The following is a 57,671-nucleotide window of genomic DNA, read 5'->3' as shown; positions in this document are numbered from 1 at the left end:
AGCCCGTCAGCGTGCCGAAGAAGAAGCACGCCGCCAGCCTGCTGCTGCTCCGCAAACTGCTGAAGCTGTGGCAGCGCCTTCCCCGGCGCCTGTTGCACAACCGGTGGCCGAGCCTGTTCTGGACGTTCCCGCTGCAGCGCCTGCTCCAGTGGCTGACGTTCGCAAGAAAGACGAACAGCGTCGTCCTGACAAGCCACGTAACGACGACAGCAATCGTCGCGGCAGTGGTGGCGATGGCGAGCGCAAAAACGCTCCACATCGTGCTTCGGTCAAGGAAAAAGCGCCGGCTCCACGCGTTGCTCCGCGCACCACTGACGAAGAAAGCGATGGCTTCCGTCGCGGCGGTCGTGGCAAGGCCAAGCTGAAGAAACGCAATGCTCACGGCTTCCAGAACCCTACCGGTCCTGTGGTTCGTGAAGTGAAGATCGGCGAAACCATCACTGTGGGCGATCTCGCTCAACAGATGTCGGTCAAAGCTGCTGAAATCATCAAGTTCATGTTCAAGCTGGGCACTCCGGCCACCATCAACCAGGTTCTGGATCAGGAAACTGCCCAGCTGGTCGCTGAAGAACTGGGCCACAAAGTGACCCTGGTCAGCGATACCGCCCTGGAAGATTCCCTGGCCGAGTCGCTGAAGTTCGAAGGTGAGACGGTTCCTCGTGCGCCGGTCGTTACCGTCATGGGTCACGTTGACCATGGTAAGACCTCGCTGCTCGACTACATCCGTCGTGCCAAGGTTGCCGCTGGCGAAGCCGGTGGTATTACCCAGCACATCGGTGCGTACCACGTTGAAACCGAGCGCGGCATGGTGACGTTCCTCGACACCCCGGGTCACGCTGCGTTTACCGCAATGCGTGCTCGTGGTGCCAAGGCTACCGACATCGTGATCCTGGTCGTTGCGGCGGACGACGGCGTGATGCCGCAGACCATCGAAGCTGTTCAGCACGCTGTTGCTGCTGGCGTTCCGCTGGTCGTTGCGGTGAACAAGATCGACAAGCCTGGCGCTGACCTGGACCGTATCCGCAGTGAACTGTCGGTTCACGGCGTCACGTCCGAAGAGTGGGGTGGCGATACTCCATTCGTTCCTGTGTCGGCGAAAGTCGGTACTGGTGTCGACGAGCTGCTCGAAGCTGTTCTGCTGCAAGCCGAAGTGCTGGAACTGGTTGCCACTCCATCGGCTCCTGGCCGTGGCGTCGTGGTTGAATCGCGTCTGGACAAGGGCCGCGGTCCTGTGGCCACTGTTCTGGTTCAGGACGGTACGCTGCGTCAGGGCGACATGGTGCTGGTCGGTTCGAACTACGGTCGCGTTCGCGCCATGCTCGACGAGAACGGCAAGCCAATCAAGGAAGCCGGTCCTTCCATCCCTGTCGAGATTCTCGGCCTGGACGGTACCCCGGACGCTGGCGACGAGATGAGCGTGGTTGCCGACGAGAAGAAAGCCCGTGAAGTGGCTCTGTTCCGTCAAGGCAAGTTCCGTGAAGTCAAGCTGGCCCGTGCTCACGCCGGCAAGCTGGAAAACATCTTCGAGAACATGGGTCAGGAAGAGAAGAAGACGCTCAATATCGTCCTCAAATCCGACGTCCGCGGTTCTCTGGAAGCTTTGCAGGGCGCTTTGAACGGCCTGGGCAACGACGAAGTACAAGTGCGTGTAGTGGGCGGCGGCGTCGGTGGTATCACCGAAAGCGACGCCAACCTGGCACTGGCTTCCAACGCTGTACTGTTCGGCTTCAACGTGCGTGCCGATGCTGGCGCGCGCAAGATTGTCGAGCAGGAAGGTCTGGACATGCGTTACTACAACGTCATCTACGACATCATCGAAGACGTCAAGAAAGCCCTCACCGGCATGCTTGGCAGCGACGTCCGGGAGAACATCCTGGGCATCGCCGAAGTTCGCGACGTGTTCCGTTCGCCGAAGTTCGGTGCGATCGCCGGTTGCATGGTCATTGAAGGCGTTGTGTTCCGTAACCGTCCGATCCGCGTACTGCGTGAAGACATCGTTATCTTCGAAGGCGAGCTGGAATCCCTGCGCCGCTTCAAGGATGACGCTTCCGAAGTGCGTGCCGGCATGGAATGCGGTATCGGCGTCAAGAGCTACAACGACGTCAAGGTCGGTGACAAGATCGAAGTCTTCGAGAAGGTCCAAGTGGCTCGCAGCCTCTAAATCGCGAGCTTCAGGAGTCATGGTTGTTGTCGCATGCAAATGCCCGGCGCCAGCCATGGACTCTAAACGCAACGCCCGGTCCGGCTTCTGCCAGGCCGGGCGTTTGCCGCTTTCAGACCGTACGGCTTTTTTGCCGTAGGTGACAGGTAACAAGACATGGCAAAAGAATACAGCCGTACCCAGCGTATCGGCGATCAGATGCAGCGAGAGCTGGCTCAACTGATCCGTCGCGAAGTCAAGGACCCACGCGTGGGTCTGGTCACGATCACCGCCGTCGACGTCAGCCGTGACGTGGGCCACGCGAAGGTCTACATCACCGTGATGGGTGAAGACAGCGCTGAAGAAATCAAACAGTCGATCAAGGTGCTCAACTCCGCAGCGGGCTTTCTGCGCATGCAGCTGGCACGTGAAATGAAGCTGCGCAGCGTGCCTCAGTTGCACTTCCACTATGACGAAAGCGTCGCCCGTGGCGCGCATTTGTCCGCGCTGATCGAGCGCGCCGTGGCTGAAGACGGTCAGCACGAATCCGCTGCCAAGCAAGACGGTTCGGAGGAATAACGCCGTGGCTCAGGTCAAGCGCATTCGCCGCAATGTCAGCGGCATCATCCTGCTCGACAAGCCGCTGGGTTTCACCTCCAACGCTGCCCTGCAAAAGGTCCGCTGGTTGCTTAACGCGGAAAAGGCCGGTCATACCGGCAGTCTCGACCCACTGGCCACCGGCGTACTGCCGCTATGCTTTGGCGAGGCGACCAAGTTCTCTCAATACCTGCTCGATTCCGACAAGGGTTACGAAACCCTGATGCAGTTGGGCAAGACCACCACCACGGCAGACGCCGAGGGTGATGTTTTGCAAACGCGCCCGGTGACCGTTGGTCGCACCGATATCGAGGCTGTGCTGCCCGAATTTCGCGGCCAAATCAGTCAGATACCGCCGATGTACTCCGCGCTCAAACGTGATGGCCAGCCGTTGTACAAGTTGGCGCGGGCAGGGGAAGTGGTGGAGCGCGAAGCGCGTTCTGTTACTATTGCGCGCCTGGAATTATTGGCAAGCGAAGGCGAGACCGCACGTTTGGCCGTCGACTGCAGCAAAGGCACCTATATTCGTACCCTGGTGGAGGATATCGGTGAGAAGTTGGGCTGCGGCGCGTACGTTGCTGAATTGCGTCGCACGCAAGCCGGACCTTTCACGCTGGCCCAGACGGTCACGCTGGAAGAGCTGGAGGCGGTGCACGCCGAAGGTGGTAATGAAGCGGTTGATCGCTTCCTGATGCCTTCCGACAGTGGGTTGCTCGACTGGCCGCTGTTGAAGTTTTCCGAGCACAGTTCGTTTTACTGGTTGCACGGTCAGCCAGTCAGAGCCCCGGATGCGCCGAAGTTTGGCATGGTGCGGGTGCAGGATCATGAAGGTCGCTTCATCGGGATCGGTGAAGTGAGTGAAGACGGGCGTATTGCGCCACGTCGACTGATTCGGTCAGAGTGACCGAACCCGTCGAGTCGGGGGTTCCTGACACGGCGGTAAGAGGGTGGCTGTTAACAGGCACGGTCACTCCTCTCTTATAGATACAGGGATTTGTCCCTGGCCTGTTGAAGCTGTTTCTTTGAAACAGTTTCCTGATAAAAAGGATTGCCTCATGGCTCTCGACGTTCAAGAAAAAGCTCAAATCGTTGCTGACTACCAGCAAGCCGTTGGTGACACTGGTTCGCCAGAAGTGCAAGTTGCACTGCTGACCGCCAACATCAACAAACTGCAAGGTCACTTCAAGGCCAACGGTAAAGATCACCACTCCCGTCGTGGTCTGATCCGCATGGTTAACCAGCGTCGTAAGCTGCTGGACTACCTGAAAGGCAAAGACGTGAGCCGTTACAGCGCTCTGATCGGTCGCCTGGGTCTGCGTCGCTAATCAGCGATTGCGCTAGAGGTTGGTTGTCTGTCTTACGTCTGTGGGTCTCCCACCGGCGTAGGGCAGGCTCCCAGCCTCAAGTTTTATCTGGATACACGTTTTATCTGCACCCGTTTTATCTGGACTGACGAAGGGGCCGATTCCCCTCACTGCCCAAGAATTCGCAAGAAACCAGTTCCCCCAAGAGCCACAAAGAAGGTAGGAAACCGTGAACCCGGTAATCAAGAAATTTCAATTCGGTCAATCGACCGTAACCCTGGAGACAGGCCGCATCGCCCGTCAAGCTTCTGGTGCAGTATTGGTCACCGTTGACGACGACGTCACCGTTCTCGTGACTGTGGTCGGCGCCAAACAAGCAGACGCTGGCAAAGGCTTCTTCCCACTGTCCGTTCACTACCAGGAAAAAACCTACGCTGCCGGCAAGATTCCTGGCGGTTTCTTCAAGCGTGAAGGCCGTCCTTCCGAAAAAGAAACCCTGACCTCGCGTCTGATCGACCGTCCGATCCGCCCCCTGTTTCCTGAAGGCTTCATGAACGAAGTGCAGGTTGTCTGCACCGTCGTTTCCACCAGCAAGAAAACCGATCCGGACATCGCTGCGATGATCGGTACCTCGGCTGCCCTGGCCATCTCGGGCATTCCGTTCGACGGTCCAATCGGCGCCGCGCGCGTTGCTTTCCACGAAAGCACCGGTTACCTGTTGAACCCGACTTACGAACAACTGAAAGCATCGAGCCTGGACATGGTCGTTGCCGGTACCGAAGAAGCGGTACTGATGGTTGAGTCGGAAGCCAAAGAGCTGACTGAAGACCAGATGTTGGGCGCAGTCCTGTTCGCCCACGACGAATTCCAGTCGGTTATCAAGGCTGTCAAAGAGCTGGCCGCCGAAGCTGCCAAGCCAACCTGGACCTGGGCTCCGAAGGCTGAAGCCACCGAGCTGCTGGGCGCTATCCGCTCCGAGTTCGGCGCTGCCATCTCCGAGGCGTACACCATCACCGTCAAGGCCGATCGCTATGCGCGCCTGGGCGAGCTGAAGGATCAGGTCGTTGCCAAACTGGCTGTTGAAGAAGGCAGCCCGTCGGCTTCCGAAGTCAAAGCTGCATTCGGCGAAATCGAATACCGCACCGTTCGCGAAAACATCGTTAACGGCAAGCCACGTATCGACGGCCGCGACACTCGCACCGTACGTCCGCTGAACATCGAAGTCGGCGTTCTGCCGAAGACTCACGGTTCGGCTCTGTTCACCCGTGGTGAAACCCAGGCGCTGGTCGTTGCAACGCTGGGCACCGCCCGCGATGCACAGCTGCTGGACACCCTGGAAGGCGAGAAAAAAGACCCGTTCATGCTGCACTACAACTTCCCTCCGTTCTCGGTGGGCGAGTGTGGTCGTATGGGCGGCGCGGGTCGTCGCGAAATCGGTCACGGCCGTCTGGCTCGTCGTTCGGTTCAAGCGATGCTGCCACCGGCTGACGCGTTCCCGTACACCATTCGTGTGGTGTCGGAAATCACCGAGTCCAACGGTTCCAGCTCCATGGCTTCGGTCTGCGGCGCTTCCCTGGCCTTGATGGATGCAGGCGTGCCAATGAAGGCCCCGGTTGCCGGTATCGCCATGGGCCTGGTTAAAGAAGGCGAGAAGTTCGCTGTTCTGACCGACATCCTGGGTGACGAAGACCACCTCGGCGACATGGACTTCAAAGTAGCCGGTACCGCCAAGGGCGTGACCGCGCTGCAGATGGACATCAAGATCAAAGGCATCACCGAAGAAATCATGGAGATCGCCCTGGGCCAGGCCCTGGAAGCTCGCCTGAACATCCTCGGCCAGATGAACACGATCATTGGTCAGTCGCGCACCGAGCTGTCGGAAAACGCGCCGACCATGATCGCCATGAAGATCGACACCGACAAGATCCGCGACGTCATCGGCAAAGGCGGCGCGACCATCCGTGCCATCTGCGAAGAAACCAAAGCCTCGATCGACATCGAAGACGACGGTTCGATCAAGATCTTCGGCGAAACCAAGGAAGCGGCTGAGGCAGCACGTCAGCGCGTTCTGGGTATCACCGCAGAAGCCGAGATCGGCAAGATCTACGTCGGTAAGGTTGAGCGCATCGTCGACTTCGGCGCATTCGTCAACATCCTGCCTGGCAAAGACGGTCTGGTTCACATCTCCATGCTGAGCGATGCTCGCGTTGAGAAGGTTACCGACGTGTTGAAAGAAGGTCAGGAAGTCGAAGTGCTGGTTCTGGACGTGGACAACCGCGGCCGTATCAAGCTGTCGATCAAAGACGTCGCCGCTGCCAAGGCGTCGGGCGTTTAATCGCACGCCTTCAATGCTGCATAGAAAAGAGCCCTTCGGGGCTCTTTTTTTTCGAGTGCAATTAATGGGTTACCGCAAAAACCAGCGCCCATTGCGTGTACCGAACATGCATCTTGCAAGCGGAACTTTTTGTAAACGGGCAATCTGCACGATCAAGCGGGATCCACAAATTTATAAGTTGTTGATATTTATAGATAAAAATTGATCGGCATGTTTGGCACAGCGCTTGCGATATATACGGTAACCCTGCGACCAACGAGGTTGGCGCAGATTCTGAGAAAAACAGGAGTTACTCGTATGAAGAAGTTCGCTATTGCTGCCGCTACCGCCACTGCTCTGACCCTGACCATGGCAAACGTAGCCATGGCCCAGACCTCTGCCCAAGCTCCGATGGTGGTCGCTGCAAATGAAGTCGCAAAAACCAAAGAAGCCACTTCCGATACCTGGATCACCACCAAGGTCAAATCCGACCTGCTGACTGAGAAAGGCATTCCTGGCTCCGACATCAAGGTTGAAACCAACAAAGGCGTGGTTTCCCTGTCGTCGACTGTAGCGATCACCGAATCGCAGAAAACCACCGCTGTTGCTATCACCAAGAAAATCAAAGGCGTCAAAGCTGTTTCGGCTGACGGCCTGAAAGCTGAGTAATTCGATTCCTCGAACCAGTAGAACGGACGATTGACGGCCAGGGAGGTCGTTGGTTGATCGATTGAAGGTTCATGCGAAGGCCATATGGATGTGGCCATTACAAGCCCTGGCGCTCGCGTCGGGGCTTGTTCTATTCAGGCCCACCTGATTGAAGCAGCACATCAATAAAGCACATCTGCTCTAGACTTCCCTCGAATTAAAGCCTTAGCCTGTCTCCCCGTATAAATCCTGCGTATATTTGTGTCCCGGTCGACACGTTTGTCTTAACAACAAGCATTCACTACAAAAACGACTATTCTGGCCTCGCCTCCGTTGTCGTGACGGGCCAGGCCTTCGCGGACATTCAGCGTTCGCGAAACGTTACTTTGCGCTGCCATCCCAATGATTACAAAACAAGGCAAAACGGTCGCAATGAATACTGTCCCTGCCGCACTTGCGGCGACCACCAAGGCTGAGGTTTCGCCCAGCGTCTGGTTACTGAGACTCGGCGCAGTGGTCCTCGCGTTGATCATTTTCCTGATCGACTGGCTCAGCTCGCTCGATGTCGCCATTGCCGTGCTCTACGTCGCGGTCATTCTCATGTCCGGGGATCTGTTCTCCCGCCGCGGGGTTGCGCTCGTCTCCGTGGCCTGTGGCGTGTTGACGCTGGCCGCGTTCCTGTTTTCCCATGGGCCGGAATGGCTTGTCCCGCCTTTCGCCCGGTGTCTGGTCAGTCTGTGCGCCATTGCGATCGCGGCGTTCCTGGCGCTGAAGAACAAAGCAGCGCGTGACGCTCTGCAGGAGCAGGTGCATCTGCTCCATCGCAGCGAGGCGTTTCTGGCCGGTGCCCAACGGTTAAGCCAGACCGGCAGCATCGGGTTGAAAATGCCCAGCGCGGAGATGTACTGGTCTGACGAGGCGAGGCGCATTTTCCAGTTCGACGAACAGCTGCAGCCGACACTGGAGTACATGATCGGTCGCACGCATCCCGAAGACACTGACGATCTGAAATCCCTCATCGAGCAGGCCTATGCGCGCCACGCGAACATGGAAGCCGAATTCCGGCTGCTCATGACGGATGGTTCCTGCAAGTTCGTGCGCATGCTCGCCCAGCAGGTTCACGATGCATCGGGCGATTGCGAGTACATCGGCGCGCTGATGGATGTCACTGCGTCCAAGAATGCCGAAGAGGCGCTGCATCGCTCGCAGAGTCAGCTCGCTCATGTCACGCGCGTCACGACGTTGGGAGAGATGGCAGCGTCCATCGCCCATGAAGTGAATCAGCCGTTGTCAGCCGTCACCACCAACGCCGAGGCCGGCCTGCGCTGGTTGAATCGTAATGTCCCGGACCTGGGCGAAGTGCGCAGCGCAATCGAACGTATCAAGAGCGAAGCCCATCGCGCCAGTGAGGTCATTCGGCGTATCCGTGCGCTGTCGCGCAAAACTGACCCCAAACACATCCGGATCGACCTGCAGGACGTGTTGCTGGAGTCGATTGCGCTGGTGCGCAGGGAAGTGCTGCGCCATCGCGTCAATTTCGACTTCACGCCTGCCAGCGAGCCGATGTGGGTCAGAGGCGACAAGGTGCAACTGCAGCAGGTGATCATCAATCTGTTGATGAACGCCATGCAAGCCATGTCCGGAATGCACGGCAAGGAGCGAACGCTTCTGGTGTCGTTGACCACGGCACCCAATGGTGACGTAACGTTGCGCGTGCAGGACAACGGGCCAGGCATTTCCACGCAGAACCTGCCCAGCCTGTTCAATCCGTTTTTCACCACCAAACCAGAGGGGATGGGCATGGGCCTGTCGATTTGCCGTTCGATCATTGATGCTCACGGCGGCCGCATATGGGCGGAGAGCGACCTGGGTCATGGCGCAGCGCTGAACTTCTCTCTACCCGCCTGTGAGCACGTATCGTGACGACCGCCGTTGATCAGAGTCCCGTGGTTTTCGTGGTCGATGACGACCCGTCCATTCGCGCTGGGCTGGACAGCCTGTTGCGCTCTGTCGGGATGCGCGTCTACACGTACGCCTCCGGGGCGGACTTCTTGCAGCACCCGTTCGAGGACGTTCCGGCCTGCCTGATTCTGGATGTGCGTCTGCAAGGGGAGAGCGGCCTGGACTTTCAAGTGCGCCTGGCCGAGATGAAGGTGGCGATGCCCATCGTGTTCGTCAGCGGCCACGGTGATATCGCCATGTCGGTCAAGGCGATGAAGGCCGGGGCACTGGATTTTCTGGTCAAACCCTTTCGCGAACAGGACTTGCTCGACGCTGTAACGCTGGCGCTGCAGGCCGATGGCAAGCGTCGCGAGACCGGCAAGGCGACCGCTGGTCTGCTGGCGCGCTACCAAACGCTCACTGCTCGCGAGCAGGAAGTGATGGCCTACGCAGTGACAGGCCTGATGAACAAGCAGATCGCCTCCGAAATGGGCTTGAGCGAGATCACTGTGAAGATCCATCGTGGCCACGCGATGAAGAAGATGCAGGCGCGCACCTTCGCCGATCTCGTGAAAATGTCGCAGGCCCTCTCGGCGGTCTGACATTGAAGAGCTCAGGTGCTGCCTGAGCTTGAGCCGCCATACCCGGTCCCCATCATATGTCGCTCATACTCAAGTATGACGGCAGCAACCTGATAGCTAATCGGCATCACTTCCTGCCGGTGTTAGTTTCCCCTTTCGATCCTGACAGCCAATCTGCTCAGGCTCCATCAGTTCGTCGCGCCCGCCACCAGGGCTGTGCGTAAGGGGAAATAACAACATGCTTCTCAGGGCAGTCAGCATAGGAACCCGTGCGGCGATAGGGTTTGGACTCATCACACTGATCGTCTTGTTCGTCGGCTTGTTCAGCCTGACGCAGACGGCAACGCTGGACCGGGCCACCAACCGGATCAACGATGTCTGGATGCCGGGGATCATTTCAGTGCAAAAGCTTTCACTGAGCATCCACACCATTCGCTTGGAGGGACAGCGCCTGCGCGCCTCCAGCGATCCGCAGGTGCGCGAGAAAAGTGAGGCCTTGATTAACCACGCCCGGGGGGACCTGGAGCGGTATCTGGCGGAGTATCGCAATCGGCAGGGCGGTCCCGAGGAAGTGGCGCTGCTGGACTCACTCAAGATCTCGCTCGACCGGTATATGCCAACGCTGGATAAAGTGATTTCCCTGATCCGCACCGGCCTTTCCGATGACGAGGAGATGGAACGTCTGAATGCCACGCTTGCCAGCGTTGGCACAGACCTGACACGGTCCATGGATCAATTGTCCGCACTCAACGAAGCCGGTGCAGGTGCGGCCGCTCAGGAAACCCATGCGTTGTACTCCCGGATGCAGCTGATTATCGGGGTGGTGCTGACGCTCTCCGTCGTGGTCACCGTCGCGCTGGCCTGGTTGTTGACTCGCAGCATTGTCGGTCCAGTGCGTCAGGCGTTGTCTGTAGCGCAAACCATTGCCCGGGGCGAACTCGGTGGCGCGATTGACGATCAGGGCGCAGACGAGCCCGCCGCGTTGCTTGAAGCCATGCGCGAGATGCAGACAAGCCTGCGCTCGACGATCGAAGGCATCGGTGACTCGGCAAAACAACTGGCGGCCGCCGCCGAGGAAATGAGTGTGGTCATGGGGCACAGCACCCAGGGGTTGCAGCATCAATGTGAGCAGATCGAACAGGCTGCCGAGGCTGTGACGCAGATGAGCTCTGCGGTTGACGAAGTCGCCAGCAATGCGGTGAGCACCTCCCAATTGTCGCAGGCGTCCGATCACGAATCGCAGAGGGGCCAGGAACAGGTCGGCGAAACGATCGTGTTGATTCAGGGATTGGTTCAGGAAGTGGTGGAGGCTGCCCAGCAGGCCGATCATTTATCGCGTTTTGCCGACGACATCAGCACGGTGTTAAGCGTGATTCACAGCATTTCCGATCAGACCAATCTGCTGGCGCTCAATGCGGCCATCGAGGCAGCTCGGGCGGGTGATGCCGGACGCGGCTTCGCGGTCGTCGCGGACGAGGTTCGCTCGCTTGCCAAGCGTACTCAAGCGTCGACGCTGGAAATCGCCACGATGATTGAAAGTATTCAGTCAGGCACCGGCGCTACGGTTGCCGCATTGCAAAGCAGCGCCGATAAAGCAGGCCGCACCCTCGAGCGCGCTCGCTCGGCAGGCACCGCGTTGACGCAGATTACCTTGGCAGTCTCGAAGATCAACGAGCGCAACCTGTTGATCGCCAGTGCAACCGAGCAGCAGGCTCAGGTTGCCCGTGAGGTTGATCGCAGTCTGGTTACGATTCGCGATCTGTCGACGCAGTCCGCTGCCGGTGCCAGCCAGACCCGCTCGGCCAGCACTGATTTGTCACGTCTGGCGGTTGATCTCAACGGCATGGTTGCGCGGTTCGCATGGTGAGGCGACATGACTGAGCAAGCATTGAGCGTTGGGGGCGATCGCATCACGTGTCTGCTGACCCCTGACACGGGGCGAGAGGTCGTCGCGCCTCCCGTGGTCAAGCTTCAGGTATGGTTATGGCTCGGGATGGCGCTGGCCATCGTCGCTTTGCTGGGAGTACTGCTGGGTTTGCTGTATCAGCAGGCCCAGCGTCAGGCCCGCTCGGATGTCAGCAATCTGAGCCTTGTACTGGAAGCGCGTCTGAGCAGCAGCTTTCGTGATACCCACGCTGCGCTGCACGGTATTGCAACCGGTCAGTCGCTGGAAAAGCTCCAGGACATATTCAGGCAGGTGGATGTGGGAGCGCATGGCGTTATCACACTGCGCCGTACGGAAAGCCCGCAAGTCGTATTGCGGGTACCCAAGGTCGACCATCAAATGGCTTCCTACCCGCCCGATGCGATCGATCGGCGACTGAGCGAAGGCATTCAAGAAGGGACGCTGATCTCCCGTTCCCGAGTCGACGGGGTCAAGCGGCTGTACGGCTTCAAAAAAGTCGGCGAATTCCCGCTTGTGCTGGTGATCGGTCTGGCGGCGGAGGATTACCTCCTGAGCTGGAAATACACGGTCATTGCATCATCGGCGGTGTGCAGTGTGCTTTACCTGCTGATCATTGGTCTTACGTTGCGCCTGCAGGCTAACCGAATTCGGCGTCAGCAGATCCTGGACGAGTTGCGTGACAGCGCGTTTCACGACGAACTGACAGGCCTGCCCAACCGGCGTTACCTGCTTGAGCGCGTCAACCAGGCGATCAACCAGTGTGGTCGGGGTCAGCGCCTCACGCTTTTGTATTTCGATGTGGATAACTTCAAGACCATCAACGACTCCTTGGGGCATGTCGCGGGCGATACGATCCTTCAGCGTCTGGCACAGCGTCTGGCGGCAGTGAAGCCTCTGGTGGATACGGTCGCACGGCTGAGTGGCGATGAGTTTCTGGTGCTTGTCGATGACGACGATCGGGTGCGATTGGCGCAGCGAGTCGAGCACATCCTGCAGGTCATGCAGCAGCCACTCGAACAGGCCGGGTACACCTTGTCGATCAGTGCCTCGGTCGGCATTGCTGTCCATCCCGCTCACGGTCACGATTTTGGCTCCCTGCTCAAGGCGGCGGACACCGCACTGACCCAGGCCAAGCGCAACGGTCGCAATACCTGGGTGTTCTACGAAGCCGCGATGGGCGAGCGTGAATTGCGGTTTTTGTACGTTCAGACCGAGTTACGCCAGGCGTTCGAGCAGAACGAATTGCAGGTTTTTTATCAGCCACAAATCGATCTGGGCACTGGGACAGTCATCGGCGCTGAGGCGTTGCTGCGTTGGTCGCACCCGGGCCTGGGTTCGATTGCGCCCGGCGAGTTTGTCCCGGTCGCCGAATCCAGCGGGCTGATTCTTCCGATCAGTCGCTGGCTGCTGAGCAAGGTCTGTCATCAGGCCGTGGCGTGGCAAACGGCGGGGTTTGGCGAGCTGAGTGTTGCGATGAATTGTTCGGCGGTGCAGTTTCGTCAGGGCGACCTGGTGAATGAGGTCAGGAGGGCGCTTCATGAAAGTGGACTCAAACCTCATCTGCTGGATCTGGAATTGACGGAGTCGATCCTGATCGAGGATTCCGAGGGGGTCCTTGAGACGATTCAAGGGCTTAAGGCGTTGGGTGTGCGCATGTCCATCGACGATTTCGGCACCGGCTATTCGAGCATGGCGTATTTGAAACGCTTGGCCGTGGACAAGCTGAAGATTGATCAGTCCTTCGTACGGGGGATGCTGAGTAATCCTCAGGACGCGGCCATCGTGCAGGCGGTCATCACGCTGGGACACAGCTTCGACATGAAAGTGATTGCCGAGGGCGTGGAAAGCTTCGACCTGCTCGATGCCCTGGTCGTGCGCGGGTGTGACGAGGCCCAGGGTTACTACTACGCCAAAGCCGTTTCGCCAAGCGACTTTGCGGTCTACATGGAAGACCGGATAACCTCCTCGTTTGCCGCTGAGCAGTGGGTTTGAACAGCAGGATGAGCGGCCTGGAATGTTGTCGAAGTGGTCAGGAACCCCCCGTCCGTCGCGGTCATACACCTGTATACTTCTCGGGCTGCGGCTGGGTCGGTAACGTGTGAGCTGTTGTGATGCGCAAACTTGCGCATCGCGTTAAGTCTGCAATCAAAGGTATCTCGTTTGTCCAGCCCTCCAATGATCGCCGTGGTCGATGATGACAACGCCGTCCGCGCCAGCATCGACAGTCTCGTTCGGTCTCTGGGTTTTCTCGTCTGTGTGTTCCCCTCGGCCGAGGACTTTCTGGCGTCTGTCGAATTCGGCAGCGCCGATTGCCTGATCACTGATGTGCAGATGCCCACCATGAGTGGCGTCGAGTTGCACGAGCATCTGACCGCAAAGGGTATTCAGATCCCCACCATCTTCATCACCGCATTTCCTGAAGAGTCCGTGCGCAAGCGCGCGATGACGGGCAGCGCAATATGCTTCTTGAGTAAACCCTTTCAGGCGCAAAGCCTGATCGATTGTCTGGAATCGACATTCGTTTAACGGGGTCTTGCAAGCAGGTTAATTCTATTCACAGGCGGGTGAGTGCTGCATGAAAGTGTCCGCCAACTTCTTAAAAAGCGCCGAACTTTCAGGGTGTTGCATTACGCTATATTTTTGAGTGCGCGATTATGCGCGCAGGGGAATATCGCGCCACGGTGTGGCGCAACTGTGTGCCACAACCTGAGGGTGGCTGCCGCTATATCGAGTGGCGCATCAAGGACGGGGAGGGCGGGGTTACCGGCACTGGAGGTTCGGTCGGCAAATGAATCTGGATCAGCGCAATCAACTGGCTTATTTGATAGACGCAATCGGTCATGACATGCAGGCTGTTGTAATCCCCATTAATGACGGCCTGGTCCATGAAACTTTTAGTCTGAGAAGCAAATGTTGCCAATGTGTTGGTGCGGATGCCGATCTGATGAATACAGCCGGCGAAACTGAGCATGTCCGCACTGTCCTCGTGTGCCGCGCCTGGTTCGTTCAGGGCGCTGTGCCGGTAAGGTCCGCCAAGGTCGTGAATACGCTCGCTCAGAAACGAAGCACAGTGCTCGGACGCGTCGCCGATCCTGTGAAACAACTGTCGCACGTCTACGAAGCTGACGTTACGCAGCCTCGCCTCCAGGCTGCGCACATAGTGCCGCAGCTCCAGGGTGGTCGCTCTGTACCCCTGCAGCAATTCAGTCAACGCGATGCGCTCGGACATCCCCGGTTCGGCGAAAGCACTGTATTGGCTCATGGCAAGGGGGTGAGGGCGACTGTTCTGCACTTTTTTATGGCTGTTCATGACAATCTGTCCTCGCATCCGAATTGGGCATTGATCTGAATCATCGCGGTGACAGAAACAATAAAGCAGATCGCGAGCAGGCTCACTCCTACGTCAATACACTCGGTTACTACCTGGGTACAGCCGACTAATACTTGAGTATCAAAAAGAATTAAGTTTGCAGTACGGGTTATGGCCGATGTGGCCTGTGCGATTGCTCAACGTTGAGGGGGAGCTGGAATATTGACGTCATAAAATAAACCGTTGGCGTTCATTCAAGTGGTCTGACGATCATTGAAGAGTCTTTAGCATGGATATTGCATACCACGCAGCCCAGCACTTAATGAGTGAAGATTCGACCCACTTTCCTTTTGAGTTGCAAGGCAACTAACTGTGCAGATATTCCGGGCGATGCCTGAAACTCTTTTGCCGTGAGATTGAGAGCAATGCCCATGATTCCCTTACTGATTTGCGACGACTCCAATATGGCGCGCAAACAGTTGATAAGAGCGCTGCCTTCCGATTGGGGGGTGTCGGTCACGACAGCGACCAATGGACACGAGGGGCTGGAGGCCATTCGCCAGGGTTTGGGCCATGTGGTGCTGCTCGACCTGACCATGCCGGACATGGACGGTTATCAGGCGTTGGCGGCCATGCGCGCGGAAAACATGCAGGCCAAGGTGATCGTGGTCTCTGGCGACGTTCAGGAAGAAGCGGTGCGCCGCACGCTTGAACTGGGCGCATTGGCGTTTCTCAAGAAACCGGCCGATCCCCTTGAGCTGCAACTGACGCTGCAGCGGCTCGGCCTGTTGGGCGAGCCTTCTCAACCGGTCGCGTTGGCGCCCAGGGTCGAAAGCACCGCCATCAGTTTTCAGGATGCGTTCCGTGAAACCGTCAACGTCGCCATGGGTCGTGCGGCTGCGTTGCTGGCGCGGGTGCTGGGTGTTTTTGTGCAGTTGCCGGTCCCTAACGTCAACATGCTGGAAGTGGGCGAATTGCACATGGCTTTAGCCGACGCCCAAGGCAGCGACCGTCTGACGGCGGTGTGTCAGGGATACATCGGCGGCGGCATCGCGGGCGAGGCGTTGCTGTTGTTCCATGATTCCGAAATCGCCGACATGGCGCAGTTGATGAGAATCCGGGACAGCGATTACTCCGACATGGAAATGCTCCTGGACCTGTCATCGATCCTCATTGGCGCCTGTCTGAGCGGGATTGCCGAGCAGCTCGATATCGCCTTCTCGCAAGGGCATCCACAAGTGCTTGGCGCGCACAGCGGGATCGAAGAGCTGATCCGGATCAACCAGCAACGCTGGAAGAAAACCCTCGCAGTGGAGATCAGTTACAGCCTGGAGGGGCACAACATTCATTTCGACCTGTTGATGTTGTTCACCGAGGACTCGGTAGAGCGGCTGTCGCGAAAACTCGCCTACCTGATGAGCTGATTCATGAACGATCGTATCGACATCAAAGAGCTGCATTGGCTGCTGACCATCACCCAGAGCATCGACGTCGGCGTGGTGGTACTGGATCAGGAATATCAGGTTCAGGTGTGGAACACGTTCATGGAGAACCGCTCCGGGGTGTTGCCGTACGAGGCGGCCAATCGCTCGTTTTTCGACCTGTTCCCCGAGGTCAATCAGGACTGGCTGAAAAAGAAGATCGACAGCGTGATTACCCTTGGCACCCCGGCGTTCACTATCTGGGAGCAGCGTCCCTACCTGGTGCGCTTCAAGAGCTACCAGCCGATCACCGGGCAAGAAGATTTCATGTACCAGAACACCACCATGTTTCCGCTGCGGGCGACCAGTGGCGACGTCACCCATGTGTGTCTGGTGATCTACGACGTGACGGACGTCGCCACCAACCGTTTGCAGTTGCAGGCGGCCAACCGCGAACTGCAGAAGCTGTCCAGTACGGATCGGCTGACGGGGCTTCACAACCGGGGTCATTGGGAAGAAGCCCTGCGCCTGGAGTACGCCCGGCATGTTCGCTATGGCACCTCGGCTGCGCTGGTGATGTTTGACATCGATCACTTCAAGCGCGTCAACGACACCTACGGTCACCAGTGCGGCGACAAAGTGATTCAACGGGTCGCCGATGTGATCCGCGAGCACATTCGCGATTCGGATATTGCCGGACGCTATGGCGGAGAAGAGTACGCGGTGCTGTTACCGGACACCGACAAGTATGGCGGCGGCATGTTTGCCGAGCGGCTGCGCGTGGCCATCGAGGCTTCGGAAATCATGCACGAAGGCGAGATCATTCGCTGCACCATCAGCCTGGGCGTCGCCGATCTGAACGCGCCGTTGAGCGAGCACAAAACCTTGATCGAGTGGGCGGACCAGGCGTTGTATGCGTCCAAGAAGAACGGGCGCAATCAGGTGTCGTTGCATGAGGTGGGGGTGAAGGGCGGTATTGCCGACGTATGCAGAATCTGTGGGAGTGAGCGTGCTCACGAAGGCGTCGTTTGAGCCGCTGATCAGGCCGGTCGTGCCGCCCTCTTCGTGAGCACGCTCACTCCCACAGTGAATGAAAGGTGTCTGCTGCCCTAGGACACTTCCGCAAAATCACTCAGCACGTCATCGCGCAGGGCAATGAATCGTGCATCGCTTCGGTTGCGCGGGCGAGGCAGGTTGATGTCGACGATGCGCCGAATACGACCCGGATGCGGCTGCATCACCACCACGCGATCACCGAGGTAAACCGCCTCGTCGACGTCGTGGGTGACGTGGACCATGGTGATTTTTTCCTGCTGCCAGATGTGTTGCAGTTCCCGCTGCAAGCGCGTGCGGGTCAGTGCATCCAGTGCGCCGAAGGGTTCGTCCAGCAGCAACACGCTGGGCCGGTTCACCAGGCCGCGGGCAATCGCCACCCGCTGAGCCATGCCGCCTGAGATCTGATGCGGGTAGGCGTCGGTGAAGTCCTGCAGCCCGACCAGGTGAATATGCTCGCGCACCGTCTCGCGTTTCTGTGCGGGCGTCAGCGGTGCGTTTTTCAGGCCCACGGCGACGTTTTGCTCCACGGTGAGCCAGGGAAACAACCGGTGATCCTGGAACACGATGCCGCGTTCAAGCCCCGTACCTTTGATCGGCTTGTCGTCCAGCAGGATGCGCCCGTCGAAGGCTTCATCCAGGCCCAGAATCAACCGCAGCAGCGTGGACTTTCCGCAACCGCTGGCGCCGACGATGGTGATGAATTCGCCGGGGGCGATGTCCAGTTGAACGTTGTCCAGCACGTGCAGTTGCGTGTCGGTGCTGGCGGCGGAAAACCGTTTACTGATGTTTTCAAGGCGCAGACCGTTGCCTTGGTGGGTCGGAGTATGAAGCGCTTGGCTGGCCGTCATGGGAAAGGTCCTGAATGAGCAGAGAAAGAAAATCTAGCGAGGTGTGATGCCGTAGAGCCGTTGCATGCGTCGCTCAAGCCGTCGGGCCAGGACGTTCAGCGCCCAGCCGACCAGCCCGATGATGACCATGCCGAACAGCACCAGGTCCATCATGAAATGTTCGCTGCCATCGATCAGCGTGTTGCCGATGCCATCGCCCGAGACGAGCAGGTATTCCGCGCCAATGGTGGCGAGCCACGAGTACACCAGCGCCAGGTAGATCCCGGTGAAGATAGAAGGCAACGCCGCCGGCAGCATCACGCCGACGACGGTTTGCCAGCGACTGAAGCCGTACACCTTCGCCACCTCGAGAAACGCGGGCGGGACGTTACGCAGCCCATCGCAGGTGTTGACCACCACCGGTACCAGCGCCGCCAGCGACAGGAACACCACCTTGGCGACATCGCCCAGGCCGAACCAGACCGAGATCAGTGGAATCCAGGCGAATAACGAGATCTGTTTGAAGGTATTGAAGCTGGGCCCGACCAGGCGTTCGAACAGCCGTGAGAAGCCCAACAGGCAACCGAGCAGCAGGCCGAGCGTGGTGCCGATGAAAAAGCCGCTGAGGTTGCGTGCCAGACTCGACGAAATCGCACGCCAGAACTGCCCGGAAGACACCTGCTCCCAGGCGGTCAATGCGACTTTTTGCGGCGAAACCAGCAGGCCTGAATCGCTCCATCCCTGATTCGCCGCCAGCCACCAGACCGCGACGCCCACCACCGGGACAACCCAGCCGCGATAGGCTGTAGAGCGATGGGCTTGAGTGGATGCCAATGAATTCACAGGAGCCTCCCCGGCGTCATCGCCCGGCCTTTGTTGAGGCGACGCTCGATGAGCTCGAAGCCTCGGTCAATCAACAAACCGACCGTGCCAACCACGACCACAGCTGCCATCACCAGGTCGAGCTGGAACAACTGGCGCCCGTACGCGATCAGGTAGCCAAGGCCTTCGCTGGAAGCCAGCAGCTCAACCACCACCAGCGACAGCCAGGCTTTTGTGAACCCCAGGCGCAGTCCGGTGAAGATCGGGGCGACGGCGGAAGGCAGGACAATGTCGGTGACGATCTGGCGCTGACTGAACCCATACGCCCGCCCGACTTCCAGCAAACGCTTGGGCACCTGATGAAAGGCCTGCAGCGTGCACAGCGTGACCGGGACTAAAGCGGCGTGGGCGATCAATACGTACTTCAGCGGCTCGCCGATGCCGAACAGCAGCAGCGCGAAGGGCATCCAGCCCAACACCGGAATCTGCACCAGTGCGTTGAAGGTGGGGAGCAGGTAATCCTCGACGGTTTTTGACAACCCCATCACCAGACCCAGGGTCACGCCCAGCCCCGAGCCGATCAGGAATCCGACCAGCACGCGCTGCAGACTCGCCGATGCGTTGAGCCACAGGTCGCCCGTACTGATCAGATCGACGAGCGTCTGATACACGTACGCCGGCGGCGGAAGCACCTGTTCCGACAGCCAGCCACGCTCGGTGCCCACGTACCAGAGCCCGAGCAGCGCTAACGGCAGCAACCAGGGAAGGGCGCCGTTGAGCGCGCGTGCTTGCCATGCCGAGCGAGGGCGAACGTTGACCGACTCCCGTCGGGCGGGGCGGGTCGGGAAGTGAGGCAGGCGCTCGACCGGCGCGAGGGTCTTCGCAGGCGATTGCGATCGGTCGAGTGCTGTAGCGGTAGCTCTGGCCATGGGGTCAGCCTCCGTTGTTGACGGATTTATCCGAGGACGCGGTCGCCGTGTTGGCGGCCTGCTTGCCGTCCGCGCCGTAAGCCGTCCAGTAGTGCTCAAGCCCTTTGGACTTCAGTGCGTTCTCCAGGTATTTGGTCTCGAACCAGCCATCGATGCTGACCGGACGACGAATCATCTTTTCGTCCTTGGCCTGGTCGGCGACCGCCTGATACCGCGAGCGCAGGAAGTCGTCCACCAGCGGCGACGCACTGTCGCGCAATGCCAGGTGGCCGAAGTCAGCCTTGAGGGATGCGACCGGTTCGTTGGTCTTGGCCCATTCATTGAGCACGGCATCACGGTTGCTTTCCTCGGACTCCCACTTGGCCGCGTCGACCAGCGTATCGACGACTTTTTGTACGTTGTCCGGGTGTTCTTTTTCGTAGGCGCCACGTACGACCAAGGCGCATTGGCGGGTGTAGCGCACCTCGTTTTTCGGGTTGTCGAAGAGGATGTCGATCAGGCCCTGATCGCGCAGCTTGAACAGCTCACGACCGCCGAATGCAGCATCGACGCCCTTGGACGCCAGCGCCGCCTGGCTGCTGCCGCTGTCCAGATTGATGACTTTCAGATCGCGCTCGGTCAGGCCGTGATCCGCCAGCAGATTGATCGACACCAGGTGGGCGTTGGTGCCGCGGAACACCGCGACTTTCTTGCCCTTGAGGTCTTCGACGGACTTGATGTCGGAGCCTTTGGGCACCGCCAGATACACGTTGGACCGAACGCCGATGGCCGCCAGCAGCTTGGTGTCCAGGCCATTGGCGCGGCCGACCACTTGCGGCAGATCGCCTTCGTAGGCGAAGTCGAGTTGCTGGTTGGACAGCGCTTCGTTGACCGCAGGCCCGGCGCCCTTGAAGAAGAACCACTGGATCTCGGTGCCGGTGCCCTCGAAGGCTTTTTCCAGAAGCCGTTGATTGCGCACGATGCCCAGCGACGAGCCACTGAACGTCACCGGATCGCCGCCCCCTGCGCTGGCCACGCCGATGCGCAACACGTCGGCCTCGGCCAAGGGCATCATCAGCAGCGCCGCCAGTGCGGTAGCTACGCTTTTTTTGCTGAATACAGATGTTCGCTTGGCCTTTGCCATGACGGTTTCTTCCTTAAAAAGTTGAATGACGATCGATCAGGCAGCCAGGTGTTTCTTGTCGGCTTCTGTCTTTGGCGAGAGGGTTTCAGGTGTGGGTTTGATGGCCTGGCTGGTACGGCCGTCGACGCCGACAGGGATGTCGCCCGCCACCGTGGTGCGACGCACGACACGCTCGGCATTGCCGTAGTCGTTGATCGCGATGTGTTGCGTGGCGCGGTTGTCCCAGATCACCACGTCGCCCTCGTTCCAGCGCCAGCGCACGGTGTTGTCCAGGTGGGTGATGCGGTCGTGGAACAGGCGGATCAACTGCCTGGAGTCGTTGCTGCTGACGCCCTGGATCTGCTTCACGAAGTGCCCGAGCAACAGGCTGCGTTCGCCGGTTTCCGGGTGCACGCGCACCAGCGGATGTTCGGTCTCATAGACCTCGGCGGTGAATTGCTCGCGGTAGCGCTTCACGCCAGCATCGCCGGTGTTTCGTGGGGCGGCATAGTCGTAAAGGTTGGTGTGCAGCGCGCGCAGGCTGTCGGCCAGCAGTTTCAAAGGGGTCGGCAGGTCGGCGTAAGCGGAGGCGGTGTTGGCCCAGACGGTGTCGCCACCGTAGGGTGGAATCACCACGCCGCGCAGGATGGAGATCTTCGGGTAGTTGGCGACGAACGTGACGTCGGTGTGCCAGGAGTTGGCGCGGGTTTCCTTGGCGTCCAGGTGCAGGATCGCGCTGCTTTGTTCTGCCGAGCGGACGGTGGGGTGTGGGACCTGATCGCCGAACCGGCGAGAGAAACTTTCGTGCTGTTCGTCGCTGAGGAATTGTTCGCGGAAGAACAGCACCTTGTGTTTCAGCAACGCTTGATGGATGAAGTCGAAGTCTTGCTCGGAGATATCACCTGAAAGTGTGATGCCGCTCAACTCGGCACCGATTCTTCCTGCTACGGGTTTGATCTGAATCGCCATGTCCTGAATGCCTGTTTAGGTTGTTGTGGCTCAGATCATAAAGATATAAATCAGCTCTTCGCTAATCACCTTTTGTCATAAATATAGAAGGAGAGTTTATGCGGGTTATTTATGAAGATAACCAGATTTCATAAGGATATTTCCAAAAATGGTTTCGTCCGACCTGGCTCCTTTACACAGGCTCAAGGGTCAGGTTTGAGGCACATCCTCATGCGCGGGCTGACCTTTCACGGTCGCCAGTGATTTCCTCAGCCTGCTCGCCAGCGAGCTGCTGCCGTGCACGTTGTGGTAGTGAAACACCGCCGTGGCGCGCAGTGCGTTTTCAGCCACGGGCAGGTTGGTGTGCAGCGAACGATAGCCCCAGAACAAGTACAGGTGCCCAGGTTGCATCGCGATGCGCGTGAACGTCTCGCCGTGGTTGGCGAACCTCTTTTTCAGGTAGCGCTGCACCCACGTGTTGTCCACCAGCAGCTTGTCCATCAGGTTGCGCGCATAGCTGCGTCTGAGGGGGCGGCGGTTGGGCAGCATCAGCAGATCGCCCCGTTCGCCGCCCTCAGGCATGCAGACCGGCATGATGGTGGTGAGCACAAACGAGTCATAGTGGAAGATCAGCGACTCCTTGCGACCCCCGTCGCCGGTCAGGCAGCGAAGGGTCTGGGTGAGGGTCGTGTCGCTTGAGCGTTCGCCCGTGGCGCCTTCCGTGATGCGGCGGCAGAGGTCAATGAAGTCCCGTGAGCCGCCCCAATCGTGAAGTGGCGTGCCTTTGACGGCCTGACGGCCAGAGAGGGCGACATAATCGTTGCCAGCGGCGGCCACTGCCTGGGTGACCAGACCCTGGAGGTCCTTGAGTTGCGCCGGACTGGCCCAGTCCGGCAAGACAGCGTATCCGTCACTGTCGATGGCCTTGATCAGGCTCCTTACCTGAGCCTCTGAAAAAGTCGAGTAGGGCATCGGGGTAACCTCATGACGTGGTCTCTGGAACGTTTAGAGCCCTCGGACCACTGCCTGAGATGTACCGTTTCAGCCGGGCGAATCGACAGCCTAGCAGCTAGCACAGCTTTATCTATTCGCTCGGAATAAATATTTCAAAATATGTATTTTTTCACCGAAATAACGGATTTTGTGTCCGCTTTTGAAACAGATCGCCGCACAATGGCCGTTCTACGGCGTTGAGAAAGTGTTAAGGCTTTGTGTCACTTTCTATTTCCGAACTTCAGCCTGATCGATTCGGCTCAGGCTTTGAACGAGGGTTCTTCGAGCCCCCTGACCCCGGGCTGCAAGGCGAACACACCACCTGCCAACGGCTGATCGCTGAGGTCGCCGCCAGGACGAATCGAGGTCACGAAAAGCGTCTCCAGATTCCGTCCGCCAAATGCGCACATTGAAGGTTTCTTCACCGGCACGGCCAGCGAGCGGTCGAGTTTTCCCTCAGGCGTGAAGCGATGAATCAGGCCTTCGTCGTTGCCGCAGATCCAGTAGCAGCCATCGGCATCGACGGCGGCGCCGTCCGGTCGGCCCGGGTACTGATTCATGTCGACGAAGAGGCGACGATGGTGTGGCGTGCCGGTGTCGATGTCGTAATCGAATGCCCAGATTTTCTGCACGGACGGATGCGAGTCCGAGAGGTACATGATCGTGCCGTCGGGGCTGAAGCCCAGGCCGTTGGGCACGATCATGTCGGTGACGTGAGCCTTGAGCGGCGCGGTGTGGCCGCCTTCGTAGCGGTACAGCGAACCCACGACGGACGCTTCGCCCATGTCCATGAACATCGTGCCCGCCCAGAACCGACCCTGACGGTCGCAACGGCCGTCGTTGAAGCGCATGGTGGGGCGAGGATGGGTGACGTCGATCAGCAACGTCGTCGCCAGCGTGCCATCCTCCTGAGGGCGAATGCGGTACAGGCCGTCTTCCATGCCAGCCAGCCAGCTGCCATCGCCGTAACTCGCCACGCATGCCAGCATCTGCGGCGCTTCCCAGCTCGAGGTTGTGCCGTCTTGCGGGCTCCACCGGTGAAGGCGTCGCGCCGGGATGTCCACCCAGTACAGCGCCTGTTCCTGTGTATTCCAGACCGGGCACTCACCCGTGGCGTTACGGGCATCGAGGATCAGCTCAGCCTGCATGACGTTCATTCCTTGGTGGTGAGTTCAGGAAGGTCGCCCGTATGGACGACCCTTTCAGCGCAGCGACTCACTCGTCGCCAAAAGGCCCTGAAGCGACAAACGCGCCGCCCTGGTAGACCATCGCCGGGTCGTCTGCCGCTGGCATCGGCTGGGTTTCGACCTTGGCGCGGAACTGCTCGGAGCTGTCTTTGGGCGCATAGCCCAGATGGTTGGCCAGACGGTTGTCCCACCAGACGGTTGCGTTGTCCGATGCGCCGTACACCACGGTGTGACCGACGTTGGGCGTGAACAGGCCGCGTTCGATCAATTGAGTGAGATCGTCGTAGCTCAACCAGCTGCTGAGCATGCGGCGGTTCTGCGCTTCCGGGAACGAGGAGCCGATACGGATGCTCACCGTTTCGATGCCGTGGCGATCGAAATAGAAGCTGGCCATGTCCTCACCGTAGGACTTCGACAGGCCGTAGTAACTGTCCGGACGGCGCACGACGCTGGCATCGATGGTTTCGTCCTGGCGATAGAAACCGATCACATGGTTTGAGCTGGCGAAGATCACCCGCTTCACGCCATGACGACGTGCCGCTTCGTAAATGTGGAAAATGCCGCAGATGTTCGGACCGAGGATTTCCTCGAACGAGCGCTCAACCGACACGCCACCGAAATGCACGATGGCGTCCACGCCTTCGACGAGGTCATGAACGGCCTGCTTGTCAGCGAGGTCGCAGACCTGAACTTCTTCATGAGGACCGGCGGCGGGGGCCATCTCGGCGATGTCGGAAAGGCGCAGCACCTTGGCAAACGGGCGAAGGTTCTCGCGCAGCACTTTGCCAAGCCCGCCAGCGGCACCTGTCAGCAGAATGCGATTGAGAGGAGCCTGGGCAGAAGATTGAGTCATCGTGAGAAGCCCTGATCGAAAGTTGTTGTTATTAGTGTCATCGGTTGTCGTATGACATGTCGGCGGATTATCAACAGCCGTTACAAAGTTTGTCAACGCGGTGGAATGTGCCCGGTCAGCTTGACCGCGCATTTTCAGGCGTGAGGGGCATCGACGACTTATGGGCGGCTTCGCGGAGGTTGCCAGTGATGACTTGCGAAGTTTGAAGACGCGCCGTCACTCAGCTCTGAAGCCAGTCCTCCAGTCTCAGCCCCTGGACCCGCTCGAACTCCTTGACGTTATTTGTGACGACCACCAGCCCCCGCGATCGAGCATGCCCGGCGATCATTTGGTCATACGGGCCGATCGGGGTGCCGGCACGGCTGAGTTCGGCTCTGATCATCCCTGTATGAGCGGCGGCGTCTGCATCATAGGGCAGGACGTCGAGGCGAGCTGCAAACCCTTCAACCACCGAGAGGTTCCTCTCGGGTGCGGCAGACTTTTCAGCACCGTAGATCAGCTCCATCAGCGTTATCGTGCTGATGCAGAGCTGTCCGTGATGACGGTTGAATGCCTCCCGCACATGCGTCGGCTTGTTCTTGATCGTAAAAATACAAATGTTTGTATCAAGCATGTATCTGAGCATTAAAACGACTCGCGCGTCTGGTCTGCAGGTTGTTCCCGATCATCCATAAAGTCTGCGCTGACGCTCTCGCCGTCGAACCAGCTGTCCCAGGATTCTCCCGCCGGGGTAATGATCCGGGTTCTGCCGATAGCGATCACATCGACACGCTTGACGTCGTCGGGGAGCGCAACAGCTTTAGGCAGCCGTACGGCCTGGCTTCGATTGCTTTTGAACAGTGTGGATTGCTCCATGATTTTTTACTCCATTGGGATATCCCGTAAGGATATGCAAGCTTAGAGGCGCCAAGGTATATGTCAATGGGATATACAAAAGCTGCCTGTCTGTCTCTACGACCCACGGCGGTTGCGAACCCCATCTTTCTCTGCTAATTTCGAAAATGTTAACGATGACATTTCCGCTTTAACAATAAAAACAACGGGATTTTTCGCTATGACAATTCGCCTCAAGAAGGGCTTCTCCGCCGTTTTTTGTTCGCTCGCTGTGGCTGTAGCGTGCGCCGGTTCTTTCACCGTTCAAGCTGCCGATGCTGCCAAAGCCGGTCCGCTGAAAATCGGTGCCTCGTTTCAGGAAATCAACAACCCCTACTTCGTCACCATGAAGGATGCCCTTCAGGACGCCACGGGCAGCATCGGGGCGACCTTGCTGGTGACCGACGCGCGTCACGATGTCTCCAAGCAGATCAGCGACATCGAGGACATGCTGCAAAAGGGCATCGACATTCTGATCATCAACCCGACTGACTCGGTGGGCGTGCAGTCCGCTGTGAAGCAGGCGCATGACAAAGGCGTTGTGGTGGTCGCGGTCGACGCTCAGGCCAACGGCCCGCTGGACTCTTTCGTAGGCTCCAAGAACTACGACGCGGGCGTTCAGGCCTGTGAATATCTGGCCAAGAGCATCGGCGGCAAAGGCGATGTCGGCATCCTCGACGGCATTGCTGTGGTGCCGATTCTTGAGCGCGTGCGTGGCTGCAAAGATGCATTGGCCAAGCACCCTGACATCAAGATCGTCAGCATTCAGAACGGCAAACAGGAACGTGATCAGGCGCTCACTGTGACGGAGAACATGCTTCAGGCGCAGCCCAACCTGAAAGGTCTGTTCAGCGTCAATGACAATGGGTCGCTCGGTGCGCTCGCGGCCATCGAATCCAGCGGCATGGACGTCAAGCTGACCAGCGTCGACGGTGCCCCGGAAGCCGTGAAGGAAATCCAGAAGCCAAACAGCAAGTTCATCGCCACCTCCGCTCAATACCCTCGCGATCAGGTGCGTCTGGCGTTGGGCCTGGCGCTCGCCAAGAAGTGGGGCTCGCAAGTCCCGGCGACCATCCCGGTCGACATCCTGCTGGTCGATCAGGCCAAGGCAAAAACCTTTACCTGGTGATGAGTGCGTTGTCGCTCGCCTGACGTCTGTCTGGCGAGCGACACGGGTTGAGGCTCTGCTGGGACAGAGAGCCGTGCTGCGATGAGGTGCGTATGAGCTGCCTTCTGCAATTGGAAAACATCTGTAAAAGCTATCCCGGCGTGCACGCGCTCAAGTCGATCAACCTTTCGGTCGAGCGCGGTGAAATCCATGCCTTGCTTGGCGAAAACGGCGCGGGTAAGTCCACGCTGATGAAGATCCTCGCCGGGGTCGAACATCAGGATCAGGGCAGCATTCGCATCGACGGCGCGGAGCAGCATTTCGCGACCTACAACGAGGCCATCGCTGCCGGCATCGGCATCGTCTTTCAGGAATTCAGCCTGATCCCTTATCTCAATGCCGTGGAGAACATTTTCCTCGGCCACGAGCTCGTCAATGGCTTCGGGCTGCTGCGCAAACATGACATGCGCGAAAAGGCCATCGGCCTGTTCGACCGTCTGGGCGTGAAGATCAATCTCGATTGTTCTGTGGAGCACTTGAGCGTGGCCGAGCAGCAATTCGTCGAAATCGCCAAGGCGCTGGCCCTCGAAGCTCGCCTGTTGATCCTCGACGAGCCCACCGCGACGTTGACGCCTTCGGAGGCCGAATTGCTGTTTGGCATCATGCGCGAGCTGAAAAGCCAGGGCGTGGCGGTGATCTTCATTTCTCATCACCTTGAGGAGATCTTTCAGGTCTGCGACCGCATCAGCGTGCTGCGCGATGGCGCCAACGTAGGGGCGCTGACCGTGGCCGACAGCGACATCGACACGCTGGTCGAGATGATGGTCGGGCGCCGTCTGGAGGCAAGTTTTCCGCCCAAACCGACGCAAGCCCGGGGCGAGGTCGTGCTGCAGGTGCGCGATATTCAGCTGACCCGTAACGGCCCGCACAACAGCTTCAATCTGCACAAGGGCGAAATTCTCGGGTTCGCCGGGCTGGTCGGTTCCGGGCGCACCGAGCTGGCACTGGGCGTCATCGGCGCGCTGCCGGTGGTCAGCAAGGATGTGCTGTTGCGCGGCCAGTCGGTCAACCTCAGCGACCCGGCGCATGCATTGGCCAACGGCATCGGTCTGCTGCCGGAAAGCCGTAAGAGCGAAGGCCTGATCGTCGACTTCAGCATTCGCGAGAACATTTCGCTGAACAACCTGGGCAAGTACGAAGGGGCGGCCCATCTGCTGGATCGGCACAAGGAAGACACCACCACCGCCGCGCTCATGAAGCAGCTGTCGATCAAGGCGCCGACGTGCGAAAGCAGGGTGTTGAACCTCAGCGGCGGCAACCAGCAGAAAGTGGTGATCGCGCGCTGGATCAATCATCACTGCGACATTTTGATCTTCGACGAGCCGACCCGAGGCATCGACGTCGGCGCCAAGGCAGAAATCTACAACCTGATGCGCAAACTCACCGAACAAGGCTTCGCGATCATCATGATCTCTTCGGAACTGCCGGAAATCATCGGCATGTGCGACCGCGTAGCCGTCTTCAACAAGGGCGCCATCGTCAACGTGCTGCAGGCAAGCGACATCAATCCCCAAGAAGTGATGCGCCATGCCACCGGGAGTCTGAACAGTGAACACCTCCATTAAATCCATGACCGCGCAACCCAGCCGGATGAAGCTCAACTTCGCCCGATTGATCCGCTCGCCGGCGTTCTATCCGTTCGTGGGACTGGTCGTGGTGACCGTCTTCATGATCTTCGCCAGCGACAAGTTCCTGACCGGCGCGAACCTGGAAAATATCGCGCGGCAGGTTTCGATCAACGCCATCATCGCCGTCGGCATGACCTGCGTGATCCTCACCGGCGGTATCGATTTGTCGGTCGGGCCGGTGATGGCGCTCTCCGGCACCTTGACCACCGGACTGATGGTCGCAGGCGTTCCGGCGCCGATTGCGATCCTCATCGGTTTGCTGATTGGCGTGGGCTTTGGCGTCGGCAACGGGATCTTCGTCGCCTACCTGAAAATGCCGCCGATCATCGTCACGCTGGCGACCATGGGCATCGCGCGGGGCCTTGGGCTGATGTACACCGACGGGTACCCGATTTCGGGCATGCCTGACTGGTTCGCCTGGTTCGGTCGCGGCACGCTGTTCGGCATTCAAGTGCCGATCCTGATCATGCTCCTGACGTACTTCTTCGCCTGGGTGCTGCTGCAACACACGCGCATCGGTCGCTACGTCTACGCCATCGGTGGCAACGAAGAAGCGGTGCGTCTGTCCGGTGTGCGCGCTTCGCGCTTCAAGCTGCTGGTGTATTCGATCAGCGGCCTGACGGCGGCGATTGCCGGGCTGGTGCTGTCCTCGCGATTGATGAGCGGGCAGCCGAACGCCGGCGTCGGTTTCGAACTGGACGCGATTGCGGCCGTGGTCCTCGGCGGCGCATCGATTGCCGGTGGTCGTGGCGTGATCATCGGCACCCTGGTCGGTGCCATGCTGCTGGGCGTGTTGAACAACGGGTTGAACATGCTCGGCGTATCGCCTTACGTGCAGAGCGTGATCAAAGGCGGAATCATTTTGCTGGCGATTTTCATCAGTCGGCAGCGGCATAAATAAACCAGCGAGTTGATATCGCCAAGCAGGGGCGCGCCGTTCTGGCGGGTCATGATGATCGGCTTCTGGCCGAAGGCCGTAGGAGCCGGCTTGCTGGCGAATGCGGTGGAGGACCCGATAAAGGTGTCGCGTGTCGGATCCATTCGCCAGCAAGCCGGCTCCTACCGTTCGCGATTTTCATTTGCCAGTGAAATCAAAAAAACCAACAGGTAAACCGACATGGAAAACAACACAAAAACCACCATGCAGGCCGTCGTCTGTCATGCCCCGAAAGACTACCGTCTGGAGCAGATCACCAAGCCGGTTGCGCGTATCAACGAGTTGGTCATTCGCATCGGCGCGTGCGGCATCTGCGCCAGTGACTGCAAATGCCATTCGGGCGCCGCGATGTTCTGGGGCGGCGAAAGCCCGTGGGTCAAGGCGCCGGTCGTGCCGGGTCACGAGTTTTTCGGTTATGTGGATTCGGTGGGCGAGGGCGCTGAAGAGCACTTTGGCGTGAAAGTGGGTGACAAGGTCATCGCCGAGCAGATCGTGCCGTGCGAGAAGTGCAAATTCTGCAAATCCGGCAAGTACTGGATGTGCGAAGTGCACAACATCTTCGGGTTCCAGAAGGACGTCGCCGAGGGCGGCATGGCGCAGTACATGCGCATCCCGAAAACCGCCATCGTGCACAAGATCCCCGAATCGGTGTCGCTGGAAGACTCCGCGCTGATCGAGCCGATGGCCTGCTCGATTCACACCGTCAACCGTGGCGACGTGCAGCTCGATGACGTGCTGGTGATTGCCGGTGCCGGTACGCTGGGCCTGTGCATGGTGCAGGTGGCGGCCCTGAAGACGCCGAAGAAACTGGTGGTCATCGACATGGTCGACGAGCGCCTGGAACTGGCGAAGAAATTTGGCGCTGACGTGGTGATCAACCCGAGCCGCGACAACGCGAAAGAGATCATCAACGGCCTGACCGATGGCTACGGTTGCGACGTGTACATCGAAACCACGGGTGTCCCGGTCGGCGTGACGCAAGGGCTGGACCTGATCCGCAAGCTGGGTCGTTTCGTCGAGTTCAGTGTGTTCGGGGCTGAAACCAGCGCCGACTGGTCGATCATCGGCGACCGCAAGGAACTGGACGTGCGCGGCGCCCATTTGGGGCCGTATTGCTACCCGATCGCCATCGACCTGTTCGAACGCGGCCTGGTGACCTCCGAAGGCATCGTCACCCACGACTTCGGTCTGGATGACTATGCCGAAGCGTTTGCCCTGGCGGATTCGACCAAGTCGATCAAGGTGCTGCTCAAGCCGGTCAACTGACTTTCAGGTTGAAACACAATCCCTGTAGGCGCTCATGAACCCGGTGAGGAGTCTACTTCCGGTCTTGTAGGAGCTCACGAGCCCCGCGAGGCAGCGATCGGCTGCGAAGCAGTCGTAGAACCTGCGATCGAGGTGTGTCTGACAGATCTCAGTCGCAGGGTTTACTGCCGCTTCGCGCCAGATCGCTGCCTCGCGGGGCTCGTGAGCTCCTACAGTGTCCGAGGTGGATCAGCGGCTACAGTGGATCGAGGCAGAACCCAAGGATCGAGCCGTGTCAGCTGAACCCACCCAATAACAAGAGAGCGCACGAAGATGGAATACGTCATCGGGGTCGACATCGGCACCCAGAGCACCAAGGCATTGCTGGTTGATGCTCAGGGCCGCATCGTCGCGCAGCACAGTCACAGCTACAAGGTCGATACCCCTAAACCGCGCTGGGCCGAGCAATGGCCTCAGGTGTGGCTGGACGCGGTGGAACTCTGCGTCGCCGCCTGTATGAAAAAAAGCGCCGTGCCCAAAGACAGCGTCAAATCGCTGTGCGTGAGCAGCCTGTATGGCGGCTCCGGCATTGCGGTCGATGCGCAGATCAAACCGCTCTACCCGTGTCTGATCTGGATGGATCGACGCGCCGAAGAACAGGTGGAGTGGGTCAGGCAGAACGTCGATCTGGAACGCCTGCATGCCATCACCGGCAACTCGGTGGACAGCTATTACGGCTTTACCAAGATGCTCTGGCTCAAGGACAAACAACCACGCGTCTGGGCTGACACCCTATACCTGTTGCCGCCCAACAGTTACATCAATTACTGCCTGACCGGCGAAGTGGCGGTCGATCACAGCTCGGCCGGCAATATTGGCGGCGTTTACGACGTCGAGGAACGAGGCTGGTCGACAGAAATGCTCGACGCACTGGGTATCCCGCAATCGATGATGCCCGAGCGTCTGGTGCATTCAGGTGACGTGGTCGGCGGCCTGCTGAACAAGTGGGCCGAACGGCTGGGGTTGTCGGCAGGTACGCCTGTGCTGGGCGGCGGCGTTGATGCCGCAATGGCGACGTTCGCTGCGGGCGTCACGCAAGCCGGCAACCACGTCGCGATGATCGGCACCAGCATGTGCTGGGGTTACCTCAATCAACAGGTCGATGCGCGGCATGGCCTGGTCAGCTTTCCCCACGTCTTCAACGGCGCCAGAGACCTCTACATTTTTGGCGGCGCGATTACCGCTGGCGCTTCTGTCAGCTGGTTCCGCGAGCAGTTCTGTCAGGCGGAAGAGCAACAGGGGCGCGAGACGGGCGAAGACAGCCACGTCATCCTCGAACGCGCTGCGACGAAGATTCCGGCGGGCAGCGACGGCGTGCTCTTTCAGCCCTATCTGATGGGCGAGCGCAGCCCGGTCTGGGACGCGAAAGCCAGCGGCAGCTTTGTCGGCCTGAGCCTCTATCACACGCGGATTCACCTGTACCGCGCGGTGCTGGAGGGCGTGACCTACGCGCTGCGCCACAACATCGAGGCCGGGACCAAAGGCGCGCAGTCTCTGGACCCTCGGTTGATCGTGGTCGGTGGCGCGAGCCATTCAGACCTGTGGATGCAGATCATTGCCGACGTCACCCATTTCCCGGTCTACACCATCGTTCAGGAGGTCGAGGCGGCCCTCGGCGCCGCGCTGCTGGCCGCCCATGCAGTCGGGCTGGTCGATGAAGAACAGGTACACAAAGGCTGGATTCAACTGGAGCGTCGGGCAGAGCCTCAAGCGGACAACGTCGCGCTCTATTCGCGCCTGTTCGCCGATTACGTGGCGCTGTACCCGGCGCTGAAACCGATCATGCATCGTCTGCAAGGAGCGTGAATGTGAACACCGCCCGTTTTGATTTCAGCGGCCAGCGTGTGCTGGTGACCGGCGCCAGCAGCGGTATCGGTCGGGAAGTTGCCCAGCAGTTGCTCAGCGCAGGCGCCGGCGTGTATGCCATGGGGCGCGATGCGGCTGCATTGGACACACTGGCCGGTCAGGGCTGTAAGGTCTTGCGCGTGGACATGGCCGACCAGGTGCAACTGGCTTCCATACTCGCGCAGTTGCCGGTGATGCACGGCCTGGTCAATTGCGCCGGCATTTCCATTCTGGAAGCGGCGACCGAGGTCAGTGCCTCGGCGTTCGATCAGGTGATGACGGTTAACGTGCGCGCGGCCGCGATGGTGGCGGCCAGCGTGGCCAAGGCGATGATTGGCGAGGGCGTCAAGGGCAGCATCGTCAATGTGTCGAGCCAGGCGTCGCTGGTGGCTCTGGACGACCACCTGAGTTACTGCGCGTCCAAAGGTGCCATGGACGCCATGACCCGTGTGCAGTGTGGCGAATGGGGCAAACATGGAATTCGCGTGAACAGCGTCAACCCGACCGTGACCCTGACCCCGATGGCGCAGATGGCCTGGAGCGAGCCAAGCAAGCGCGATCCGGCCTTGGCGGCCATCCCGCTTGGACGCTTTGCCGAGACCTCGGAAGTCGCGGCGCCGATTCTGTTTCTGCTGAGCGACGCGGCGTCGATGATCAGTGGCGTCTCGCTACCGATTGATGGGGGGTATACCAGCAAATAACGTGCAATCTGTAGGCGCGCTTGCCCGCGATGGCGTCTTGTCAGGCAACGCGATGGTTCCAGATAGATCGCCCTCGCGGGACAAGCCCCGCGCCTACAGGTTCTGCATCAGCCACTCAGCCCGTCACCCCATTCTCAAGCTCGCCCACAATCACCACCTTCGCCTTCGGCAGGTAGCGATCCTGAATGCGCTCCAGCAACAGGGTCACGGCGCTGCTGCCTGCGCGTGACGCGTCGTGCGCGATGCAGGCGATGGGGATGCCGAAGATATCGGCGAACGGCAACCGGTCGATGCCGCAGATGGGCACGCTCTCGTGCGCGATGTTTCGGTCACGCAGTGCTTTCATCGCACCGAGCGTGATCAATTGGTTAAAGCCGAAGATCGCATCGGGCACTGACTGTTCGCTCAGGTAATCCAGTGTGCTCTGGTACGAAGGCGCCAGGGTGTAATCACCGGCAAACACATCCAGCTGAACCTGCTTGCCGCTTTCTGCGAGGGCAGCTTTCACACCCTTGAGACGCTCCTCGGAAATCCGCGAATGCGCCGGGCCCGTCAACACCAGCAGCCGCGCCATCGCCGGGTTTTGCGACAAGAGGTAGCGCGCGCCTTTCAATCCGCTGTGATAGTTGTCCAACACCACATGGCTGAACGGGCTGTCGTGCAGCGCGCGGTCCAGTTGCACGACAGGAATCTCGCCATTGCTCAGGCGACTGAGGTAAGCGGGCTGATACTCCGGTTCATCCGACACCGGAGACAGGATGATGCCTGCGACGCGATAGCTGAGCAGGGTGTCGACGGCCTTACGCTCCAGCTCTTCCGAACCATCGGTGTCCACCAGCATGATGGTGTAGCCGTGTTTTTTCGCCTCGCGGGAAATCGCCTTGATCATCTCGCTGTAAAACGGGTTGTCCACCGACGCCGTGATCACGCCGATGATCATGCTCTCGCTGCGCTTGAGGCTTCGGGCGAACGCGTTGGGCACATAGTCCAGTTCCTGCGCCACCTCCAGAATCCGCGCCAGGGTTGCGGGCTTGACCAGATCGGGTTTGTTCAACGCACGGGAAACGGTGACCGGCGTCATGTTCACACGGCGGGCGATGTCGGAAATGGTGACGGGCGTTTTTTTGCTCATTGGACTTCTGGCGACGTTGGAACGGGACAACAGGCGGGAAGGCCGCATCGTTGCAGGATTGCGCAAGGCTAGCACGATGGCGGGCGAACGCGGTGCTGTCACGGCCTCTAATGTTAACGTTTTCATCGCCATATTCCGTGGCTCTGCGCCGATACCTGAGCGTTCAGTCGAACGCAACGGTTAGCGCTGCGGTCCATTGCCCGGAGAAACTTTCCCAGCGCGTTGTACGCAATCCGCGAATAATGTGTGTCCGTTTAATTGGTCTGGAGGATTCATGACCTCGCCCGCTTCACCTTCTTCCCGCGACTTCTTCATAGCGGCCGCCGCGTTATTGATCGCGATGGTGGGTACCACGCTGCCGACACCGCTTTATGCGATCTATCAGCAACGGCTGGGCTTTGATGCCAGCTGGCTGACGATCATCTTCTCCATTTATGCGGCGGGGGTGATCGCAGCGTTGTTGGCGGTCGGGAGTTGGTCGGATCAGTTGGGGCGGCGGCCGATGTTGCTCGCCGGGTTGTCGATGGGGGCCATCAGCGCGGTGATTTTCCTGTGCACGGATTCCATAGGCGGCTTGCTGATCGGGCGCCTGTTCTCGGGGTTTTCGGCCGGCATCATGACCGGTACGGCGACGGTGGCGGTGATTGAGCTGGCACCCAGATCCTGGAAGAACGCCACGTTGATGGCGACCGCCGCGAACATGCTGGGACTGGGGCTCGGGCCCTTGTTGGCAGGCTTCACCTCGCAGTACCTGGACGATCCGTTGCACCTGATTTTCTACGTGCACCTTGCGCTGTTGCTCCTGGCCGCGCTGGGCATTGCGGTGATTCGCGAGACCGTGAAGCGTCCTGCGCAATTGAAACTCGGCATTCAGAAACCCTCGGTCCCGGCTTCGGTTCGCGGTGTTTTCATCTCGGCGTCGATTGCCGGACTGGCAGGTTTCAGTGTCGCGGGATTGTTCACCAGCATGGTGCCCTCGGTGATGATTCACATCATGGAGGAGCGGGGCGGGCTGGTGATCGGTGCAGTGATTGGCTTGTTCTTCGTGGCATCGATCGTGGGGCAGGCATCGTTGCAGTGGCTTCCTAAATCGCAACACATGAACCTGGGCTGCGTGGGCTTGATGCTGGGCATGATTTCCCTGGGACTGAGCATCGCCACCGCACAGTTACTGCTGCTCATTCTTGCCGGCCTGCTTGCGGGGATCGGGCAGGGCATGATCCTGCGCTCTGGCATGGGGGCGGTGACCGCGAGCAGTCCGCCTGATCAGAAGGCCGCAGTGACCTCCGCATTCTTTGTGGTGCTCTACGTGTCGATTTCGGTGCCGGTGGTGGCGGTCGGTTTCAGCGTGCAGGCGTTTGGCTTGCCTCATGTCGGCGAGTTTTTCGCATCGCTGGTGGCGCTGGTCGCCTTGCTGGCGATGCTCAGCATGAAGCGGGTGCAGTCCCGGCAAGCGGCTGTTTCATCGGCAGGAAACTGACCGATGACGATCAAGGTCGGCCTTATTGCAGACACCCACGGTCTGCTGCGACCGCAGGCGCTTGAGGCGTTGCGCGGCTGTGATTACCTGATCCACGGTGGCGACATCGGCAAGCCGTCGATTCTCGACGCCTTAAGGAACATCGCGCCGCTGACGGTGGTGCGGGGCAATAACGACACCGACGATGCCTGGGCGTCGCAGGTGCCGTACGAAGCAACCCTGAGGATTGGCGACTTGGCGATCTACGTCACCCATATCCTGGCGGATGTGCCAGACACTTTGCCGTCTGACGTGAGCGTGGTGGTGACCGGGCATTCCCACAAGCCGCTGCAGCAGACGCGACAGGGTGTGCTGTTCATCAACCCGGGGAGCGCCGGGCCACGGCGCTTCAAGTTGCCGATCACGGTCGGGATGCTGCACATCGACGGGCCCGATGTGCGAGGCGAGTTGATTGAGTTGGACCTGAGTTGAAACGCCCATTGTGGGCGTGAGCTTGCTCACCCCCACAGGGACCGGCGCAGAAGGAGCTATTTCGCAATCGGGTCCAGTCCGCTGGCTTTGATCGCAGGCGCTGCCGCCGACGAGCTCAGGAACTCCAGGAACTGTTTGGCTTGCTCTGGGTGTTTGCTCTTGGTCACGACACCGGCCGAATACAGGGTCATCTGCTGGGCCTGATCAGGGATCAGCCCGATGATGTCGATCCCGTCCACCGGCTTCAATTCACTCAATTGCTGAAAGCCGATCTCGGCGTCCCCGCGCGCGACCACTTCTCCCACGGGCTCGGCCGGAATCATGTGGCTTTTGCTCTGGATGCGGTCGGCGATGTGCATCTGGTTGAACAGAACGCGTGACAGGTAAACGCCGCTGGCGCTGTCGGAATACGCGATGGTCTTGGCGTCGAGCAGGGTCTGTTTGAACGCTTCCATGGTGCTGATATCAGGGTGCGGCGCGCCGTGACGGACAGCCATGGCGATGTAGGATTTGCCCAGATCGACGCGGGTTTTCGGATCGACCTTGCCGTCCTTGATCAGCTTGTCCAGCGCGGCACCCACCATCAGCACCACGTCGGCAGGTTCCTGACGCGCAAGGCGATTGGGGATGGCTTGCGGGGTTGCGCCCATGGAAGGTGCCACTTCACCCTGCAGTTTGACGCCCACGCGTTGTTCGTAATCCGGAGTGACGGCCTTGAAGGCGCCCATGATGCCGCCGGAACTCAAGACGATCAGTTGAACAGGGGCGGTGGCCGTTGCAGCGTGGGTAAAAGCCGCAGGAATAAAGGTGATGGCGGCGCTCAGCAGGTAAGGCAGAATTTTTTTCATGAAGATGAACCTGGCGTTGTTAGAGGTGAATCTGACGAATAAAAACAGCGCGGGCAGTATGTGGCAAATGTGCGCTGAGTAAATCCCTTTCTTGCGACCTCGGATTCACAGACGCCATTTGCCACACTGGGTTCAGTTAAAAAAAAGGCCGCGCCGGGTGTTGAACCCGGCGCGGCCTGTGTTCCGATTTACACCTTGAAGTGGCTGACCAGCATCTGCAACTGGTTGCCCAGACGGGCCAGTTCGACGCTGGACGCGGCGGTCTCTTCACTGGCGGCGGCCGTCTGTTCGGAGACATCTCGCACGTTGAGGATGCTGCGGCTGATTTCTTCGGCCACCGAGCTTTGCTGCTCGGCCGCGGCGGCGATCTGCTGGTTCATCGCCTGAATGTTCGAGACGGTGTTGGTAATGCTTTCCAGCGAAGTGCCGGCCTTGCGGGTCAGCGCCACGCTGCTGTCGGTGAGGTTGCGACTGCTGAGCATGATGTCCGAGACCTGACGCGTGCCGTTCTGCAGGGCGGCAACCAGGCCTTCGATTTCTTCGGTGGATTGCTGGGTACGCTGCGCCAGGCCACGGACTTCATCGGCCACGACCGCAAATCCACGGCCGGCTTCGCCTGCGCGAGCGGCTTCGATCGCGGCGTTGAGCGCCAGCAGGTTGGTCTGCTCGGCAACGGCCTTGATCACGTCCATCACCTTGCCGATCTTGTCGCTTTCCTGTTCCAGAACGCTCATGGCGTCCGTGGAGCGAACCACTTCGCTGGCCAGCTTTTCAATCTGGGCAATCGCTTCGCCGACGACTTTGTCGCCATCACGGGCCTGCTTGTCGGCATCGGAGGCGGCGACCGACGCTTGTTCGGCATTGCGCGCGACCTCGTGAACGGTGGCCGACATCTCGTGCATGGCAGTGGCGACCTGGTCGGTCTCTACTTTCTGGCTGTTGACGCCAGCGCTGGTCTGCTCGGTGACCGCAGACAGTTCTTCGGCGGCGCTGGCGATTTGCGTGACGCTGTCCCGGATGCCGCCAATCAGTTCACGCAAGGTGGTGCCCATGCGTTGAATGCCGTGCTGCAGCACGCCCAGTTCATCCTTGCGGGTAACGATCATGTCGTGTGACAGATCGCCGGATGCGATGCGGTCGACGACCTTCAGGGTTTCCTGCAACGGGCCGGTGATCTGGCGAGTAATGAGCAGCGCCGCCAAGGCACCGAAGATCAGCGCCAGCAGGGTACCGCCGATTTGCAACGTGCGCGCTTCATGAACATCGGATTCGCCCAGCGTGTTCTGAATGTCGATCAGTTGCTGGCTCAGTTTGATGATCTGGGCTTGCTCTTCGGTCATCTCGGCGCGTGCGGCGTTGATGCTGTCGGTGGCGGCTTTGAAGCCTTGAACCGAGTTGCGGTACCCGATCAGCGACGCTTCCAGCTGTTTCAACCGATCGGCATGCGTACTGCCGAACGTCGCATTCAGTTTCTCAAGGCCACTGATGGCGGCAGACAGCTGACGAGTGGCGGCTTCTTCGGTCTTGGCGTTGACGTTGCCGGTGTAACCGCGCACTTCGTAGCGCACCAGCATGACGTCTTCTTTGGCCTTGATGATGGTCTGGTACTGCTCGAAACGACGTTCGTCGGTCGGGTCCAGCTTCACCACGTCATCGTTGATCGCGGCGATCAACTCGGCCGCTTTCACGGCATCGACACCCATATCGGCGCGTACTTTGGCGCTGGTCCTATAGCCATCGCGCATCTTGTTCAGTGAGTTCTGATAGGCACTGATCTGATCGCCCAACGCTTTGATCGTGGGTACGTTCAGCGGGTTGCTGAACGTGGTCTGCAGGTATTGCTGTTGGGCCTTGTAGGCGTCCAGGGCGGTCTGCACGGTTTGGGCCACGGCCTCATCGCCGTTGCTGAGCATGTATTGCAGACGGGTCACGCGCAGGTCGGTGAGTTTGTAGCCGAGTTTGGTGATGTCGGCCACGCGATCACTGCGGTAGGTCATGTTGCCCAGACTGTTCCAGCCGATCAGTGCAAGCAGGGCAGTAAAAACGAGTACGACACCGAACCCGAGGGCCAGCTTCATATTGACGCTGATGTTGGCGAACCAGCTCTTCATCACAATTCTCCAGAATGTCCATTTTTTGAAATCGTCAGCTGGAGAGTTGTTGTTCTATGAAAGCCAGCAAAACATTCAAATGTACGAGTGCATCGGCGGGAACCGGGAAATCTGTAAGAAATGTCGGAGCAATGGCGGGAGTTTTTCTTACCGGGACGCGTGGAGAGCCCTGGCATGGGCGTTCGCGGAGCCCAAAAACAATCAAGCCCGGCAAAGGCCGGGCTGGGAGGGAGCGAAGGGTGAATCAGCTCAGGCGGCTTGCACCGACGTGATCAGCACCATCAGCAGCGATGCGGCCCAGGTGGGTGTGATCAGAACCGTTTTCAGCGACACGGTTGGCGCCTACGCGGTCCGCACCATCAGCAGCGATGCGGCCCAGCTGGGTGTGATCAGAACCGTTTTCAGCAACACGGTTGGCACCTACGCGGTCAGCACCGTCAGCAGCGACGCGACCCATGTTGGTGTGATCAGAACCGTTTTCAGCGACACGGTTCGCACCAACGCGGTCAGCGCCATCAGCCGCCACACGGTTGGCACCGACACGATCGGCGCCGTCAGCAGCGATGCGACCCAGGCCGGTGTGGTCAGAACCGTTTTCGGCAACGACCGGCGAATTCAGGTGTTGGCTGGCATCGACAGCGGGCAAAGCGAATGCGCTGCTTGCCAGTACGGAGAAGGCCAGGCCAAGGATCAGTGAGTTGGTTTTCATGAGGGTTGCTCCAGAATTCGTCAGTTGTTAACTCGGTATGGAGGCAATGTTACGCGGCGCTGGATTATTAAGAAGTCAATCGTATTGGTAGCGATCATCGCTGTGGTTGATAGTGGGAAAGTCCCCACGGGCGAATGAAGAAACACGGAGTACCCTCGATCCGGTTTGAGACGATTGCGCAAAAGCTTGAGCGGATCGGACGTAACCTGAGATCCGCGTCTCCTTAACCTTGAGTCCACTGAAATCACCAAGGGCTCAACGCCATGCTCACGCTCAATACCCTGCTGCAAAAGGCTTCCCGCCTCGACAAACTCGGCATCCACCTGATCAGGATCGGCGTCGCCATCATCTTTATCTGGATCGGTGCATTGAAGTTCGTGCCCTACGAGGCCGACAGCATTACCCCGTTCGTGGCCAACAGCCCGGTGATGTCGTTCTTTTATGAACACCCGCACGAGTACAAGGAGCACCTGACCCACGAAGGCCAACTGGACCCGGTCAAACGCGAATGGCAGGTCAGCAACCACACCTATGCGTTCTCCGACGGTCTGGGCACCGTCGAAATCCTGATCGGCTTGCTGGTGCTGTCATACGGGTTCTCTCGTCGTCTGGGCATGCTCGGTTCGATCCTCGCCTTCCTGACGCCCATCGTGACCCTTTCGTTTCTCTTCACGACACCCGAAGCCTGGGTCTCCAACCTTGGCGATGCCAACTATGGATTCCCTTACCTCTCAGGTGGCGGCCGTCTGGTGCTCAAGGATGTGCTGATGCTCGCAGGCGCGGTGGTGATGATTGCGGACTCGGCGCGTCAGTTGCTGCGGTCTGGCAAGACAATACAGTGACGGGTACCGAGACCCTGAAGACGGGCCTGATGGCGTCAGCATTTCGTCGAGCAATCTGACGAGCAGTTGACCATCAGGTCTGTGCATGACCCTTTAGTCAGACGCGTCAAACGCTGACGTCAACTTTCCCTCCCTCGTCTGTATCAGGGATGAAATATTTCAACTGTCGAGGTTGAGCCGAACAAAATACCGTGTACTGGCTTCAGTCTCCGCCGAGGGTGGCGGTCTTCTAACCAGTATGGAAGTTGCGTTATGAAACCTGTTCAGCGATTCACCACACTCGACAGTTTCAGAGGTGTTTGCGCATTGCTGGTCGTGTTCTTCCACCTGCATGTGGTCGACACGTTCATCCAGCTGCCGTTCTTCCGACGAGACGAGGTACTGCTCAATTTCTTCTTTGTCCTCAGTGGTTTTGTTCTCGCTCACACTTACGGCATGAAGCCGAATCTTTCATTCAAATCCTTCTTCATTTCCCGCGTGTTCCGACTCTATCCGCTGCACCTGGTGATGCTGGCCGTATTCATCCTGTTCGAGACGGTTCGCTGGATCGCCTACAACAAGGGTTTCTATCTGAACAACGTGCCTTTTACCGGGCTTTTCGCGCCGAAGGAAATCCTGCCCAACCTGTTCCTGGTTCAGGCCTGGACCACACTGACGGAAACCATGTCGTTCAATTACCCGTCCTGGACCATCAGCATCGAGTTCTACATCTATATGCTGTTCGGCGCCCTGTGCATGTTCTCCATGAGAAACCGCTTCCTGCTGTTCGCCGCGATATCGCTGACGGCCTTTGCCTTGATCTTTTCCGAGAACGAGCCCTTGGTCGAGCGGGCAATGCTCGGGTTGTCCTGCTTTTTCGCGGGCAACATCACCTATGTGGTGTACCTGCTCATCCGGGACAAGTTCGTGCCCCGGCCTTGGCTGATGACCGTTCTTGAGTGCGCGATGATGTACGCGACCTACTGGATCGTGATGAACGACTTCGACTATCGCTCGCCCGTTGGCAGCCTGACGTTTTGCGGATTGGTGTTGCTGTTCGCGTTCGAAGGCGGCCTGGTGTCTGCGCTGCTCAAGACCGGCGTGTTCGTCCTGCTGGGCAAACTGTCGTACTCGATCTACATGACCCATGCAGCATTCCTGTTCTGCCTCTCGACGGTGTTCATCGTGGCGCAGAAAGTCACGGGCCTGGAGCTGGCGCCGATGATCGGCGGTCAGCGCTTCATGGACACAGGATCAATGCTCGGCAACAACCTCTTCGTGGTGGCGGTTGCGGTGTTTTGTGTCGTGATTGCAGGGTTCGCGCACAAGTACGTCGAGATGAAAGGCTACGAACTGGGCAAACGCGTGCTTGGAGGTTCTGCCAACGCCAAAACGGCGGCGGACAAGCAGGGGGCACTGCCCGCCATGGAACAGCGGGTTGATCGAGTGGCATAAGCCATTGCGGGCTCAGCTCGCCTACGGGTGTGATGAGCCCTTCAGCCGCGCAACCATTGCACCATCCCCAGGCCTGCCGCGCGGCCGCTGGCAAAGCAGGCCGTGAGCAGATAGCCGCCGGTAGGGGCTTCCCAGTCGAGCATTTCTCCGGCGCAGAACACGCCCGGCAAAGGCTTGAGCATGAGGCGCTCGTCGAGGGCCTCAAAGGGAACGCCGCCCGCCGTGCTGATGGCCTCGTCCAACGGGCGGGGCCTGATCAGCGTCAATGGCAACCGCTTCACGGCCTGGGCCAGCTGCGCCGGATCCGCGAACGCCTCGACAGGCGCCAACTCACGCAGCAATCCTGCCTTCACGCCGTCGATGCCAAGCTGACTGTGCAAGTGCTTGGACATGGAACGAGCGCCACGTGGCTTGCTCAATGCTTTCTGCACATCGGTCAGGCTTTTCCCCGGCAGCAGATCAATCTCCACCGTGGCCGAGCCCTGTTGATTGATCGCCTCACGGATCTGCGCCGACAGCGCGTAGACCAGACTGCCTTCGACACCGGTCTGGGTCAGCACGCATTCGCCCAGCCGCAGAGGATGCCCTTGCAGGCCGATGGCGATGTTCTTCAGTGGCGCGCCTGCAAACTTGTCGCGCAACAGATCGCTCCAGGACGAGACCTCGAAACCGCAGTTCGCCGCTTGAAGGGGTGTGACGGGCACACCGCGTTCCTCAAGTAACGGCAACCACGCGCCGTCCGAGCCCAGGCGTGCCCAACTGGCGCCACCTAATGCGAGCAACGTCGCTGCGGGCTGGAGGGTCAGTTCGCCTTCCGGGTGGGCAATGCGCAGGCTGTGGTCGGCATTCCAGCCCAGCCAGCGGTGGCGGGTGTGGATAACGACACCCGCGTCGCGCAGACGCTTGAGCCAGGCGCGCAGCAGCGGCGCGGCTTTCATGTCCGTGGGAAATACGCGGCCCGAACTGCCGACGAACGTTTGAATGCCCAGCCCGTGAATCCATTCGCACAACGCCTCGGCACCGAAGCCGCGCAGCAGTGGCGCAATCATCGGGGCGCGTTCGGCATAGCGCGACAGAAATGCCGGGTAGGCCTCGGAGTGGGTGATGTTCATCCCGCCCACGCCGGCCAGCAGAAACTTGCGTCCCACCGACGGCATTGCGTCGTACAGATCGACCTTGAAGCCCGCCTGGCTCAACACTTCGGCCGCCATCAAACCGGCAGGGCCGCCGCCGATGATGGCAACAGTGGGGGCAGGGGAGGACGTGTCTGAGGTCATGGGCAAGCTGCGGATCGTTGACGTGGGGCGCGCATTCTAACTGAGGTGCAGGGCAAACGAACGGCCTGTGGACAACTATTGAGCAAAAAACATACAACCCGCTCTACACCTTGCACCATATGGCGTCTGTCGCGTTGCGCTCAGGTTATCCACAGGCGGTTCCACAGTGGATGTGGGTAAGCCTGTTCGGGCTCGGTTGCTATAACCCTTCCGAGCTCCATACCCGCTGCGCGCTGTGATGCAGAATCCCGTGCCGACGCGCCAAGGCTTCGCGGTCCTTGCTGTAACCGCCGCCGATCACCCCCATCACCGGAATGTCTCGCGCCAGGCAATGGCGCATCACGGCTTCGTCGCGACGTGCCACGCCGTCGTCGGTCAATTGCAGGTAGCCCAGCGCATCGTCCTTGTGCACGTCGACACCCGCGTCATAGAGCACCAGGTCGGGTCGATACAGCGGCAGCAGGTAATTGAGCGTGTCATCGACTACCTTCAGGTAATCGTCGTCGCCCATGCCCATCGGCAGCGGAATGTCCCAATCACTCTGGGCCTTGCGCGCGGGGAAGTTTTTTTCACAATGCAGCGAGACGGTGATCGCGTCGTCCGTGTGTTCGAGAATCCGCGCCGTACCATCGCCTTGATGGACGTCGCAGTCGAAGATCAACACCCGGTCGACCCGCCCGCTTTGCAGCAGGTAATGGCTGATGATCGCCAGGTCGTTGAAGATGCAGAACCCCGCGGGATAATCGTAATGCGCGTGATGGGTGCCGCCCGCCAGGTGACAGGCCAGACCGTGCTGCAGCGCCTTCTCGGCGGTCAGCAACGAACCGCCGACGGCACGCACGGTGCGTCGGGCCAGGTCTTCGCTCCAGGGCAGCCCCAGACGACGCTGATCTTCGCGCGACAAGTCGCCATCCATGTAACGCCGGATGTACGAAGGGTCATGGGCAAGCGCGAGAATATCGTCCGGGCAGACCTCTGGACGGAATAACTGAGCATCCGTGGTCAGTCCGCTGTCAACAAGGTGGTCGTGCAACAGGCGGAATTTGTCCATCGGGAAACGATGGTCGGGCGGGAACGCCGGACTGTAGTCTTCGTGATAGATAAGCGGCAGGGACATAGTGCGTACGCGTAGGGTTCGACGGGGAATCTTGCCAGTTATGACCGCGACCGCACAGCGATTTGGCTGAGTGCCGTCGTGGTTGTAACGGGTAAACACTTTGAGGCGCGGGGCAGGGGAGATGTTCAATGGAGCCGATACTTGAGCTCAACAGCGCACGCTTGTTGATGCGTCAGTGGCGAGATGATGATTTGCCAGCCTTTGCACACATGTGCGCCGATCCACAGGTGATGCGGTATTTTCCTGCGCTGCTCACACGGCTCGAAAGCGCCAAGATGATTGGTCGCGTGCGGGGGCATTTTGCTGAATACGGCTTTGGTCTGTGGGCGCTGGAACGTAAGGACACCGGGGAATTCATCGGTTTCACCGGGCTGAACGTGGTGGGTTTCGACGCGGCATTCACCCCTGCGGTGGAAATCGGCTGGCGCCTGGCCCGCGAACACTGGGGCTTGGGGTATGCCAGTGAAGCGGCCTGGACGGTCCTGGGCTGCGGGTTCGAGCATGTCGAGCTGGACGAAATCGTGTCGTTCACAGCGGTCAGTAATCTGCCGTCGCAGAAAGTCATGCAAGCCATCGGCATGCAGAACACGCCGGCCGATGATTTCGATCATCCGAATCTGCCCGAAGGCCACCCGCTGCGGCCTCACGTGCTCTATCGCATCAACCGCCAGCAGTGGCTGGCGACCTTGTGAATCGTGGGTATCGGGCTACAAACATCTGTATCATCTCGCCCACCGCCCCGTGACGGCTGTGCTTCGGCCTCCGTGGGCGGTCTGTGCAATGAATGGTGTGTGACGACTGTGTGCGAGGAGCCCCGAATGAGCCATGTGCTGGATGATCTGGTGTCGCTGTTGAGCCTGGAACCGATTGAAGAGAACCTCTTCCGTGGGCGTAGCCAGGACCTTGGTTTTCGCCAGCTGTTTGGCGGTCAAGTGCTGGGCCAATCGTTGTCGGCGGCCAGCAAAACGGTGGAGGACGAGCGCCATGTTCATTCCCTGCACGGCTATTTTCTGCGTCCCGGCGATGCGCATCTTCCGGTCGTCTATCAGGTTGATCGCGTGCGCGATGGCGGCAGTTTCAGCACCCGCCGCGTGACGGCCATCCAGAAAGGCCAGCCCATTTTCACCTGCAGTGCATCGTTCCAGTACGACGAAGAAGGGTTCGAACACCAGAGCCAGATGCCTCAGGTGGTCGGCCCGGAAAACCTGCCGTCTGAAGTCGAACTGATGCGTCAGCGCGAGCACCTGATTCCTGCGCACATGAAGGACAAGCTGCTGTGCCCGAAACCCATCGAGTTTCGCCCGATGACCGAGTCCGACCCGTACAACCCCCAGCCGACCGATCCGGTGAAGTACGTCTGGTTCCGCGCCGACGGCACGCTCCCGGACATCCCGGCGTTGCACAAGTACATGCTCGCCTACGCGTCCGACTTCAATCTGCTCACCACCTCGCTGCTGCCTCACGGCAAGACGGTTTGGCAGAAAGACATGCAGATCGCCAGCCTCGACCATTCGCTGTGGTTTCACGGGGAACTGCGAGCCGATGACTGGTTGCTGTACGCCATGGACAGCCCATGGGCGGGCAACTCGCGTGGCTTCTCGCGGGGCAGCGTCTACAACCGGGCCGGCAAGCTCGTCGCGTCGGTCAGTCAGGAAGGCCTGATTCGCCATCGCAAGGACTGGTCGTGAGCCTCTCGCAACTGCGTCACTGGGTGTTCGACATGGACGGCACCCTGACCATCGCCGTGCATGATTTTCCCGCCATCAAGCGCGCGTTGGACATCCCGCAGGAAGACGACATTCTGAGCCATCTGGCGGCATTGCCGGCGGACGTTGCCGCGCAGAAGCATGCGTGGTTGCTGGAACATGAGCGCGAGCTCGCCGTCGCGTCGAAACCGGCGCCGGGAGCGGTCGAGCTGGTCCGGGAACTGGCTGTGCGAGGCTATCGACTGGGCATCCTCACCCGCAATGCGCGAGAACTGGCGCATGTCACGCTGGAGGCGATTGGCATTGCCGACTGTTTCAACGTGGAAGACGTGCTCGGGCGCGATGAAGCGCTGCCCAAACCTGATCCCGGCGGATTGCTGAAACTGGCCCAGGCCTGGAACGTCGAGCCCTCGCAGATGGTGATGGTCGGCGATTACCAGTTCGACCTGGCCTGCGGGAAAGCGGCGGGCACCCATACGGTGCTGGTCAACCTCCCGGAAAACCCGTGGCCGGAACTGACGGACTGGCATGCGAATGATTGTGGGGTGTTACGGGAGATGCTGCAGGAAGGACGCGAGACCTGATACCTGTGCAACCGGTGGGAGCGAGCAAGCTCGCCTGTATGGTGTGCATGTCAACTATTTGGGGTGACGCTGATGGTTTGGTTTGTCCTAACGTCCAAACTGTTCCGCCTTCGGCGGGTTACTTGAAAGGACACCAAGTAACCAAGTGTCTTTGCTCCTGGCTTGGTTCCTCCTTCGTCGGAATACCTTCACTCCGGCGACGCTCCGTGGGCCCGCGCCGAACGGACATCCATGTCCTTGCGGCGCTCTCGCGGCATCCATGCCGCTCGGCCCACTCCACGCCACCTGCGTTCAGCCTGCACCCAAGTCGCGTTTTGTGGTGTCTGGGCTGCTGCGGTATGAAGTTCAAGAGCGAAGCGCGCTTTGCGCCGTTTTTGGGTAAAGAATTCCTGTCACTGGCGGAGCACAAAACCTGTGGGAGTCAGCTTGCTGTCGAATGCGGTGTGTCATTCATCCTTGATGAAACTGGCTCACTCCTATCACCAGCAAGCTGATGGTTCCCACGCTCCGCGTGGTAACCCATTCAATGACGCTCCGCGTCATCCGGGATATGGCGCATGCTGGCAGGCATTCGCCACTCAAGAAACGGACTGACACCACTGGTCTGAGAACCATAGAACCTCCCACAGGGCCGGTACTTAGCCGACATCCAGTGACCGTTTCCTCGCCCCCGCAGACGCGGTCCTTAATTCCCCTTGAACAATGCCGCCTGGCCTTCAGGCGACGTGAACATCCCTTCGCCGTTATGGCCGACGCCCTTCACCTCGATCAGGCGCTGGTTCAGGCCTTCGGGATGGCGCTTGGTCAGGTAATCGAAGTAGTTATGCCCCCGCACCAGCCGGTTAGGCCCTTGTGCTTCTGCGCCGCAATCCTTGTCCAGCGCAGGATGGTTCGGGTCGGTGTCCAGTTCGCCCAACAGATACGTGACGTCGCGCTTCACATAGCCGGCTTCAAGCCCTGCGGCGGTTTCCTTGTCCGCGTAGGCGGGCAGTTTGTTCAAGCCGTATTTCCAGGTGTCGAACGTCGGACACGTCGCCGCATCGACCGGCACGGGTCGCGTGGCGTCGAAATACGCGTACGACGACGGGTTGGCGATTACGTAACGCAGCTTGATGCCTTCCTTCTTCAGCAACGCGTCTTCCTTGCCGCCAATCAACGCATAGCGCTGCACCACCTGAGCGCCCCCGGAATGCCCGGCAATCACGATTTCTTTCAGGTTCGGGAACAGTTTGCTGTCGCTCAAACGCTTGAGGATGTGGTCGATGACCACGAACGAGCTGATCGGCTTGACGCCGGTTGACTTGGAACCGAGCGATTTATCACCGGCCATCCAGTCATTGCCATGCCAGCGCAGGATCGTTTCCGGCAAATGGTGCGCGGCGATGTCTTTCTCATCGAGAAACTGCGGCGCGATCAGCAGGGTTTTGGACCGCTGCTTGGACTGGTTCGCCGCGCGCTCGACGCTGCGCAGATAGGTCTGTGCGTTGCGCAGGCGCCCGTGAAACACAATGACCACCCGCTGAATCTGAGGGCTGGGGCGCACCCAGCTCTGACTCAGCCCCAGCGTGGCCTGGGACGTTCCATTGATCAGCAGCCGGTCGGGGCTGATGGATTTGACCGCCTGATCCGCAGCATGAGCCGTCACGCTCATCAGGGTGCCCAACAACAGGATCGAAAGCGGTTTCATCATGTGATCAGAGGCTCTTGGCGGCGAATGTATCGCATTGGTTGATTTGTCCTTGGGCAAAACCTGTCTTGAACCAGCGCACGCGCTGGGCAGACGTCCCGTGGGTGAACGAGTCCGGTACTACACGCCCTTGGCTCTGTTGCTGCAAGCGGTCATCGCCAATGGCGTTGGCGGCGTTCAGCGCCTCTTCAATATCACCGGGCTCAAGCCAGTTCAAACGCTTTTGTGCGTTCGCGGCCCAAACACCGGCCAGGCAGTCAGCTTGCAGCTCCTGACGCACCAACAGACCGTTGTCGCCCTCCATGCGCATGCCACGCTGGCGGGCGGCGTCAACTTTAGCTGAAACCCCTAGCAAGGTCTGCACATGATGGCCAACTTCATGTGCAATCACGTAAGCCTGAGCGAAATCCCCTGCTGCTTTGAACCTTTGCGTCATTTCCCGGAAGAAATCCATGTCCAGGTACACGTGCTGATCGCCGGGGCAATAAAACGGCCCGCTGGCTGACGTCGCATAGCCGCAGGCCGACTGGACCTGACCACGAAAGAGAATCAGGGTCGGATTTTTGTACTGTCGCCCGCCCTGTTGAAAGATCTGCCCCCAGGTGTCCTCGGTGTCCCCGAGGATCGCCCGCACGAAATCCGCCTGCTCGTCATTGGCCGGCGGCGCCTGCCGCGTTTGCGGATTAACCGCTGACGTCTGCTGCGTGCCCACCTGACCGGTGAGCTGCCCGAGAATCTGCATCGGGTCCTGCCCGGTCAACAGGCCGATGGCGACGATGATCACAATCCCGCCGATCCCCAGCCCCTTGCCCCCAATGCGCATGCCACCACCGCCACCACCGCCACCACCGGTGTCGTCGCGTGCGTCGACGACGTTGTCACTGCGACGTCCTTTTTTCCAGAGCATGGAGGAATCCTCTTTTTGTCGTGTAGGAAGTGTAGACGGCGGGGGAGGTGCGGCGTCTGACTGTTGGGACTAAGAGGGGGCGGAGCGGGGAATGGTTCAGAGCATGCTCCTCGAGATTGGGCATGCTTTGAACCTATCGATTATCTAGAGCTGACCGCGTAGTACAGCGCAGCCAAACAGCCGCCATTTATGAAAAGCCAAATATAAATTGCCCAAATCTTTTTCCTCAGATGACGAGGAATGTTCAAATGAGCATTTTCAGTAATGTCCCCTCGGCGATACATTATTCCGGGCATGTACATAATTGCGAAGATGATGCTGAGTCGCATCTGTCTGCCAATGACGCCCCCTTGCCAGAGATTTCTGGTAGCGGCAACTCCTTTGCAATCAGATAAATGCCACTCGATAGCGTCTATATTTTTGTAGGTGAACCGCATCATCACGATAAGGTTTACCCACATTGAAATCGCCCAGAGCAAACATAAAATACCGAGAATTGGCATCACGGCCTCCACTCATATATCAGTTCCCCGACATACTCTCCTAGCCCTTCACCTGCTGCTCCACCTGCATATCCACCTGTCGCAGCGGCGGCTATACCGCATCCGATAGCGCCAACACCTGCGGTCGTAACCCCAAAAATCACCAGGCAGAGAGGCAATAGCAATGCGGCCCCAATCGAACCTCCTCCCATCCCGCCTGCAACACCTATAACCAGCTTCGACCCCTCAACATATTTCGCCTTGCGGCACATCTCCTCCCTCCCGGTCGAACACGCTTCTTTGATTTCCAGATGCGTTGACCACGCATTCAACCCAATCCCGACCGGCGTTCCCATTCGCAACAATTTCGAAGCCTTGGCGATGTGACCAAGCCGCTGCGAGTAACCGCGAAGCTCCTGTGTGTGCAGGTAACTTTTCGTCGATATGCCGAGCATCTTTTTGATCGAGCCCTTGTTGTGCATTCCCGTGCCCCAGCGGGCAATGCCCTCGAGCTGGGTGTCGAGTTTGGTGAAGAGCACTTTGCGCTGGTTGATGAATTCCTGGCGGGCAATCGGGGTGCCGCGTTTGAGGGACAGTCGATAAAGCCGTTCGATATCCTGCAGCGTTTGTTCAACACCCTTGAGGTGCGTATTCCAGCTTCCGGAGGTTGAGCCCAGGCCCAGCGATCCGTAACCGAGCATCTGCTGCAGCAGGTCGTAGTTCTTGATGATGTCACCATCGGCCCTGGCCTGGTTCCCGAACAGGGAATGATGAGTGCCGTAGGCCAGGCGCACCATTTCGGCTTCTTCGGCCGAGATCTTCGGGGTTGATTCGTCGCCCACCACGATGAGCTGACCGGGCATGACCATGGTGTTGCGGATGTAAGCATTGAGTGCGTCGAATTTTGCGCCGCCACTCACGTTCGATTTGATAGTGGGGTAGTGCTGAAACTGATCGTTGATGAACACATAAGGCTTGCTGCCGACGGCCATTTTCCTGTTCCTGAAGAATGCGAGCGGGGCAGGATAGGGAAAAGGCCAGGGTACTTACGATGCGCTGGGACGCGCTTTCAGAAATTTCAGAACGTCCCTACTTTTGTGAGAGGAGACTTCCTACGCATCACCCTGCTCAGCCTTCACCGAACTGATGAACGCCTGCATCGCCGACGACTGGATGCGATGACGACGCGTGATCAACCCATACGGCGGCAGGCGTGCCTCGAAGCTGATCGGCAGGACTGCCAGCAGGTCGCGACCGGCGTAGTCTTCGACCACCGACACCGGGGTGATGCCGAGCATGTCGGTCTGCTGCACGAGTGAGAGCAGGGTCATGATCGAGGTGGTTTCGACGATGCTGTTGGGGATGTCGACCCGCGCGTTGTGGAACACCTGATTGACGATCGCGCGCATCGGGCTTGGGTGCTGTTGCAGCACCCAGGTTTCGTTTTGCAGCGCCGACCAGCTCAGGTCCTTGGCCTGCACCAACGGGTTTTTCGCGCCGGCAATCACACACAGTTCTTCTTCGCCCAGGCTGTCGAACAGCAGTTCTTCGGCGCGTGCGCCGCCGGGAATCCGGCCCAACACCACGTCGAGCTGATCCTGCAGCAGGGCCTGGACGAGTACGTCACTGGTGTCGACCTGAATGCTCATCGACAGGCGCGGATGGCTCTGTTTGAGGTTGGCGATGGTGCGGGTTAGCAGGCCCGACGCCAGTGCGGGAATCGCACCGACCGCCACACGGCCCAGGTTGCCCGATTCCAGCGCCACCAGCTCCTCGCGCATGCCGCTCAACTCGGCGAAGACCATGCGCGCGTAGTAGATAACCGTTTCGCCGAAGGGCGTCGGGCGCATGCCGCGTGGCAGACGCTCGAACAGTTCGACACCGAGCAGATCCTCGGCTTCGTGCAGCATCTTGGTGGCTGCCGGCTGGGTCATGCCGATGTTGTCGGCGGCGCGACGCAGCGAGCCGAATTCCTGCAAGGCCAGCATCAGCCGCAACTGGCGCAAGCGCAGGCGGCTGTGGATAACGTTGGCCTCGGGAATCTTGGTCATGGGATTGGCTCGCGTGAAAGACTGCGGCGAGCCTGACAAGAACTGCAGGGCATTTCCAGCATTGCTTGTCATCACAGTGTTTTCGGCTTGATTGCGTGACGATTACGCCAACCGAAGGCGGCTTTGATGCCACCCGAGATCAACGGCCAGAACAGCATCAACAGCGCGGCGGTGGTCAGGCTGCCGACCAACGGGTTGGACCAGAAGATGCCCAGTTGCCCGTCCGAGAACAGCATCGACTGACGGAACGCGTCTTCAGCCTTGTCGCCCAACACGGCGGCCAGCACCAGCGGTGCAATCGGATAGCCGAGCTTTTTGAACAGATACCCCAGCGCCCCGAAGCCCAGCATCAACATCACGTCGAACATCGAGTTATGCACCGAGTACGCACCGATGGCACAGACCATGATGATGATCGGGGCAATGATCGAGAACGGGATGCGCAGGATCGATGCAAACAACGGCACCGTCGCCAACACCACCAGCAGACTGACCACGTTGCCCAGGTACATGCTGGCGATCAGCCCCCAGACAAAATCATGCTGCTCGGCGAACAGGGTAGGGCCGGGGTGCAGACCCCAGATCATCAAGCCGCCCAACATGACCGCAGCGGTGGCCGATCCCGGAATGCCCAGCGTCAGCATCGGCAGCAGCGCACTGGTGCCGGCTGCATGGTCGGCGGTTTCCGGGGCGATGACGCCCTCGATTTCGCCTTTGCCAAAGTTGTCGCGGTTTTTCGAGAAACGGCGGGCGATGCTGTAGCTCATGAACGACGCAGCGGTCGGGCCACCGGGGGTGACGCCCATCCAGCAACCGACGAGGGTGCTGCGCAGGATCGTGAACCAGTAACGCGGCAGTTTCGCCCAGGTGCGCAAGATCACCATCGGCGTGATGCGTGCGTGTTCACCCCGGAAAACCAGCCCTTCCTCAACAGTGCAGAGGATCTCGCCAATCCCGAACAGGCCGATGACCGCCACTTCGAAACTGATGCCGGTCATCAACGCCGGTTGATCGAACGTCAGGCGCAGGTTGCCGGAGACCGTGTCCATGCCGACCGCCGCCATGGCAAAGCCGATCATCATCGCGACCACGGTTTTCAGCGGTGGGTTCTTGCTCATGCCGATGAAGGTGCAGAACGCCAGCAGGTACACCGCGAAGAACTCCGGCGAACTGAAAGTCATGGCGAACGCAGCGATGCGCGTCGACAGAAAGGTCAGCAGCAGCACGCCAGCCAGCGCACCGATCAGCGCGGAACTGAATGCAGCGGTCAGCGCTTCAGCGGCGCGGCCTTCGCGGGCCATCGGGTAGCCGTCGAAGGTCGTCGCGACCGATGACGGCTCACCGGGAATATTGAACAGGATCGAGGTGATCGATCCGCCGAACAGCGCCCCCCAGTACATGCACGAGAGCAGGATGATCGCCGACACCGGCGACATGGTGAAGGTGAGCGGCAGCAGCAATGCCACGCCGTTGGGTGCGCCCAGGCCCGGCAACACGCCGACCAGGATGCCCAGCAGCACACCGATGACCATCAGCCCGATATGACCGGGTGTGAGGATCAGGTTCATGCCTTGCAACAAAGAATCGAATTCGCTCATTTCAGCGATCTCCCGGCCATGGCGATCAGGTCGCCCAAAGGGCCTGCGTCCAGCGGCACCTTGAACCACAGGTCGAAGATCAAAAAGCTGGCGAGCACCGCGCCGATCGATACGGTGCCGATCATGATCAGGCCATAGGGCTTGGCGCGGACTTTGTCACGCCACATGAACCAGGCGATGAACACGGCCGAGGCCAGGTAGATGCCGGTGAAGGGCATGGCGCAGACGAACAGGGCAATCGGGATGAACACCGACAGCACCTGACGGAATTCGCCACGGCTGACGAAACTGATGCTCAGCGGTTTCCAGCGAATGAACGTCAACACGCCGTTCGCCACGCTGGCGGTGGCCAGCAGCAGGCCAATGTAAAAGGGGAAATAGCCTGGCTCGGGACCGGCGTCGCCCCAGCCGATGCCTTGCTCGATGCTGCCGAACATCACCACCGCACCGATCAACAAGGTGAACGCGGCCAGGCCGAGCTCCACCCAGCGGGTGCCGACCAGCGAGGTCGAGTGAGAAGAATGGGACATGAAACACCTCCAGCGAGTGACTGCCGCGCACCTTGATCTTCGGGCACGCGGCAGCAGGGCGGATCAGTTGCGCAGCCAGCCAGCTTCCTTGAACACCGGGGTGACGCGCGCAGTGTCCCTCTCGATGTAGGCGGTCAGTTGATCGCCCTCCAGGAAGGTCGGCACCAACGCGTTCTGCGTCACGTAGGCCTTGAACTCAGGTGTCTGCGACACCTTGCGCATCAGGTCGATGTAAAAGGTGCGCTGTTCGGCCGTCACATTGCCCGGCATGAAGATCGTGCGCGGAAAACGGTACTGGTCGATGCCCAGTCCGGCTTCGTGACAGGTGGGGACGTCAGCCCAGGATTTATCGCCTGCGACTTTCTCGGTGTAGCCCATGCGGTCCTTACTGAACACGCACAGCGGTTGCACCTGATCGCCGCGCCATTGGCTGATGCTCTCGGCGGGGTTATTTACGTTGGCGGCGATGTGTTTGCCCGCCAGTTGCGTGGCGGCCTCGCTGCCGCTCTTGAACGGTATGTAGACCAGCTTGGTGTTGTTGGTCTGGTTGAGCAGCAGGGTCAGGGTCTGGTCGACGTCCTTGGACTGACTGCCGCCCATGCGCATGCTCGACGGATCGGTCTTGACCGCTTCGTAGAAGCCTTTGGCGTCTTTCCACGGCGCGTCTTTGTAGGTCCAGAGAATGAAGTCATCTTCGGCGACGGCAGCAACGGGGGTCAGCTCCTGCCATTCGTAGCCGAGCTTGGAGACCAAAGGCAGCAGGTAAATATTGTTGGTGGCGATGACCAGTTTATCGGCGTCGCCCTTGGAGACTTTCATGTCGAGGAAGGCTTCGGCGCCATTGCCGCCGCCCTTGTTCAGGACGATGGTGTTCACATCCAGAAACTTGTGGGTGCTGATGATCGACTGAATGAGTCGGCCCAGTTGATCGGTGCCGCCGCCAGGACCACCGGCCACGACGATCTCGACGTTCTTGTCAGGTTGCCATGCGGCGAGGGCGAGGGTGGGAAGTGCTGTGGCGCACATCAGCGTGCAACCGAGCAGCAGACGGGACGCGCGTCGAAAAGATGCGGTTCGCATGGTGATCCTCTTTTTTGTAGTTGTTATGAGTGGCTGTCGTGTCGATCAGCCATGCGCCGAGTGTGTGAAAGTTGCTATGTCGCGTCTACTCAAAACATCACATACACCGATAGCCTGAGGTTATAGCGGCGCAGGGGTGAGGGTGGATGAGCCCACACCCAAGGTCAGTACGTTGGCGGTCCGGGGCATGGGCGGCAGCGATTCTCCAGAGGCGGCCGCCCACTTGCTGAGCGGCTGCAAGATGCAGAACAGGATGGGCGGCTCGCTGTGCTCGTTACATCTTGAAATTAAGGACCAGTTGATTGAGCCCGACTGCCAGTTGCGACAGTTCCGAGCTGGCCGCGGACGTCTGGTTGGCACCCGCCGAGGTCTGCAGCGACAGGTCGCGAATGCTGGTCAGGTTGCGGTCCACTTCGCGCGCGACGTGTGCCTGCTCTTCGGTCGCCGTGGCAATGCTGGTGTTGCGTTCGTTGATTTGCACGATGGCCGCTGAGATGTCCGCCAGCGCACGGCCGGCGGCTTCGGCGACTTCGAGGCTCGCTCGGGCCTTCTCGCTGCTTTGGCCCATAGCGTTGACGGCCTTGCTGGCACCGGCCTGAATGGAGCCGATCATCTTCTCGATTTCCGCGGTCGATTGCTGGGTGCGGTGGGCCAGGGCGCGCACTTCGTCGGCCACCACCGCAAAACCGCGTCCGGCTTCGCCCGCGCGGGCGGCCTCGATGGCAGCGTTGAGCGCCAGCAGGTTGGTCTGGTCGGCGATGCCGCGAATCACATCCAGCACGGCGCTGATGTTCTGTACTTCACCCGCCAGACCGTCGATCTCGACCGCCGTGGCGCCGACCGTGCTGTGCAGCTCGTGAATTACCTGCAGGGTCTCATCCACCCGACGTGTCCCGTTCTCGGCAGACTGGGTGGAGTGGCGCGCCGCCTCGCTAGCGTGCGCGGCATTGCGTGCGACCTCTTCCACGGCCGTGCTCATCTGATTGATCGCGGTGGCCGCCTGATTGATTTCGTCGTCCTGACGCTGGATACCGCGCAAGGCGTCTTCGGTGACCGCGTTCATTTCTTCGGAGGTCGAAGCCAACTGGTTCGACGAATGAGACAGCTCGGACAAGGTGGTGCGCAGGTTCTGTTGCATCACCGCCAGTGCCGCCAGCAGGCGGCCGGGTTCGTCTTTACCGTCAACGACGATCGGTTTGCCCAGATCGTTGTCGGCAATCTGCTGAGCCACGGCCAGTGCCTTCTGGATCGGCGTTGTCAGGCTGCGGGTGAAAAGGGTGGCCAATGACAGCGTTGCAACCAGTGCGATCAGGATCGCTGCGATGACCACTTGGCTCGCCTGTGCGTAGGTGTCGTCAGCAGCAGCATCAGAGGCATCCATCTTCTCGCGAGCCAACTGCGAGACGGTTGCAATGTTTTTGGCCAGGATCTCCGCTGCCCGCGTCTGCTCTCCGTCCGGTCGGGTCATCGCGGTAATGATCTCCTCACGCTTCTGTGCGACGGCCTGCAGATAACGGGCATGAACCTCAAGATAGGCTGACATGCTGCGCGTCATCTCCTCGTAAGCCTTCAGACCCTGAGCGGTGAGGAGCAGTGGCTTAAGCTCAAGGACGTCTTTTTCCAGATCCTGACGACCCTGATCGACGCGTTTTCGTGCATCTGTTCTCGCGTCTTCAGTCTGCGCGGCTCGCAGGCCGGTATTGCCCAAGCGAATGCTCAGCAGATCGCTTCTGATCTGATCGATCGTGAGCAGCGTGGGCAGCACGTTGTCCTGCAGCAGTTCTCTGGCATCCTTCAGCCGCGAGGCCTGCTGCAGGGAAAACAGCCCAACGACTGTAATCAACAGGGCGAAGAAGCCAAAACAGATCAATGATCGGGGTGCGATATTCAGACTGCGCAGATTCATTGTGAAGAGCCTATTCATATACATGTATTGCCCTATCGACCTGAAACGTTTCAGCTTTAGGGCAGATTGCCATCTGATTTGGCGGTTTTGCTCTCCGCAGAGTGGTTAACGGGGCTTGAGGCGCTGAAAAAAATAAACGCCAGGCCCTCATCGAGGAGGGCCTGGCTTCCGTTCTTTCTGGATGATTAAGGGGAGCGGTCGCCGATTTCAGAATGGATCACTTCTTCCCCGCCACACCGAGTCACTGTTCATCCGGTTGCGATAGTCAGGGATGCGCGGCGTCAGGCCTGCGAGTGGATTCAGGGATTGATGTGCGAGTTCCTGATGAGTGAACAGCGAATATCCCGGACCCGCCGCTATACCCTCCAGCTATCACCCTATCT

Annotated in this window: 52 protein-coding genes and 2 pseudogenes (1 of these 54 only partly in view); 27 read left to right on the top strand and 27 right to left on the bottom strand. The window is 59.5% G+C overall.

Annotation, left to right across the window (positions count from 1 at the left end; translation table 11 throughout):
* The 12 genes and pseudogenes from infB to AB4N84_RS06310 form a co-directional block, all read left to right on the top strand.
* Window positions 1–2,161 carry the 3' portion of a translation initiation factor IF-2 gene (gene infB / locus AB4N84_RS06365; protein ID WP_074756365.1) on the top strand. 374 nt of this gene lie to the left of the window's left edge, so the window shows 2,161 of its 2,535 coding nt (coding positions 375–2,535); its start codon lies off the left edge, out of view; the stop codon is at window positions 2,159–2,161.
* A 156-nt stretch (window positions 2,162–2,317) separates the two neighbouring features.
* Window positions 2,318–2,719 (top strand): 30S ribosome-binding factor RbfA, encoded by a 402-nt coding sequence (gene rbfA / locus AB4N84_RS06360; protein WP_074756363.1) that lies wholly within the window; start codon window positions 2,318–2,320, stop codon window positions 2,717–2,719.
* Window positions 2,720–2,723: 4 nt separating this feature from the next.
* Window positions 2,724–3,641, top strand: a complete 918-nt coding sequence (gene truB / locus AB4N84_RS06355) for a tRNA pseudouridine(55) synthase TruB (protein WP_074756361.1) — start codon at window positions 2,724–2,726, stop codon at window positions 3,639–3,641.
* A gap of 151 nt (window positions 3,642–3,792) precedes the next feature.
* Window positions 3,793–4,062, top strand: coding sequence for a 30S ribosomal protein S15 (gene rpsO / locus AB4N84_RS06350; RefSeq protein ID WP_046820615.1), 270 nt, complete (start codon window positions 3,793–3,795; stop codon window positions 4,060–4,062).
* A gap of 208 nt (window positions 4,063–4,270) precedes the next feature.
* Window positions 4,271–6,376 carry a polyribonucleotide nucleotidyltransferase gene (pnp, locus tag AB4N84_RS06345; protein ID WP_074756359.1) on the top strand — a complete coding sequence of 702 codons (2,106 nt, stop codon included), beginning with the start codon at window positions 4,271–4,273 and terminating at the stop codon, window positions 6,374–6,376.
* Window positions 6,377–6,673: 297 nt separating this feature from the next.
* Window positions 6,674–7,024, top strand: a complete 351-nt coding sequence (locus AB4N84_RS06340; protein ID WP_074756357.1) for a BON domain-containing protein — start codon at window positions 6,674–6,676, stop codon at window positions 7,022–7,024.
* 411 nt (window positions 7,025–7,435) lie between these two features.
* Window positions 7,436–8,926: a PAS domain-containing sensor histidine kinase gene (locus AB4N84_RS06335; RefSeq protein WP_460045640.1), complete on the top strand. Its 1,491-nt coding sequence runs from the start codon at window positions 7,436–7,438 to the stop codon at window positions 8,924–8,926.
* Window positions 8,923–9,546: a response regulator transcription factor gene (locus AB4N84_RS06330; RefSeq protein ID WP_244165893.1), complete on the top strand. Its 624-nt coding sequence runs from the start codon at window positions 8,923–8,925 to the stop codon at window positions 9,544–9,546. Before AB4N84_RS06335 ends, AB4N84_RS06330 begins: the two co-directional genes overlap by 4 nt.
* A gap of 217 nt (window positions 9,547–9,763) precedes the next feature.
* A pseudogene (locus AB4N84_RS06325) lies at window positions 9,764–10,486 on the top strand (MCP four helix bundle domain-containing protein); the annotation flags it as partial.
* Between the two features lie 33 nt (window positions 10,487–10,519).
* Window positions 10,520–11,392, top strand: a complete 873-nt coding sequence (locus AB4N84_RS06320; protein WP_425262251.1) for a methyl-accepting chemotaxis protein — start codon at window positions 10,520–10,522, stop codon at window positions 11,390–11,392.
* Between the two features lie 6 nt (window positions 11,393–11,398).
* Window positions 11,399–13,423, top strand: a complete 2,025-nt coding sequence (locus tag AB4N84_RS06315; protein WP_460045639.1) for a putative bifunctional diguanylate cyclase/phosphodiesterase — start codon at window positions 11,399–11,401, stop codon at window positions 13,421–13,423.
* Window positions 13,424–13,591: 168 nt separating this feature from the next.
* On the top strand, window positions 13,592–13,957 hold the full coding sequence (locus AB4N84_RS06310) for a response regulator transcription factor (protein WP_074756347.1): 366 nt from the start codon (window positions 13,592–13,594) through the stop codon (window positions 13,955–13,957).
* 196 nt (window positions 13,958–14,153) lie between these two features.
* Here AB4N84_RS06310 and AB4N84_RS06305 read toward each other — a convergent pair whose 3' ends face one another.
* Window positions 14,154–14,741: a hypothetical protein gene (locus AB4N84_RS06305; protein ID WP_460045638.1), complete on the bottom strand. Its 588-nt coding sequence runs from the start codon at window positions 14,739–14,741 to the stop codon at window positions 14,154–14,156.
* A 425-nt stretch (window positions 14,742–15,166) separates the two neighbouring features.
* Between AB4N84_RS06305 and AB4N84_RS06300 the strand changes: the two genes are divergently transcribed.
* Window positions 15,167–16,165: a response regulator gene (locus tag AB4N84_RS06300; RefSeq protein WP_074756343.1), complete on the top strand. Its 999-nt coding sequence runs from the start codon at window positions 15,167–15,169 to the stop codon at window positions 16,163–16,165.
* A 3-nt stretch (window positions 16,166–16,168) separates the two neighbouring features.
* Window positions 16,169–17,194, top strand: a complete 1,026-nt coding sequence (locus AB4N84_RS06295; protein WP_460045636.1) for a sensor domain-containing diguanylate cyclase — start codon at window positions 16,169–16,171, stop codon at window positions 17,192–17,194.
* A 77-nt stretch (window positions 17,195–17,271) separates the two neighbouring features.
* Here AB4N84_RS06295 and AB4N84_RS06290 read toward each other — a convergent pair whose 3' ends face one another.
* From AB4N84_RS06290 to vapB, 10 genes are all read right to left on the bottom strand, one after another.
* Window positions 17,272–18,066: an ABC transporter ATP-binding protein gene (locus AB4N84_RS06290; RefSeq protein WP_074756339.1), complete on the bottom strand. Its 795-nt coding sequence runs from the start codon at window positions 18,064–18,066 to the stop codon at window positions 17,272–17,274.
* A gap of 33 nt (window positions 18,067–18,099) precedes the next feature.
* Window positions 18,100–18,879: an ABC transporter permease gene (locus AB4N84_RS06285; protein WP_425262250.1), complete on the bottom strand. Its 780-nt coding sequence runs from the start codon at window positions 18,877–18,879 to the stop codon at window positions 18,100–18,102.
* Between the two features lie 5 nt (window positions 18,880–18,884).
* Complete coding sequence (locus tag AB4N84_RS06280) at window positions 18,885–19,796, bottom strand: ABC transporter permease (RefSeq protein WP_460045635.1); 912 nt, start codon at window positions 19,794–19,796, stop codon at window positions 18,885–18,887.
* A 4-nt stretch (window positions 19,797–19,800) separates the two neighbouring features.
* Window positions 19,801–20,919: an ABC transporter substrate-binding protein gene (locus AB4N84_RS06275; protein WP_460045634.1), complete on the bottom strand. Its 1,119-nt coding sequence runs from the start codon at window positions 20,917–20,919 to the stop codon at window positions 19,801–19,803.
* Window positions 20,920–20,955: 36 nt separating this feature from the next.
* Window positions 20,956–21,867 carry a TauD/TfdA dioxygenase family protein gene (locus tag AB4N84_RS06270; protein ID WP_460045632.1) on the bottom strand — a complete coding sequence of 304 codons (912 nt, stop codon included), beginning with the start codon at window positions 21,865–21,867 and terminating at the stop codon, window positions 20,956–20,958.
* Between the two features lie 189 nt (window positions 21,868–22,056).
* Window positions 22,057–22,818: a hypothetical protein gene (locus AB4N84_RS06265; protein ID WP_074756329.1), complete on the bottom strand. Its 762-nt coding sequence runs from the start codon at window positions 22,816–22,818 to the stop codon at window positions 22,057–22,059.
* 281 nt (window positions 22,819–23,099) lie between these two features.
* Complete coding sequence (locus AB4N84_RS06260; protein ID WP_460045631.1) at window positions 23,100–23,987, bottom strand: SMP-30/gluconolactonase/LRE family protein; 888 nt, start codon at window positions 23,985–23,987, stop codon at window positions 23,100–23,102.
* Between the two features lie 67 nt (window positions 23,988–24,054).
* Window positions 24,055–24,879, bottom strand: a complete 825-nt coding sequence (locus tag AB4N84_RS06255) for an NAD-dependent epimerase/dehydratase family protein (RefSeq protein ID WP_460045630.1) — start codon at window positions 24,877–24,879, stop codon at window positions 24,055–24,057.
* A 220-nt stretch (window positions 24,880–25,099) separates the two neighbouring features.
* The gene (vapC, locus tag AB4N84_RS06250) at window positions 25,100–25,504 is read right to left on the bottom strand and encodes a type II toxin-antitoxin system tRNA(fMet)-specific endonuclease VapC (protein ID WP_460045629.1); all 405 of its coding nucleotides are present in this window, start codon (window positions 25,502–25,504) and stop codon (window positions 25,100–25,102) included.
* Window positions 25,504–25,734 carry a type II toxin-antitoxin system VapB family antitoxin gene (vapB, locus tag AB4N84_RS06245; RefSeq protein WP_074756321.1) on the bottom strand — a complete coding sequence of 77 codons (231 nt, stop codon included), beginning with the start codon at window positions 25,732–25,734 and terminating at the stop codon, window positions 25,504–25,506. Before vapB ends, vapC begins: the two co-directional genes overlap by 1 nt.
* A 199-nt stretch (window positions 25,735–25,933) precedes the next feature.
* On the opposite strand from vapB, the gene AB4N84_RS06240 reads away from it, so the two are divergent.
* From AB4N84_RS06240 to AB4N84_RS06215, 6 genes are all read left to right on the top strand, one after another.
* Window positions 25,934–26,881 carry a substrate-binding domain-containing protein gene (locus AB4N84_RS06240; protein WP_460045628.1) on the top strand — a complete coding sequence of 316 codons (948 nt, stop codon included), beginning with the start codon at window positions 25,934–25,936 and terminating at the stop codon, window positions 26,879–26,881.
* A gap of 92 nt (window positions 26,882–26,973) precedes the next feature.
* Window positions 26,974–28,485, top strand: coding sequence for a sugar ABC transporter ATP-binding protein (locus AB4N84_RS06235; RefSeq protein ID WP_074756317.1), 1,512 nt, complete (start codon window positions 26,974–26,976; stop codon window positions 28,483–28,485).
* A 4-nt stretch (window positions 28,486–28,489) separates the two neighbouring features.
* Complete coding sequence (locus AB4N84_RS06230; protein WP_074756315.1) at window positions 28,490–29,449, top strand: ABC transporter permease; 960 nt, start codon at window positions 28,490–28,492, stop codon at window positions 29,447–29,449.
* A 216-nt stretch (window positions 29,450–29,665) separates the two neighbouring features.
* A complete protein-coding gene (locus AB4N84_RS06225) occupies window positions 29,666–30,751 on the top strand; it encodes an alcohol dehydrogenase catalytic domain-containing protein (RefSeq protein WP_460045627.1) in 1,086 nt (361 codons plus the stop codon).
* 312 nt (window positions 30,752–31,063) lie between these two features.
* Entirely contained in the window at window positions 31,064–32,596 is a 1,533-nt protein-coding gene (locus tag AB4N84_RS06220) for an FGGY-family carbohydrate kinase (RefSeq protein ID WP_460045626.1), read from the top strand.
* Window positions 32,597–32,598: 2 nt separating this feature from the next.
* Complete coding sequence (locus AB4N84_RS06215; protein ID WP_460045624.1) at window positions 32,599–33,336, top strand: SDR family oxidoreductase; 738 nt, start codon at window positions 32,599–32,601, stop codon at window positions 33,334–33,336.
* A gap of 115 nt (window positions 33,337–33,451) precedes the next feature.
* Here AB4N84_RS06215 and AB4N84_RS06210 read toward each other — a convergent pair whose 3' ends face one another.
* Window positions 33,452–34,468 (bottom strand): LacI family DNA-binding transcriptional regulator, encoded by a 1,017-nt coding sequence (locus AB4N84_RS06210; protein ID WP_074756307.1) that lies wholly within the window; start codon window positions 34,466–34,468, stop codon window positions 33,452–33,454.
* 274 nt (window positions 34,469–34,742) lie between these two features.
* On the opposite strand from AB4N84_RS06210, the gene AB4N84_RS06205 reads away from it, so the two are divergent.
* Both AB4N84_RS06205 and AB4N84_RS06200 read left to right on the top strand, forming a co-directional pair.
* Window positions 34,743–35,948, top strand: coding sequence for an MFS transporter (locus tag AB4N84_RS06205; protein WP_460045623.1), 1,206 nt, complete (start codon window positions 34,743–34,745; stop codon window positions 35,946–35,948).
* A gap of 3 nt (window positions 35,949–35,951) precedes the next feature.
* The gene (locus AB4N84_RS06200; RefSeq protein WP_460045622.1) at window positions 35,952–36,419 is read left to right on the top strand and encodes a metallophosphoesterase family protein; all 468 of its coding nucleotides are present in this window, start codon (window positions 35,952–35,954) and stop codon (window positions 36,417–36,419) included.
* A gap of 56 nt (window positions 36,420–36,475) precedes the next feature.
* Here the strand turns inward: AB4N84_RS06200 and AB4N84_RS06195 are convergent, their stop codons facing one another.
* The 4 genes and pseudogenes from AB4N84_RS06195 to AB4N84_RS06180 form a co-directional block, all read right to left on the bottom strand.
* On the bottom strand, window positions 36,476–37,267 hold the full coding sequence (locus AB4N84_RS06195) for a substrate-binding domain-containing protein (RefSeq protein ID WP_074756303.1): 792 nt from the start codon (window positions 37,265–37,267) through the stop codon (window positions 36,476–36,478).
* Between the two features lie 188 nt (window positions 37,268–37,455).
* Entirely contained in the window at window positions 37,456–38,160 is a 705-nt protein-coding gene (locus AB4N84_RS06190; protein WP_460046949.1) for a methyl-accepting chemotaxis protein, read from the bottom strand.
* Window positions 38,161–38,358: 198 nt separating this feature from the next.
* Window positions 38,359–39,264, bottom strand: a pseudogene (locus tag AB4N84_RS06185) (methyl-accepting chemotaxis protein); the annotation flags it as partial.
* Window positions 39,265–39,622: 358 nt separating this feature from the next.
* On the bottom strand, window positions 39,623–40,087 hold the full coding sequence (locus AB4N84_RS06180) for a hypothetical protein (protein WP_460045621.1): 465 nt from the start codon (window positions 40,085–40,087) through the stop codon (window positions 39,623–39,625).
* 263 nt (window positions 40,088–40,350) lie between these two features.
* Between AB4N84_RS06180 and rclC the strand changes: the two genes are divergently transcribed.
* On the top strand, window positions 40,351–40,929 hold the full coding sequence (rclC, locus tag AB4N84_RS06175; RefSeq protein WP_074756298.1) for a reactive chlorine resistance membrane protein RclC: 579 nt from the start codon (window positions 40,351–40,353) through the stop codon (window positions 40,927–40,929).
* A 252-nt stretch (window positions 40,930–41,181) separates the two neighbouring features.
* On the top strand, window positions 41,182–42,363 hold the full coding sequence (locus AB4N84_RS06170) for an acyltransferase family protein (protein WP_074756296.1): 1,182 nt from the start codon (window positions 41,182–41,184) through the stop codon (window positions 42,361–42,363).
* A gap of 41 nt (window positions 42,364–42,404) precedes the next feature.
* Here the strand turns inward: AB4N84_RS06170 and AB4N84_RS06165 are convergent, their stop codons facing one another.
* Both AB4N84_RS06165 and AB4N84_RS06160 read right to left on the bottom strand, forming a co-directional pair.
* Window positions 42,405–43,640: a TIGR03862 family flavoprotein gene (locus AB4N84_RS06165; RefSeq protein ID WP_460045620.1), complete on the bottom strand. Its 1,236-nt coding sequence runs from the start codon at window positions 43,638–43,640 to the stop codon at window positions 42,405–42,407.
* Between the two features lie 199 nt (window positions 43,641–43,839).
* Entirely contained in the window at window positions 43,840–44,757 is a 918-nt protein-coding gene (locus AB4N84_RS06160; RefSeq protein ID WP_460045618.1) for a histone deacetylase family protein, read from the bottom strand.
* Between the two features lie 128 nt (window positions 44,758–44,885).
* Between AB4N84_RS06160 and AB4N84_RS06155 the strand changes: the two genes are divergently transcribed.
* From AB4N84_RS06155 to AB4N84_RS06145, 3 genes are all read left to right on the top strand, one after another.
* On the top strand, window positions 44,886–45,449 hold the full coding sequence (locus AB4N84_RS06155) for a GNAT family N-acetyltransferase (RefSeq protein ID WP_074756290.1): 564 nt from the start codon (window positions 44,886–44,888) through the stop codon (window positions 45,447–45,449).
* Window positions 45,450–45,575: 126 nt separating this feature from the next.
* Window positions 45,576–46,445: an acyl-CoA thioesterase II gene (gene tesB / locus AB4N84_RS06150; RefSeq protein ID WP_346829092.1), complete on the top strand. Its 870-nt coding sequence runs from the start codon at window positions 45,576–45,578 to the stop codon at window positions 46,443–46,445.
* Window positions 46,442–47,047, top strand: coding sequence for an HAD family hydrolase (locus AB4N84_RS06145; protein ID WP_460045617.1), 606 nt, complete (start codon window positions 46,442–46,444; stop codon window positions 47,045–47,047). Before tesB ends, AB4N84_RS06145 begins: the two co-directional genes overlap by 4 nt.
* 685 nt (window positions 47,048–47,732) lie before the next feature.
* On the opposite strand, the gene AB4N84_RS06140 is transcribed toward AB4N84_RS06145, so the two are convergent.
* From AB4N84_RS06140 to AB4N84_RS06100, 9 genes are all read right to left on the bottom strand, one after another.
* Window positions 47,733–48,737 carry a hypothetical protein gene (locus AB4N84_RS06140; RefSeq protein WP_074756284.1) on the bottom strand — a complete coding sequence of 335 codons (1,005 nt, stop codon included), beginning with the start codon at window positions 48,735–48,737 and terminating at the stop codon, window positions 47,733–47,735.
* A 4-nt stretch (window positions 48,738–48,741) separates the two neighbouring features.
* Complete coding sequence (ypfJ, locus tag AB4N84_RS06135) at window positions 48,742–49,641, bottom strand: KPN_02809 family neutral zinc metallopeptidase (RefSeq protein WP_460045615.1); 900 nt, start codon at window positions 49,639–49,641, stop codon at window positions 48,742–48,744.
* Window positions 49,642–49,781: 140 nt separating this feature from the next.
* Window positions 49,782–50,144: a hypothetical protein gene (locus AB4N84_RS06130; protein WP_460045614.1), complete on the bottom strand. Its 363-nt coding sequence runs from the start codon at window positions 50,142–50,144 to the stop codon at window positions 49,782–49,784.
* Window positions 50,144–51,115, bottom strand: a complete 972-nt coding sequence (locus AB4N84_RS06125; RefSeq protein ID WP_460045612.1) for a hypothetical protein — start codon at window positions 51,113–51,115, stop codon at window positions 50,144–50,146. The genes AB4N84_RS06130 and AB4N84_RS06125 overlap by 1 nt, the downstream gene beginning before the upstream one ends.
* Before the next feature lie 120 nt (window positions 51,116–51,235).
* Window positions 51,236–52,174: a LysR family transcriptional regulator gene (locus AB4N84_RS06120; RefSeq protein WP_074756527.1), complete on the bottom strand. Its 939-nt coding sequence runs from the start codon at window positions 52,172–52,174 to the stop codon at window positions 51,236–51,238.
* A gap of 71 nt (window positions 52,175–52,245) precedes the next feature.
* A complete protein-coding gene (locus tag AB4N84_RS06115) occupies window positions 52,246–53,772 on the bottom strand; it encodes a tripartite tricarboxylate transporter permease (protein WP_074756276.1) in 1,527 nt (508 codons plus the stop codon).
* A complete protein-coding gene (locus tag AB4N84_RS06110) occupies window positions 53,769–54,302 on the bottom strand; it encodes a tripartite tricarboxylate transporter TctB family protein (protein WP_074756274.1) in 534 nt (177 codons plus the stop codon). Before AB4N84_RS06110 ends, AB4N84_RS06115 begins: the two co-directional genes overlap by 4 nt.
* A 63-nt stretch (window positions 54,303–54,365) precedes the next feature.
* Window positions 54,366–55,382 (bottom strand): Bug family tripartite tricarboxylate transporter substrate binding protein, encoded by a 1,017-nt coding sequence (locus AB4N84_RS06105; protein WP_460045611.1) that lies wholly within the window; start codon window positions 55,380–55,382, stop codon window positions 54,366–54,368.
* 274 nt (window positions 55,383–55,656) lie between these two features.
* Window positions 55,657–57,288 (bottom strand): methyl-accepting chemotaxis protein, encoded by a 1,632-nt coding sequence (locus tag AB4N84_RS06100; RefSeq protein WP_460045610.1) that lies wholly within the window; start codon window positions 57,286–57,288, stop codon window positions 55,657–55,659.
* Window positions 57,289–57,671 lie beyond the last annotated feature (383 nt).

The organism is Pseudomonas sp. S2_H01, assembly GCF_054668305.1.
This window is presented reverse-complemented; position numbering and strand designations above follow the sequence as displayed.

Coding starts and splice junctions, on each gene's coding strand:
- rbfA (WP_074756363.1), top strand. CDS start 2,318: ATGGCAAAAGAATACAGCCGTACCCAGCGTATCGGCGATCAGATGCAG.
- rpsO (WP_046820615.1), top strand. CDS start 3,793: ATGGCTCTCGACGTTCAAGAAAAAGCTCAAATCGTTGCTGACTACCAG.
- AB4N84_RS06340 (WP_074756357.1), top strand. CDS start 6,674: ATGAAGAAGTTCGCTATTGCTGCCGCTACCGCCACTGCTCTGACCCTG.
- AB4N84_RS06335 (WP_460045640.1), top strand. CDS start 7,436: ATGAATACTGTCCCTGCCGCACTTGCGGCGACCACCAAGGCTGAGGTT.
- AB4N84_RS06320 (WP_425262251.1), top strand. CDS start 10,520: ATGCGCGAGATGCAGACAAGCCTGCGCTCGACGATCGAAGGCATCGGT.
- AB4N84_RS06315 (WP_460045639.1), top strand. CDS start 11,399: ATGACTGAGCAAGCATTGAGCGTTGGGGGCGATCGCATCACGTGTCTG.
- AB4N84_RS06305 (WP_460045638.1), bottom strand. CDS start 14,741: ATGAACAGCCATAAAAAAGTGCAGAACAGTCGCCCTCACCCCCTTGCC.
- AB4N84_RS06300 (WP_074756343.1), top strand. CDS start 15,167: ATGCCCATGATTCCCTTACTGATTTGCGACGACTCCAATATGGCGCGC.
- AB4N84_RS06295 (WP_460045636.1), top strand. CDS start 16,169: ATGAACGATCGTATCGACATCAAAGAGCTGCATTGGCTGCTGACCATC.
- AB4N84_RS06290 (WP_074756339.1), bottom strand. CDS start 18,066: ATGACGGCCAGCCAAGCGCTTCATACTCCGACCCACCAAGGCAACGGT.
- AB4N84_RS06280 (WP_460045635.1), bottom strand. CDS start 19,796: ATGGCCAGAGCTACCGCTACAGCACTCGACCGATCGCAATCGCCTGCG.
- AB4N84_RS06275 (WP_460045634.1), bottom strand. CDS start 20,919: ATGGCAAAGGCCAAGCGAACATCTGTATTCAGCAAAAAAAGCGTAGCT.
- AB4N84_RS06270 (WP_460045632.1), bottom strand. CDS start 21,867: ATGGCGATTCAGATCAAACCCGTAGCAGGAAGAATCGGTGCCGAGTTG.
- AB4N84_RS06265 (WP_074756329.1), bottom strand. CDS start 22,818: ATGCCCTACTCGACTTTTTCAGAGGCTCAGGTAAGGAGCCTGATCAAG.
- AB4N84_RS06260 (WP_460045631.1), bottom strand. CDS start 23,987: ATGCAGGCTGAGCTGATCCTCGATGCCCGTAACGCCACGGGTGAGTGC.
- AB4N84_RS06255 (WP_460045630.1), bottom strand. CDS start 24,879: ATGACTCAATCTTCTGCCCAGGCTCCTCTCAATCGCATTCTGCTGACA.
- vapC (WP_460045629.1), bottom strand. CDS start 25,504: ATGCTCAGATACATGCTTGATACAAACATTTGTATTTTTACGATCAAG.
- vapB (WP_074756321.1), bottom strand. CDS start 25,734: ATGGAGCAATCCACACTGTTCAAAAGCAATCGAAGCCAGGCCGTACGG.
- AB4N84_RS06240 (WP_460045628.1), top strand. CDS start 25,934: ATGACAATTCGCCTCAAGAAGGGCTTCTCCGCCGTTTTTTGTTCGCTC.
- AB4N84_RS06235 (WP_074756317.1), top strand. CDS start 26,974: ATGAGCTGCCTTCTGCAATTGGAAAACATCTGTAAAAGCTATCCCGGC.
- AB4N84_RS06230 (WP_074756315.1), top strand. CDS start 28,490: ATGACCGCGCAACCCAGCCGGATGAAGCTCAACTTCGCCCGATTGATC.
- AB4N84_RS06225 (WP_460045627.1), top strand. CDS start 29,666: ATGGAAAACAACACAAAAACCACCATGCAGGCCGTCGTCTGTCATGCC.
- AB4N84_RS06220 (WP_460045626.1), top strand. CDS start 31,064: ATGGAATACGTCATCGGGGTCGACATCGGCACCCAGAGCACCAAGGCA.
- AB4N84_RS06210 (WP_074756307.1), bottom strand. CDS start 34,468: ATGAGCAAAAAAACGCCCGTCACCATTTCCGACATCGCCCGCCGTGTG.
- AB4N84_RS06205 (WP_460045623.1), top strand. CDS start 34,743: ATGACCTCGCCCGCTTCACCTTCTTCCCGCGACTTCTTCATAGCGGCC.
- AB4N84_RS06200 (WP_460045622.1), top strand. CDS start 35,952: ATGACGATCAAGGTCGGCCTTATTGCAGACACCCACGGTCTGCTGCGA.
- AB4N84_RS06195 (WP_074756303.1), bottom strand. CDS start 37,267: ATGAAAAAAATTCTGCCTTACCTGCTGAGCGCCGCCATCACCTTTATT.
- AB4N84_RS06190 (WP_460046949.1), bottom strand. CDS start 38,160: ATGTCGGCCACCGTTCACGAGGTCGCGCGCAATGCCGAACAAGCGTCG.
- AB4N84_RS06180 (WP_460045621.1), bottom strand. CDS start 40,087: ATGAAAACCAACTCACTGATCCTTGGCCTGGCCTTCTCCGTACTGGCA.
- rclC (WP_074756298.1), top strand. CDS start 40,351: ATGCTCACGCTCAATACCCTGCTGCAAAAGGCTTCCCGCCTCGACAAA.
- AB4N84_RS06170 (WP_074756296.1), top strand. CDS start 41,182: ATGAAACCTGTTCAGCGATTCACCACACTCGACAGTTTCAGAGGTGTT.
- AB4N84_RS06165 (WP_460045620.1), bottom strand. CDS start 43,640: ATGACCTCAGACACGTCCTCCCCTGCCCCCACTGTTGCCATCATCGGC.
- AB4N84_RS06160 (WP_460045618.1), bottom strand. CDS start 44,757: ATGTCCCTGCCGCTTATCTATCACGAAGACTACAGTCCGGCGTTCCCG.
- AB4N84_RS06155 (WP_074756290.1), top strand. CDS start 44,886: ATGGAGCCGATACTTGAGCTCAACAGCGCACGCTTGTTGATGCGTCAG.
- tesB (WP_346829092.1), top strand. CDS start 45,576: ATGAGCCATGTGCTGGATGATCTGGTGTCGCTGTTGAGCCTGGAACCG.
- AB4N84_RS06140 (WP_074756284.1), bottom strand. CDS start 48,737: ATGATGAAACCGCTTTCGATCCTGTTGTTGGGCACCCTGATGAGCGTG.
- ypfJ (WP_460045615.1), bottom strand. CDS start 49,641: ATGCTCTGGAAAAAAGGACGTCGCAGTGACAACGTCGTCGACGCACGC.
- AB4N84_RS06130 (WP_460045614.1), bottom strand. CDS start 50,144: ATGCCAATTCTCGGTATTTTATGTTTGCTCTGGGCGATTTCAATGTGG.
- AB4N84_RS06125 (WP_460045612.1), bottom strand. CDS start 51,115: ATGGCCGTCGGCAGCAAGCCTTATGTGTTCATCAACGATCAGTTTCAG.
- AB4N84_RS06120 (WP_074756527.1), bottom strand. CDS start 52,174: ATGACCAAGATTCCCGAGGCCAACGTTATCCACAGCCGCCTGCGCTTG.
- AB4N84_RS06115 (WP_074756276.1), bottom strand. CDS start 53,772: ATGAGCGAATTCGATTCTTTGTTGCAAGGCATGAACCTGATCCTCACA.
- AB4N84_RS06110 (WP_074756274.1), bottom strand. CDS start 54,302: ATGTCCCATTCTTCTCACTCGACCTCGCTGGTCGGCACCCGCTGGGTG.
- AB4N84_RS06105 (WP_460045611.1), bottom strand. CDS start 55,382: ATGCGAACCGCATCTTTTCGACGCGCGTCCCGTCTGCTGCTCGGTTGC.
- AB4N84_RS06100 (WP_460045610.1), bottom strand. CDS start 57,288: ATGAATCTGCGCAGTCTGAATATCGCACCCCGATCATTGATCTGTTTT.